General features: G+C 34.3%; 60 protein-coding genes, 1 tRNA gene, 1 pseudogene and 1 riboswitch (1 of these 63 running past the window's edge). Of the genes and pseudogenes, 35 read left to right on the forward strand and 27 right to left on the reverse strand.

The window, feature by feature from the left end:
- The first annotated feature begins 247 nt into the window (after positions 1-247).
- Entirely contained in the window at positions 248-2569 is a 2322-nt protein-coding gene (locus tag WKT09_RS05335) for a DUF7507 domain-containing protein (protein WP_340415037.1), read from the forward strand.
- Between the two features lie 141 nt (positions 2570-2710).
- Here the strand turns inward: WKT09_RS05335 and WKT09_RS05340 are convergent, their stop codons facing one another.
- Positions 2711-4006 carry an arsenic transporter gene (locus WKT09_RS05340; protein WP_340415038.1) on the reverse strand — a complete coding sequence of 432 codons (1296 nt, stop codon included), beginning with the start codon at positions 4004-4006 and terminating at the stop codon, positions 2711-2713.
- 126 nt (positions 4007-4132) lie between these two features.
- Here WKT09_RS05340 and WKT09_RS05345 point away from each other — a divergent pair, with 126 nt between their 5' ends.
- The 3 genes from WKT09_RS05345 (at position 4133) to WKT09_RS05355 (ending at position 6887) form a co-directional block, all read left to right on the forward strand.
- Positions 4133-4843, forward strand: a complete 711-nt coding sequence (locus WKT09_RS05345; protein WP_340415039.1) for a LutC/YkgG family protein — start codon at positions 4133-4135, stop codon at positions 4841-4843.
- Positions 4844-5219: 376 nt separating this feature from the next.
- On the forward strand, positions 5220-6536 hold the full coding sequence (locus WKT09_RS05350) for a hemolysin family protein (RefSeq protein WP_340415040.1): 1317 nt from the start codon (positions 5220-5222) through the stop codon (positions 6534-6536).
- Positions 6537-6725: 189 nt separating this feature from the next.
- Positions 6726-6887 carry a hypothetical protein gene (locus tag WKT09_RS05355; RefSeq protein WP_340415041.1) on the forward strand — a complete coding sequence of 54 codons (162 nt, stop codon included), beginning with the start codon at positions 6726-6728 and terminating at the stop codon, positions 6885-6887.
- A gap of 3 nt (positions 6888-6890) precedes the next feature.
- On the opposite strand, the gene WKT09_RS05360 is transcribed toward WKT09_RS05355, so the two are convergent.
- Positions 6891-7124 carry a hexameric tyrosine-coordinated heme protein gene (locus WKT09_RS05360; RefSeq protein ID WP_340415042.1) on the reverse strand — a complete coding sequence of 78 codons (234 nt, stop codon included), beginning with the start codon at positions 7122-7124 and terminating at the stop codon, positions 6891-6893.
- Between the two features lie 434 nt (positions 7125-7558).
- On the opposite strand from WKT09_RS05360, the gene rlmD reads away from it, so the two are divergent.
- From rlmD to WKT09_RS05395, 7 genes are all read left to right on the forward strand, one after another.
- Positions 7559-8944 carry a 23S rRNA (uracil(1939)-C(5))-methyltransferase RlmD gene (gene rlmD / locus WKT09_RS05365; RefSeq protein WP_340415043.1) on the forward strand — a complete coding sequence of 462 codons (1386 nt, stop codon included), beginning with the start codon at positions 7559-7561 and terminating at the stop codon, positions 8942-8944.
- 207 nt (positions 8945-9151) lie between these two features.
- Positions 9152-9376, forward strand: coding sequence for a DNA cytosine methyltransferase (locus WKT09_RS05370; protein WP_445323987.1), 225 nt, complete (start codon positions 9152-9154; stop codon positions 9374-9376).
- A 488-nt stretch (positions 9377-9864) separates the two neighbouring features.
- Positions 9865-10452 (forward strand): PadR family transcriptional regulator, encoded by a 588-nt coding sequence (locus tag WKT09_RS05375; protein WP_340415044.1) that lies wholly within the window; start codon positions 9865-9867, stop codon positions 10450-10452.
- Positions 10409-11329, forward strand: coding sequence for an alpha/beta fold hydrolase (locus tag WKT09_RS05380; RefSeq protein WP_340415045.1), 921 nt, complete (start codon positions 10409-10411; stop codon positions 11327-11329). Before WKT09_RS05375 ends, WKT09_RS05380 begins: the two co-directional genes overlap by 44 nt.
- A 529-nt stretch (positions 11330-11858) precedes the next feature.
- A complete protein-coding gene (locus tag WKT09_RS05385) occupies positions 11859-12536 on the forward strand; it encodes a DMT family transporter (RefSeq protein WP_340415046.1) in 678 nt (225 codons plus the stop codon).
- Positions 12537-12851, forward strand: a complete 315-nt coding sequence (locus WKT09_RS05390) for a DMT family transporter (protein WP_340415047.1) — start codon at positions 12537-12539, stop codon at positions 12849-12851. It begins immediately after the preceding gene.
- 274 nt (positions 12852-13125) lie between these two features.
- Positions 13126-13260: a hypothetical protein gene (locus WKT09_RS05395; protein ID WP_340415116.1), complete on the forward strand. Its 135-nt coding sequence runs from the start codon at positions 13126-13128 to the stop codon at positions 13258-13260.
- 131 nt (positions 13261-13391) lie between these two features.
- On the opposite strand, the gene WKT09_RS05400 is transcribed toward WKT09_RS05395, so the two are convergent.
- A complete protein-coding gene (locus WKT09_RS05400; RefSeq protein ID WP_340415048.1) occupies positions 13392-13997 on the reverse strand; it encodes a TetR/AcrR family transcriptional regulator in 606 nt (201 codons plus the stop codon).
- A gap of 94 nt (positions 13998-14091) precedes the next feature.
- Between WKT09_RS05400 and WKT09_RS05405 the strand changes: the two genes are divergently transcribed.
- The gene (locus tag WKT09_RS05405) at positions 14092-14805 is read left to right on the forward strand and encodes a GAP family protein (RefSeq protein WP_340415049.1); all 714 of its coding nucleotides are present in this window, start codon (positions 14092-14094) and stop codon (positions 14803-14805) included.
- Between the two features lie 24 nt (positions 14806-14829).
- Complete coding sequence (locus tag WKT09_RS05410) at positions 14830-15051, forward strand: hypothetical protein (protein WP_340415050.1); 222 nt, start codon at positions 14830-14832, stop codon at positions 15049-15051.
- A gap of 431 nt (positions 15052-15482) precedes the next feature.
- Here the strand turns inward: WKT09_RS05410 and WKT09_RS05415 are convergent, their stop codons facing one another.
- From WKT09_RS05415 to WKT09_RS05435, 5 genes are all read right to left on the reverse strand, one after another.
- Positions 15483-16391 (reverse strand): sensor histidine kinase, encoded by a 909-nt coding sequence (locus tag WKT09_RS05415; protein ID WP_340415051.1) that lies wholly within the window; start codon positions 16389-16391, stop codon positions 15483-15485.
- Positions 16392-16403: 12 nt separating this feature from the next.
- Positions 16404-17171, reverse strand: coding sequence for an ABC transporter permease (locus WKT09_RS05420; protein WP_340415052.1), 768 nt, complete (start codon positions 17169-17171; stop codon positions 16404-16406).
- Entirely contained in the window at positions 17164-18087 is a 924-nt protein-coding gene (locus tag WKT09_RS05425) for an ABC transporter ATP-binding protein (RefSeq protein WP_340415053.1), read from the reverse strand. The genes WKT09_RS05420 and WKT09_RS05425 overlap by 8 nt, the downstream gene beginning before the upstream one ends.
- 79 nt (positions 18088-18166) lie before the next feature.
- Positions 18167-18853: a response regulator transcription factor gene (locus WKT09_RS05430; RefSeq protein ID WP_340415054.1), complete on the reverse strand. Its 687-nt coding sequence runs from the start codon at positions 18851-18853 to the stop codon at positions 18167-18169.
- Between the two features lie 25 nt (positions 18854-18878).
- Positions 18879-19442, reverse strand: coding sequence for a hypothetical protein (locus tag WKT09_RS05435; RefSeq protein WP_340415055.1), 564 nt, complete (start codon positions 19440-19442; stop codon positions 18879-18881).
- A gap of 737 nt (positions 19443-20179) precedes the next feature.
- Between WKT09_RS05435 and WKT09_RS05440 the strand changes: the two genes are divergently transcribed.
- Positions 20180-20416 carry a thioredoxin family protein gene (locus tag WKT09_RS05440; protein ID WP_340415056.1) on the forward strand — a complete coding sequence of 79 codons (237 nt, stop codon included), beginning with the start codon at positions 20180-20182 and terminating at the stop codon, positions 20414-20416.
- 37 nt (positions 20417-20453) lie between these two features.
- Positions 20454-20525, forward strand: a tRNA-Cys gene (locus WKT09_RS05445).
- A 162-nt stretch (positions 20526-20687) separates the two neighbouring features.
- Here the strand turns inward: WKT09_RS05445 and WKT09_RS05450 are convergent.
- From WKT09_RS05450 to WKT09_RS05465, 4 genes are all read right to left on the reverse strand, one after another.
- On the reverse strand, positions 20688-21584 hold the full coding sequence (locus tag WKT09_RS05450; protein WP_340415057.1) for a LysR family transcriptional regulator: 897 nt from the start codon (positions 21582-21584) through the stop codon (positions 20688-20690).
- A 326-nt stretch (positions 21585-21910) separates the two neighbouring features.
- Complete coding sequence (locus WKT09_RS05455; RefSeq protein ID WP_340415058.1) at positions 21911-22462, reverse strand: hypothetical protein; 552 nt, start codon at positions 22460-22462, stop codon at positions 21911-21913.
- A 201-nt stretch (positions 22463-22663) separates the two neighbouring features.
- Complete coding sequence (locus tag WKT09_RS05460; protein WP_340415059.1) at positions 22664-23098, reverse strand: hypothetical protein; 435 nt, start codon at positions 23096-23098, stop codon at positions 22664-22666.
- Positions 23085-23300: a helix-turn-helix transcriptional regulator gene (locus WKT09_RS05465; RefSeq protein ID WP_340415060.1), complete on the reverse strand. Its 216-nt coding sequence runs from the start codon at positions 23298-23300 to the stop codon at positions 23085-23087. Before WKT09_RS05465 ends, WKT09_RS05460 begins: the two co-directional genes overlap by 14 nt.
- 241 nt (positions 23301-23541) lie before the next feature.
- Between WKT09_RS05465 and WKT09_RS05470 the strand changes: the two genes are divergently transcribed.
- The 4 genes from WKT09_RS05470 to WKT09_RS05485 are packed head-to-tail and all read left to right on the forward strand — an operon-like array spanning position 23542 to position 25667.
- Entirely contained in the window at positions 23542-23913 is a 372-nt protein-coding gene (locus WKT09_RS05470; RefSeq protein ID WP_340415061.1) for a GntR family transcriptional regulator, read from the forward strand.
- A gap of 6 nt (positions 23914-23919) precedes the next feature.
- Complete coding sequence (locus WKT09_RS05475; RefSeq protein ID WP_340415062.1) at positions 23920-24786, forward strand: ABC transporter ATP-binding protein; 867 nt, start codon at positions 23920-23922, stop codon at positions 24784-24786.
- Entirely contained in the window at positions 24779-25384 is a 606-nt protein-coding gene (locus WKT09_RS05480) for an ABC-2 transporter permease (RefSeq protein WP_340415063.1), read from the forward strand. Before WKT09_RS05475 ends, WKT09_RS05480 begins: the two co-directional genes overlap by 8 nt.
- 13 nt (positions 25385-25397) lie before the next feature.
- Positions 25398-25667 (forward strand): YfzA family protein, encoded by a 270-nt coding sequence (locus WKT09_RS05485; protein WP_340415064.1) that lies wholly within the window; start codon positions 25398-25400, stop codon positions 25665-25667.
- Positions 25668-25856: 189 nt separating this feature from the next.
- Here WKT09_RS05485 and WKT09_RS05490 read toward each other — a convergent pair whose 3' ends face one another.
- The 3 genes and pseudogenes from WKT09_RS05490 to WKT09_RS05500 form a co-directional block, all read right to left on the reverse strand.
- Entirely contained in the window at positions 25857-26423 is a 567-nt protein-coding gene (locus WKT09_RS05490) for an SCO family protein (RefSeq protein ID WP_340415065.1), read from the reverse strand.
- A complete protein-coding gene (locus WKT09_RS05495) occupies positions 26420-27838 on the reverse strand; it encodes a sensor histidine kinase (protein ID WP_340415066.1) in 1419 nt (472 codons plus the stop codon). Before WKT09_RS05495 ends, WKT09_RS05490 begins: the two co-directional genes overlap by 4 nt.
- A pseudogene (locus WKT09_RS05500) lies at positions 27816-28499 on the reverse strand (response regulator transcription factor). Before WKT09_RS05500 ends, WKT09_RS05495 begins: the two are co-directional and overlap by 23 nt.
- A 369-nt stretch (positions 28500-28868) precedes the next feature.
- On the opposite strand from WKT09_RS05500, the gene WKT09_RS05505 reads away from it, so the two are divergent.
- The 4 genes from WKT09_RS05505 to WKT09_RS05520 are packed head-to-tail and all read left to right on the forward strand — an operon-like array spanning position 28869 to position 32582.
- Complete coding sequence (locus WKT09_RS05505) at positions 28869-30176, forward strand: right-handed parallel beta-helix repeat-containing protein (RefSeq protein ID WP_340415067.1); 1308 nt, start codon at positions 28869-28871, stop codon at positions 30174-30176.
- Positions 30163-31041 carry a nitrous oxide reductase accessory protein NosL gene (locus WKT09_RS05510; RefSeq protein ID WP_340415068.1) on the forward strand — a complete coding sequence of 293 codons (879 nt, stop codon included), beginning with the start codon at positions 30163-30165 and terminating at the stop codon, positions 31039-31041. Before WKT09_RS05505 ends, WKT09_RS05510 begins: the two co-directional genes overlap by 14 nt.
- 7 nt (positions 31042-31048) lie before the next feature.
- A complete protein-coding gene (locus tag WKT09_RS05515; protein WP_340415069.1) occupies positions 31049-31879 on the forward strand; it encodes an ABC transporter permease in 831 nt (276 codons plus the stop codon).
- On the forward strand, positions 31866-32582 hold the full coding sequence (locus WKT09_RS05520; RefSeq protein ID WP_340415070.1) for an ABC transporter ATP-binding protein: 717 nt from the start codon (positions 31866-31868) through the stop codon (positions 32580-32582). The genes WKT09_RS05515 and WKT09_RS05520 overlap by 14 nt, the downstream gene beginning before the upstream one ends.
- Before the next feature lie 70 nt (positions 32583-32652).
- Here the strand turns inward: WKT09_RS05520 and WKT09_RS05525 are convergent, their stop codons facing one another.
- Positions 32653-32937 (reverse strand): hypothetical protein, encoded by a 285-nt coding sequence (locus tag WKT09_RS05525; RefSeq protein WP_340415071.1) that lies wholly within the window; start codon positions 32935-32937, stop codon positions 32653-32655.
- 88 nt (positions 32938-33025) lie between these two features.
- Positions 33026-33337 (reverse strand): hypothetical protein, encoded by a 312-nt coding sequence (locus WKT09_RS05530; protein ID WP_340415072.1) that lies wholly within the window; start codon positions 33335-33337, stop codon positions 33026-33028.
- A 449-nt stretch (positions 33338-33786) separates the two neighbouring features.
- Here WKT09_RS05530 and WKT09_RS05535 point away from each other — a divergent pair, with 449 nt between their 5' ends.
- From WKT09_RS05535 to WKT09_RS05565, 7 genes are all read left to right on the forward strand, one after another.
- Positions 33787-34590 carry an ABC transporter ATP-binding protein gene (locus WKT09_RS05535; RefSeq protein WP_340415073.1) on the forward strand — a complete coding sequence of 268 codons (804 nt, stop codon included), beginning with the start codon at positions 33787-33789 and terminating at the stop codon, positions 34588-34590.
- Between the two features lie 129 nt (positions 34591-34719).
- On the forward strand, positions 34720-35697 hold the full coding sequence (locus tag WKT09_RS05540) for a FecCD family ABC transporter permease (RefSeq protein ID WP_445323989.1): 978 nt from the start codon (positions 34720-34722) through the stop codon (positions 35695-35697).
- A gap of 53 nt (positions 35698-35750) precedes the next feature.
- Positions 35751-36725: a FecCD family ABC transporter permease gene (locus WKT09_RS05545; protein ID WP_445323990.1), complete on the forward strand. Its 975-nt coding sequence runs from the start codon at positions 35751-35753 to the stop codon at positions 36723-36725.
- A 25-nt stretch (positions 36726-36750) separates the two neighbouring features.
- Entirely contained in the window at positions 36751-37707 is a 957-nt protein-coding gene (locus tag WKT09_RS05550; RefSeq protein WP_340415076.1) for an iron-hydroxamate ABC transporter substrate-binding protein, read from the forward strand.
- A gap of 44 nt (positions 37708-37751) precedes the next feature.
- Positions 37752-38657, forward strand: a complete 906-nt coding sequence (locus tag WKT09_RS05555) for an ABC transporter substrate-binding protein (protein WP_340415113.1) — start codon at positions 37752-37754, stop codon at positions 38655-38657.
- Positions 38658-38723: 66 nt separating this feature from the next.
- Positions 38724-39782 carry an NAD(P)/FAD-dependent oxidoreductase gene (locus tag WKT09_RS05560; RefSeq protein WP_340415114.1) on the forward strand — a complete coding sequence of 353 codons (1059 nt, stop codon included), beginning with the start codon at positions 38724-38726 and terminating at the stop codon, positions 39780-39782.
- A gap of 165 nt (positions 39783-39947) precedes the next feature.
- Complete coding sequence (locus WKT09_RS05565) at positions 39948-41828, forward strand: ABC-F family ATP-binding cassette domain-containing protein (protein ID WP_340415077.1); 1881 nt, start codon at positions 39948-39950, stop codon at positions 41826-41828.
- Between the two features lie 67 nt (positions 41829-41895).
- Here WKT09_RS05565 and WKT09_RS05570 read toward each other — a convergent pair whose 3' ends face one another.
- The 5 genes from WKT09_RS05570 to WKT09_RS05590 form a co-directional block, all read right to left on the reverse strand.
- Positions 41896-42039: a hypothetical protein gene (locus WKT09_RS05570; protein ID WP_340415078.1), complete on the reverse strand. Its 144-nt coding sequence runs from the start codon at positions 42037-42039 to the stop codon at positions 41896-41898.
- Between the two features lie 189 nt (positions 42040-42228).
- On the reverse strand, positions 42229-43191 hold the full coding sequence (locus tag WKT09_RS05575) for an FUSC family protein (protein ID WP_340415079.1): 963 nt from the start codon (positions 43189-43191) through the stop codon (positions 42229-42231).
- Between the two features lie 348 nt (positions 43192-43539).
- Positions 43540-43854, reverse strand: a complete 315-nt coding sequence (locus WKT09_RS05580) for a DMT family transporter (protein ID WP_336268146.1) — start codon at positions 43852-43854, stop codon at positions 43540-43542.
- Positions 43854-44195 (reverse strand): DMT family transporter, encoded by a 342-nt coding sequence (locus tag WKT09_RS05585; RefSeq protein ID WP_336268147.1) that lies wholly within the window; start codon positions 44193-44195, stop codon positions 43854-43856. The genes WKT09_RS05580 and WKT09_RS05585 overlap by 1 nt, the downstream gene beginning before the upstream one ends.
- Before the next feature lie 67 nt (positions 44196-44262).
- A riboswitch (guanidine-I (ykkC/yxkD leader) is annotated at positions 44263-44361 on the reverse strand.
- Positions 44362-44470: 109 nt separating this feature from the next.
- Positions 44471-45403 carry a prenyltransferase gene (locus tag WKT09_RS05590; protein WP_340415080.1) on the reverse strand — a complete coding sequence of 311 codons (933 nt, stop codon included), beginning with the start codon at positions 45401-45403 and terminating at the stop codon, positions 44471-44473.
- A gap of 324 nt (positions 45404-45727) precedes the next feature.
- On the opposite strand from WKT09_RS05590, the gene WKT09_RS05595 reads away from it, so the two are divergent.
- The gene (locus tag WKT09_RS05595) at positions 45728-46954 is read left to right on the forward strand and encodes a DUF418 domain-containing protein (protein ID WP_340415081.1); all 1227 of its coding nucleotides are present in this window, start codon (positions 45728-45730) and stop codon (positions 46952-46954) included.
- Between the two features lie 298 nt (positions 46955-47252).
- On the forward strand, positions 47253-48989 hold the full coding sequence (locus tag WKT09_RS05600; RefSeq protein WP_340415082.1) for an ABC transporter ATP-binding protein: 1737 nt from the start codon (positions 47253-47255) through the stop codon (positions 48987-48989).
- A 59-nt stretch (positions 48990-49048) separates the two neighbouring features.
- Here WKT09_RS05600 and WKT09_RS05605 read toward each other — a convergent pair whose 3' ends face one another.
- Positions 49049-50242, reverse strand: a complete 1194-nt coding sequence (locus WKT09_RS05605) for an MFS transporter (protein WP_340415083.1) — start codon at positions 50240-50242, stop codon at positions 49049-49051.
- A gap of 701 nt (positions 50243-50943) precedes the next feature.
- Here WKT09_RS05605 and WKT09_RS05610 point away from each other — a divergent pair.
- The 3 genes from WKT09_RS05610 to panF all read left to right on the forward strand — a co-directional run bounded on the left by WKT09_RS05610 (position 50944) and on the right by panF (position 53885).
- Positions 50944-51963, forward strand: a complete 1020-nt coding sequence (locus WKT09_RS05610) for a YecA family protein (protein ID WP_340415084.1) — start codon at positions 50944-50946, stop codon at positions 51961-51963.
- 129 nt (positions 51964-52092) lie between these two features.
- Positions 52093-52425, forward strand: coding sequence for a YhdT family protein (locus WKT09_RS05615; protein ID WP_445323988.1), 333 nt, complete (start codon positions 52093-52095; stop codon positions 52423-52425).
- Positions 52422-53885, forward strand: coding sequence for a sodium/pantothenate symporter (gene panF / locus WKT09_RS05620; RefSeq protein ID WP_340415086.1), 1464 nt, complete (start codon positions 52422-52424; stop codon positions 53883-53885). The genes WKT09_RS05615 and panF overlap by 4 nt, the downstream gene beginning before the upstream one ends.
- Before the next feature lie 56 nt (positions 53886-53941).
- On the opposite strand, the gene WKT09_RS05625 is transcribed toward panF, so the two are convergent.
- The 4 genes from WKT09_RS05625 to WKT09_RS05640 all read right to left on the reverse strand — a co-directional run.
- Positions 53942-54658, reverse strand: coding sequence for an FAD-dependent oxidoreductase (locus tag WKT09_RS05625; protein ID WP_340415087.1), 717 nt, complete (start codon positions 54656-54658; stop codon positions 53942-53944).
- Positions 54659-54801: 143 nt separating this feature from the next.
- On the reverse strand, positions 54802-55578 hold the full coding sequence (locus WKT09_RS05630) for a sulfite exporter TauE/SafE family protein (RefSeq protein ID WP_340415088.1): 777 nt from the start codon (positions 55576-55578) through the stop codon (positions 54802-54804).
- Entirely contained in the window at positions 55578-56939 is a 1362-nt protein-coding gene (locus WKT09_RS05635) for an MBL fold metallo-hydrolase (protein WP_340415089.1), read from the reverse strand. The genes WKT09_RS05630 and WKT09_RS05635 overlap by 1 nt, the downstream gene beginning before the upstream one ends.
- Before the next feature lie 20 nt (positions 56940-56959).
- Positions 56960-57671: the 3' portion of a DsrE/DsrF/DrsH-like family protein gene (locus WKT09_RS05640; protein ID WP_340415090.1), read on the reverse strand. The gene runs 344 nt beyond the window's last position; only the last 712 of its 1056 coding nucleotides appear in the window; its start codon lies beyond the right edge, outside the window; its stop codon occupies positions 56960-56962.

A 57671-nucleotide genomic window follows, 5' to 3' on the forward strand; every position in this document is an offset into this window, starting at 1 on the left:
CATGGCTATAAGTTTTGTTAATCTGTCGAACGATTTTTGGAATGATTTTGTAAATTTCGAGCATTATTGACATGAATTATATGATGAAATATACGTATGCATTGTGCAACACCAAAAATAAATTCAAAGGAGTTAATGTGATGACGTAGCAATATACTCTGTTATGTATGTGTAAAGAATCGATGTTCTTAAAAGTCATTTCATGCAATAAGTAGAAAAATTAGTAACAAAATAAGGAGGAATTTTCATGAACAATGCATTAAAAATTAGTAGCAAAAAATCAATCGTATTTTTAGTCATATGTTTATTATTTATTTCTTTTCCTATCTCTTTTCTACAAACGAATATTATCATTGCAAATGAACAACATACAGAAACAAAGGAAGGGCACGGGTCTATTTTAAATAGCGATGGGGAACGAGAATATGAACGAGCCATTATAAATAAAAGTGTTTCTTTTGGTAATAAACCTGGCGAATACTTTATCGATTTACATGTAAAAGGAAAAGAAAAAACCGAACAAACGACAACCGATATTGTACTCGTTTATGATAATTCAAATAGTATGGATAGTAGAAATCGTGTCGGTATTGCAAAGGCTGCTACGACCAATTTTGTCCAACAAATCTTGCATGCAGACCATACAATGTTTCAATTTTCCCTAGTTACATATGGAAGTGCTGTTTTTGATGGTAGAGAACGTCATTGGCCAACTGGGAATGCAACGACCTATGAACATGGTCCGACAAATAATTATTCGTTTAAAACTTTTACTAAAAATCCAGCAGATATTACGGACAAGCTTCCGAGTAATGTGCCGTCCAATCGTGGAAAAACATGGAATGGTGGAACATTTACCCAACAAGGTTTAGAAGAAGCGAATAAAGTGTTAGCAAAGAGTACGGCAAAGAATAAAGTGGTTATTTTAATTACGGATGGTGTAACAACATTTAGTTATGCGGATGATCGTAAGTCTGTGGTAGGAGATGGATCAAATTATGAAGCGGCACATGGAAATCGAACGATTGCTGAAAGTAAAGCACTACAAAATAAAGGGTATGATGTCTTTACGGTTGGAGTGGAATTAGCGGCAGAACAGGGGATTACGAAAGGGGAAGCAGAACAATTAGTGCAGCAGATCGCTTCTTCTCCAGACAAATCGTATTTAATCGATGATGTAGAAAAATTAGAAACATCTTTACAAAACATCGGGAAAGAATTAGTCGATACAGTTGTCGATGGGAAAATAATAGACCCGGTTAGAGAGCAATTTATTATTCAAGAAAATGATGGTTTTACGAAGGCTTCAGATGAAACTTTATCAGATGGTCATTATTATGTTACTGCTACAAATGAACATATACTTCAAGATGTATCCGTATTTGTCGACAATCATCAAGTCATGGTGGATGGATTACATTTAGGCGCAAAAGATGAAATAAATATTCGGTATAAAATACAAATAGATACAGAACTGGAACAGTTGATTCCGAACGTACTGTATGAAACGAATGGGAAGGCTGTATTAATTCCTATCGCAGAGACATCTGAAGCATATACATTTCCAGAACCGAAAGCATCTGCTGCATCTACATCAGTTATCGGAGAGAAAAAGTGGCAAGATTTTGGCTATGAAGTGTATCGACCGGATGAAATTACGGTGGAGTTACTTCGTGCGTCTGATGGAGAACATATCGTTGTAGAGGAAACAGAAGTAATGGCAAATAGGGAAGGAAAATGGACTTTTGGCTTTGAAGATTTATTTTTATATGACCGAACAGGAGAGACGATTGATTACACAGTGCATGAAAAAGATGTCGCACATTATACGATGCATCTGGACGGAACGACAATCATTAATACATTAAATCAACAAGCTTCGATTGAATTAACGAAGGTAGGAAAGGGATCGCTAGAAAATGACGACAAAGTAGAAGTTGGGGAAAAGATAAACTATGTATTTACGATAAAAAATAACGGAAATATACCGCTTGGAAACATTCAATTAACCGATGATATGGTAGGGTTGAGTGATATTCAATATGAAACAGTGAATGAGGAAGTTTTTACAGGGAAAATAAGTGATGTTATTTTGGAGCCAGGAGATATACTTGTCGCTACTGCCACATATGAAGTAACAGAAAATGATGTGAAAGAAAATGTGATTCATAATGCTGCATTTGTCGAAGGAACACCAACTGTACCAACACCAGGACCAGAGTTTGATGATACGCCTGTACAAGATGAAGGTGAATTTGACATCGAAGTGACAGAAGGAGAGTCAAAAAAAGATGAGGTAATAGTTAAGGAGGTTGAACATGTAAGAAAAGGGGATGACGAAACTCCGAAAATAGATGAGCAATTGAACGAAGAAGGGACAATGGTGGAAGTTGTAAAAGTAGGAGAGGAAATGGAGGCAAATAATACATTAGAGGAACAGGCGGAAAAAGGATTACCTTTACCAAACACCGCAACAAATATGTTTACGATCATGCTTGTCGGGGCTGTCTTAACTATTATAGGAGTTTGTATCATCGTTTGGAGGAAAAAAGTGAATCGACAAGTATGAAAAGGCAACTTGTAAATAGAACAAACACGTTTGTTCCATGATCACATGGACAAACGTGTTTTGTTTTGACAGTGATTATTTATAGAACGGATACTTTCGTCGGAATGAATTTGTGCTTGAAATGTTACCGTTGCCTCTATATTATTGCAAAATGAGTAACCATATATATAATCCACATAATGTCATGAATAGAACTGGAATGGTTAACACAATTCCTACTTTAAAATAAGTTCCCCATGAAATTTTGATTCCTTTTAATGCTAACACATGCAGCCATAATAGTGTTGCTAATGATCCAATTGGTGTGATTTTCGGACCTAAATCAGCACCGATAATATTGGCATAAATAAGTGCATCTTTCATGACCCCAATTTGATCTGTTTCGGCAACTGCAAGTGTATTAATTAAAATGGTAGGTAAGTTGTTCATCACTGATGATAACATGGCAGATAGAAAACCCATCACCATCGTTCCGATAAACAATCCATGTGAAGCTCCAAAATCAATTAGTTGGGCCAACAAGCTCGTTAATCCAACATTTCTTAACCCGTATACGACAACATACATTCCTATGGAGAAAAAGACGATAGCCCATGGAGCACCTTTCATAATTTCCTTCGTATCTACAACGGGACTTTTTCTAGAAACGATTAAAAATAGGATAGCAACGATCGAAACGATCATAGAAACAGGCACACGTATGAATTCACTACCAAAGTATCCCAATAAAAGAATCCCTAATATTGGCCAAGCTAGATAAAATAATGTTCTATCGCGGATTGCTTCTTTCGGTTGTTTTAACTGATGTATAGGATATGTCTTTGGGATGCTTTTCCGAAAATATAAATAAAGAACGATTATACTTGCGAATAATGCAAATAAATTCGGCACAATCATATGTATCGCATATTCCATGAAGCCAATACCAAAATAATCTGCTGAAACGATGTTAACTAAGTTACTTACGATAAAAGGTAAGGACGTAGTATCGGCAATAAATCCACTTGCCATAATAAAAGCAAATACCATCTTGTCATCAAAATGAAGGGCGCGCACCATCGCTAATACGATTGGTGTTAATATGAGCGCAGTTCCATCATTTGTAAATAAGGCAGAGACAATCGCCCCTAAAATGGTCACATAAATGAACATAAGGACTCCATTTCCTTTCGCAATACGTGCCATATGGAGTGCGGCCCATTCGAAAAAACCGATATGGTCTAAAATTAATGAAATAATAATAATACCGATCAGAGCGAGTGTGGCATTCCAAACGATATCGGTAACTTCGAGAACACTTTTTATATCGACAACACCGACGATAATAGCGATAGCTACTCCACCACAGGCAGACCATCCGATTGATAGATTACGAGGTTGCCAAATAACGAGAATGAGCGTAATAACAAATATCGTAATAGCGAAAAAAACTTGCACGAATAGGACCCTCCTTTATATAAAATATGGTAAGAATAGATGAAGTTGATGAAAAAAACATCCCATTTATCATATAGAAGTTAAGGAATACCGTCAATGACAAAAAATATAAGGCTGGTGAACATCATGAATAAAGGGACTATTCAACATAGAACAGAATTTTTAGAAAAAATCGCAGGAAAAATGCATCGCAAACCGAGAGATATGTCACAACCAATTCAGCGTCCGAAGCGATTATATACACCAGAAAAGGATGTTTTAGCACATGTCACAGGTGCAGACCTTTTACCGGTGTTTTATAAAGAATGTGAAAAAATTTTAACCGACGTAGTTGAAACGACTGCTGCATCATTAGATAACGTATTACGAAATTTAGTGAAAGTACATGGACATGGTGAGGTAGTTATTTCCAAGGACGACCGTTTTAGAGCGTTTGGTTTAAAAGATTTTTCGGAGGAAGATTTTGTTTATCGTTGGGATCCAGCCAATGGTGAGGAAAATGTCATCGTGACAGAACGGGCACAAACGGGTATAATGTTTTCAGATATTACGTTAGCAGAATCAGCAACAATGGTGATGTTTAATGATAAAGATAAAGGAAGAGCGATTGGGCTCTTACCAGAAACATTTATCGGTATTATTCCGTTAAGTACGATAGTACCACGTATGACACAAGCAGCTGAGGAGATCAATTGTCGAATTGAAAGAGGAGAAGCGATTGCCTCATGTGTGAATTTTGTGTCCGGTCCAAGTAATAGTGCAGATATTGAATATAATTTAGTAGTTGGTGTACATGGTCCAGTGAAGGTATCGTATATTATTGTAACGGATCGTTAATGCTTATAATGATGAAAAAATTTTTAGGTAAGCTAAGAAGTTAAAGAAATACGAATGATAAATCGAAATAGTTAAGTATCTGTTCGGGGACGATGATCTCGCATTCAATATTCATGTTTTAAAGCCTTTTACTAACTTATTTTTAAACTCTTCTTGTTGTAACTATTTGATCGAAAAAAATATTAAATATTGCGGAATTAAATAGTTCTAAATGTAATTTTAATCAGAATTATGATAAAATTAAAAGGAATTTACCTTAAATATGGATAAGTAGGTGACGCAAAAATATAACTATTTCGTTTTAAAGAAAAATAACGAAAAGGAAACCTAATCAGGAGGTGAATTCCTTGTATCGATCGAGGTATAAGGAACATATTTGATTATATTAAATATAACTTTAGTCGCCTTATTAATTTTAATGACAGCATTTTTCGTGGCGACGGAATTTGCTATTGTAAAAGTAAGAACGACAAGAATTGATTATTTAATTGAAGAAGGAAATAAAAATGCTGTACTTGTAAAGAAAATCTTAGGAAATTTAGACGGTTATTTATCTGCCTGTCAATTAGGAATTACAGTTACAGCCCTTGGACTGGGATGGTTAGGAGAGCCAACCATTATGCGATTACTCGGTCCATTGTTTGATGAGTTAGGCTTAAATCAAGCGGTTTCGTCTGTCTTATCATTCGGTATTGCTTTCTTTACGATTACGTATTTACACGTCGTTATTGGGGAATTAGCACCGAAAACAATAGCCATTCAAAAATCAGAAGCTATTACATTATTTTTAGCAAGACCATTAATTCTTTTCTATAAAATCATGTATCCATTTATATGGTTATTAAATGGATCTGCTCGTATATTCATTCGTTTATTCGGTTTTAAACCGATGGATGGACATGAAGTTGCGCATTCAGAAGAAGAATTACGCATTATTTTATCGGAAAGTTATAAGAGCGGTGAAATTAACCAATCTGAAATGACGTATGTGAATAATATTTTTGAATTTGATGAACGAGTTGCAAAGGAAATTATGGTTCCACGTACAGAAATGATTTGTTTTTATAAAGAAGATAGTTTTCAAACGAACTTAGATGTTGTCTATGATGGCCAATTTACAAGATATCCAGTTGCGGATGGGGATAAAGATAATATAATTGGACTTGTAAACGTAAAGGAAATTTTTACGGCACGTTTAAAAGATGAACAACCTGACACGATAGATCAGTATGTTCGACCAATTATTCATGTATCAGAAGCAACACCAATTCGTCAATTATTATTAAAAATGCAAAGAGATCGAATCCATATGGCGGTTGTCATTGATGAATATGGTGGGACAGCTGGACTCGTTACAGTAGAGGATATTTTAGAAGAAATCGTTGGGGAAATTCGAGACGAATTTGACGAAGATGAACAAGAGGAAATTGAAGAAAAAGAAAATGATACATTAGTCGTTTCTGGTAAAGTTCAACTGAATGAAATAAATGAATTGATTGGCACACATCTAGATGAAGAAGATATCGATACAATCGGTGGTTGGATTTTTGCGAAAAATTTAGATGCAACAGAAGTAGGTACAGCGTTAGAATATGAAAACTTCCGATTTACTGTATTAGAAATTGAAGGATACCAAATTAAAACAGTCGAGATTAAAAAATTATACGAAGAAAATAAACAAATAGAAACGTAAGCAGAGTAATGCTTATGTTTCTTTTTTTACAAAAAATAGGTTATTTTATTATATTAATTTCTGCTATTCCTTTATGATTGGTATAGAAACTAACTTTTATAATTGGATCATATAAAATTTTTAGAACAAACAGATGGTGCATGATATCAAGTGGGAATAATATTTTTATGAATAAAGGAGTATGGAGTAATGAGATGTGGAGAAAAGAAGTTTATTGTAGAAACATCTGATGGAATTAAACATACAGTCCGTGGACGAACACAAGCAGAAGCTCGAAAAAAGGCTAGAGAGTTATGTGGAAATGATATAACGATATATTCTGTTCGTTCAAATATGAACGAACAGAAATAAGCATTACCTTCTTTGCCAATAATTATTTGCTCTTGCAACCGTTTGGAAATGGATAGCTATTACTTCAGAAGCATGAATTAGGCTATTTGCATTTCTCGAATATTTTGGTCGTAATTTGTTTCGAATTGCCTCAGACGGTTGTGTATATTCTACCCCTTTTTGAGCAAGCTTAATAGCTAATTCAAATCCTTCTTGTGGATTTTTCGTTTTTAACGATGGTAGCCAAGTTTGTTTCATAGGTAACTATCTCCTTTCGTTTATATATATTTATTCACGGCTCTTAAATAAGTGAAAAATTCATTTAATGGCAGAATCTAGTTTTAAAAAATATTGCTTTTGAAGTAATTGCCAATTTTAACGATCAAAATCGATTAATCATATATTTCTAATTTAGACGAGCAAGATAAAATGATGGTCAAATTGTCGCAATAGGTGTAGAAATGAAAGGACAATTAGCCTATTACAACAAGATTGTTATGAAGAACAAAGTTATTATAGGAGTATACCAGTAGTACTTCAGCAAATTATTGAAATTTATGGAGAAAATAACGAATGAAAGAAAGCATCCTTTCGGGTTATGGAAGGATGCTTTTACATGGAAAAGAAACTATCTATTCCCACGTAGATAAATTATAATAAATGATATGTAATAAGTTTAGGAGGATTTACTTGTGACGATAAAAGGAGAAACATTTACAACGAATATTCATCGTTTAAATGATAAAGGGCAAGGACAAGCAGCTGTTTGGAGAAAAAATGAAAAAGGAAATGAACGTAAACTAAGACTTACGATTCCATATACATTAGTTGGAGAAGATGTTCAAGTAACAGTGGAACGTCCAGAAAAAAGAAGATGGAAATGTAAACCAGATAAAATCATTACACCCCATCCACAAAGAGTGGAGGCGAGATGTCCTCATTTTGAGCTGTGTGGTGGTTGTATTTGGCAACATTTCAGTTATGAAGGACAATTAGAAACAAAAACAAATTATGTGAAAGAAATGGTTCGAAGAGAAGGATTTGATGACAATTTAGTTGCTGATACACTTGGCATGGACGAACCGTGGTTTTATCGAAATAAAATGGAATTTACTTTTGCAACAGATGGTTCATTAGGATTGCACGAACAAGGAAATTTTCGTCGTATTATCCCATTGGAAACATGTTACTTAATGCATGAGGAAATGAAAGAAGCTGTATTAGACATTGCCCGTTGGGTGAAAAAGTATGAATATAGTGGGTATAACAAAGATACACATGAAGGAATTTTCCGTCATGTGATGGTACGTCGCGGATTTAAAACCGGCGAAATTTTATTAGCGATTTTTGCTACAGAAAGTCCTGAGAACATTGCATATGTGGACGAGTTAGTTGAATTAATAGAAACGAAATATCCATCTGTAAAAGGTCTGTTATGGCTGGAAAATCGTGATTTGGCAGATCGCGCTCAAGCGGAAGCAGAGCATGTGTTACTTGGTCGTGATTTTATTTATGATGAGTTGATGGGATATCGTTATCGTCTGTGGTTCGATACGTTCTTTCAACCTAACCCAAAACAAGCCGAAAATTTAGTAAATTATGCAATAGAATTTGCAGATGTGAAAGAAACAGATACGATGATTGACTTATTCTGTGGGGTCGGCACATTTTCATTACCATTCGCAAAACGAGTGAAATCATTAGCTGGTATTGAAATTGTAGAAACATCCATTGAGTCAGCGAAACGTAATGCAAAAGATAATGGCATCGATAATACGTATTTTCTTGCTAAAGATGCTCGACACGGAATCGATGAAGTGTTAGAACAATTTGGCACACCAGATGTTTTATTACTTGATCCTCCGAGATCAGGTGCAGGTGGAAAGGTAATGCGTCGAATCGGACGAGCTCAACCGGAACGTGTTGTTTATGTTTCATGTAACCCTGCATCGTTCGCTGTAGACATAAAGGAGTTAAGCGCATTTGGTTACAAACTGGAAAAAGTACAACCAGTAGATCAATTTCCGCAAACGCATCATGCGGAACTAGTGGCATTGCTACAAAGAGAAACTATATAGAAATCTTTAGTTTTAAACACTTTCACAAGCATTTCGTGTTTATAGGAGAAGGGATAAAAAGAGAAATAAAGATTGAAAAACCACATTACCGTTTCGGTGGTAATTGATCCGGGGTGTGGGAACAAAATAGAATAAAAATAGTCTAAGGCGTTCATATAAAATGAACGTCTTTTTTTACGCTTAAAAACGGAGAATAGAAGGTGGAATATGGAAAAACTAACTTTAGGAAGTTTATTTGATGGGATTGGTGTATTTCCATTAGCTGCTTCTTGTTATGGGATTCGACCAATATGGGCAAGTGAGATTGAGAAAGTACCTATATCAATTACGATGCGACATTTTCCTAACATACATCATTTAGGAGATATTACCATAGTAAAAGGTGGAGAAATTCCACCTGTTCATATCACTACATTTGGCTCACCTTGTTAAAACTTATCTAATATCGGTAAACGAGAAGGTCTTGCAGGAAGTCAATCTAGTTTGTTTTTTTAAAATAATGAATTTAGAGAGCACGTTAAAAAGTGCGTAATAGAAAAAATAGAATCCCAAAAAAGTAATATTGAGAAATATATTGAAGAATTTGACTTACATGGGCATACATTCTATATCTATATTTTATCTTTTTCAAAGCTTGATGAATCAAGAAGAATGATTTTACAGGAGTTGATAATGTCTTAGTGCTCCGGTAGACATTCCAGCTTCAGATGCAATTCTCGGATAAATGCTTTTTCAATGCCTTCCGTTTCAATAATTTTCCTTTTGTGATCATGATCAACAGTTTTCGGCACTCAAATCACCTCTTGCTTTTAATGTTGAATACGGATAATACCGTATTGGGTTTTCTGTATTGAATCATCATACAGCTTATGATAATATATCTATAAAATATATCTTAAAGATATATTAGGAGGATGGAAATGAAAACTGAAACCAAATTTATTATTCTTGGCATGTTAACAATTGGATGTAAAACTGGATATGAGATTAAGAAGGTAATGGATACGAGCTTCAATTATTTCTGGAAGATGAGCTATGGTCAAATATATCCTGCTCTGAAAAAACTAGTTGATGAAGGTCTTGCAATCGTTATTCAAGTTGATGGTGATCCATTAGGAAGAAAACATTATGAAATTACGGAAAAAGGACGCGAAAAGCTTATACAATGGCTTGAAGCACCTGTTTTAGATACAGACATTCAGCGAAATGAACTTCTTGTAAAAATATTTTTTGGTAGGCATCTTTCATTTGAAAAAGTATTGGCACATCTTGACATGCAAAAAGAACTTTTAAAAGCGAAGCAAGTCATCTTTATGGAGATCGAAAAAAGTATTTTGGAACAAAAAGAAAAGGACGATATACCCTATTGGCTGTATACATTGGACTATGGTAAACGCATGAATGAAACAGCACTTGCATGGTGTGAGGATACAAAAGAAACTATTTTAGAGAGGAGAAATAGGGTTGGTTCAAAAAAAAGAGCAGCTACAAATAACGAAGAGTGCTGAACAGAAAAAAACTGTTGGACAGTTTATCAATAAAGAAGCTGAAATAAAGTTCCTAAGGATTTATGACAAAGCAATGGAACAATGGCCAAGTTCGCGTCAGGAAATAGACATAGAAACAAGTTACGGACTGACACATGTATATAGTTTTGGGGCAAAGGATGGGATTCCCATTGTTTTACTTCATGGAGCGAACGGCACTTCAGCATCATGGGCAAATTTTGTTGAAGAGTTGGGAAAAAATCATCCGGTTTTTGCTGTGGATACAATTGGCGATGCAGGTAAAAGTATCCAAAAATCACCTATTCAACGTGCAGAAGATTATAGTTCTTGGTTAGACGAAGTATTGACTGCTCTCGATGTGACAAAAGTGCATTTAATTGGTGCATCTTATGGTGGCTGGATAACCCTGAATCAAGCAGTGCATTCACCACAGTTGCTTCAATCAATTACACTAATCGAACCAGCTCGTGCACTCGCTGGTTTAAAGTTTATAGTGTGGCCGTTTATGATTTGGGCAAGTATAATTGGACCTGACTTTGTTCGTAGAGCATTTATCTATTGGAGCAGTGCAGGTTCTTATTCCAACGAACTACAGCTGGAGTTAGTGGTTTCAGCTATGCGTGAATACAAGATGCAACGCATTCCTCCACAATATATCTGTGATGAGGAGCTTCAATCCGTGAAAATACCAACTCTGGTGCTTTTAGGAGAGAAAAGCCCTATGCACAATTCCAAACGTGCAGCCACCCGAGCAAAAAAGCTATTGCAAAATGTTGAAGTAGAGATTCTACCAGAGGCAGGACATCAGTTGCCAGCGGATTTAGTTAATGATCGAATTTTGAAGTTCATTGAATATGAAAAGAAATCTTTCAAATGAAAATCTGTTCTCGTGTTCCACCATATCAGTTAATATTTGTTCAGGACTCTTCCAGAATTGGGCAATTTAATTGAATAACAGAAGCAGAAATGATCAACTATTTTCGGCACTCAAATCACCTCTTGCCTTTTTTAACACACCGCATTATTATAATTTTATCCCAGTGTGTAAAATAAATAAGGGGGATGTTTAGGTTCTTGAGTTCACTATAGCAACATTAAAGTGGTTGGACATTATCAAAGTGGTGAAATAGGACCTTCATGAGCAATTAAATCATTTGTAAGGTACATTCAACTTTTTTATAACCGAATAAGTTTAATAAATGGTTTATTAACAAGTTTGGGGGATAACGGGAGGGATCATAGAATGAAACGAAGATAGTCATGGGCAGTGCGTCAGAAGTCTTTTAGGAACTACTTATCATCTAAAAGCTAGAATACTAGCCGATGGCATTCATTGGTTTGGGCAGTTAAACAGTATTGGTTAGCCATTCTGTATTTTAGAAATTTTGGTGAAGGGAGTAGAACCAATGGCAAACAAGATGAAACGAAGTGGTGCAAAATGGGACGTTTTCCTTTATCATGTAATCTTATTTGTTTGTATTCATCTACTTTTTGTACAAATTTTTGGGCTAGTGCCACTTTCTGAATTAGGAAGTGTGGATTATAAGGAATATATAAAGGATAACTTTTTGAACCACGGAGTAAATATTTACCAAAATAGCATGGCTAACACCATTAGTGCTATATGGAAAACGATTCTAATTATTCATCTAATATTAGAGATAATAGAGACTATATTTCCGAAGAAGATAAAAGAAGGTACAGAAGGTAAAAAAGAGTTAGTAATCGAAAAGATATCAGACGAAAAGGAAGAAGGAAGAACAGGTCGTGCATGGGTGTATTTGGTCATAGCAGGATTATTAGAAATTATTTGGGTATCTGCTTTAAAAATGGATATGCTTGCAGGTCCATTAATTATAGTGCTGATTATTAGTTTTGATTTGCTCATTAAATCAGTAAAGCAATTAGGTGTTGGAACTTCCTATGCAGTATTTACGGGTATTGGTGTAGTTGGGATGGTAGTTGTTGATTTCGTATTGTTTCAAGAGGAAATCAGCCTTTTGAAAGTTTTATTAGTATTATTACTTGTTGTATTTATTATCGGTTTAAAAATATCCTCGAATGAACAGGAGGACAAAAAATAAATGAGTTGGGTATATTTGATTCTAGCAGGTTTAATTGAAATTGTTGGGGTTGTTGGATTAAAGAGAGTATCTGAAAAGGGTAGCTGGTTATCCTACGTAATTCTCATTGGAGGTTTTATCATCAGTTTGTCTCTTTTACGTATGTCCCTAGAACAAATTCCATTATATGTTGCTTACGCAGTTTGGACAGGAATCGGGACAGTAGGTGCTACAGTCATCGGCATTTTATTTTATAAGGAATCAAAAAGTCCCTTGCGTATAGTATGCATTTTCGGGATTATAGTTTCAATTATTGGATTAAGGATAGTTGAATAGACTTACAGACATTAATTCATTAGTTTTTGGTTTTGAATAGATACTTACTGATTAGATATTTGAATTCGTAAATATTCAGACTTAAAGTATCTGGTGGTTAGTTTTACCAATCTATAAAATGAACATTCCCACACTATTTTCCAACTACGTTAATATAAGTGGTATGTGAGATGTTTTAAGAGCAATTGGCGGAGATAATAATTGATAATTATGAATTTGATATTAAATCTATAATCAATGTCCTAACACCAAAAGAACAGCAAAGGATGTACCCATGACTGACTTATTATTCTTACCAGACCTTACAGCAATTGAACCACCTCAAGAAAATGAAACAGATATGATGTTTAAAGTGGAAGCAAACCAGCCACCAGAACGTTGTCTCGAATGTGGTTTTGACAAGAAGTAAAGTAGAGAACAGACTTGATCATTTAAAATGATTTTAAAATGATAAAAAAATATTCACAAAGGCGATTGACGCAAATAGTTAATCGCCTTTTACATCTACTAACCCGTTGAATAATATGGAAACATGATTAACTAACTCAATTGACTTTCATTGCAGAGTGTTTCTAAATGATAGCGGATTACTTCCTTCACCTTATCTGGAGAGTAGACGTCAGGTCTTAACAAAGCATGAATGGACAATCCATCAATTAATGCTGCAAGCCTACTCTTTTCTAATTTTACATTAGTTGAATCAGATAAAATCCCTTGTATAGCTAATATCTCGATCATTGAACTTGCTAATTCATACATACCATTAGTCATTTCATCTTTTTTTTCCTTTAAAGTATCACTTGTAAGTGACTGAAGTGCAAGGATCCACCAAACACTCGTTTCGATTTTCTTTTCTTCATCAATTGGTATAAGCTCTAATAAAACTTCCGCAACCGCCTGCAATGGATTGTCTGACCAACTTTTACTTTGAGAACGTTTTTCCCCTTCTTCCAGATAATAATCCATGATAAATAATAACATTTCATCCTTAGTTGAAAAATAATGTCTTAACGCTCCAGCAGACATGCCTGCTTCAATAGCAACTCTTCTTATAGATGCTTTTTCGACTCCCTCTTTCTTAATAATACTCCAAGCGGCCTCAGCAATTGACTTCCTCTTTTTTTCATGATTAACAATCCTTGGCATAAAATCACTTTCCTTTCTTAGCACAGTGTGTTATTATAATTTTAACACACTGTATTATTTAAATTATAACATATATAAAGGAGGGACTCTATATTTGATCGAAAGTATTGAAGCATTGATGCCTTCTTCATCAATAGACACATCGATAGCTTTGCTAATTATTTCTATTTGCGCATTAATTGATATATTAAGTCCTGGTGTACTTGCTGTAACAGCTTATTTATTATTGACACAGCCTAATCAATTATCTTCTCGCTTGCTTGTTTTTTTGTTTATTACGCAGTTTGGCTATTTTCTGGTGGGCTTATTCCTATACTTTGGTGGAGATTCACTATTGAAAGAAATAGGAACATTATCTGAATTTGATTTTATCAATTGGTTTTATCTCCTTTTTGGAGCAGTTATGGCTCTAATTAGCTTTTGTAAACCAAATGATAATACAAAAAAACGTTTAATTTCATTTATACCCCAAAAAACAACGATAAAGGGAATGATCATGTTAGGTATCATTGTTTTTCTAATTGAATTTGTAACTGCTTTGCCGTACTTTTATTCCATTTTGTTAATGAATCACCTAACAATTGAGCCTTCCTCTTCTATCTTTATTATAATTGGCTACAATCTTGTAATGGTGCTTCCTTCTCTTCTTTTGTTAGGGGTTAATTTGATGTTTAAAGAGGGACTGCAACAATTTCTAAATAAAATTAGATCAAAATTAAATGAAGCTCCGATTTCCTCACTGTTGGTAGCGATCGGAGTAATAGGTGCGGTTTTTTTCAATATCGGACTTAGAGGCATATTAAATTAAAAAATTATGAATGAGGTGTTCATCATGAAAGAAATAATCAGCGGACTTAGTCTACTTTTTGTTATACAGGGAGTAGGCGGATTAATTAATCATTTGACTAATGGTGGAAAAAGCTGGTTTTTGGTAAATTATATTAATGCGTTTCAAGGATTTGAAATTGTTATGGATATTATTTTTATTGTAGTTGGTGGGGTCATAAGTTTAGCCTCTTGGAAAATAGGAGGATCAACTAAAAGAGAAAATTAAAATATAGAGCAAATAGGACGGTTTATACATAGCCGTCCAGTTTGGCGGAAGCTCCATTGAAATATATTTTTAAATGTTTATAGAGAGGAACATAGCTTTCAACTTTTTGAAATAGAATTTTCCATTTAATAATATGTATAAATTTTACTCCCACCTGGCTTATGTTCAGTTGGGCTTTTTTGTGGTTTTATTTAATCATCCATTTAAAGATACCGTAAATAACTTGGTCATTTAACTAAATAATTGATTGGAATGGAGCTCATTTGACGCCAGTGGGAATAGCATGAGTCCGAAAGCCCCGCAGTGAGGCTAGCGAAACGAGGAGATTGAGGACGTACTTACGGTAAGCATAATGGGCGGAATGGAAATCAACGGTATAAAAAAGGTGACGCATTGATTACGTCACTCTATCATTTGACATTGAACCGAAATTATCTCATTCTTATTGTTTTCCACTTGCATGTGATAGACAAATTATCGTCTTTTAACTGATTATCAATCGTCCCATTCATTTTATCCATTAAGCTTTTCACAATCGATAGGCCCAGACCTGTACTATTTGATGTACGAGATTGATCCCTCTTATAGAATCGGTCGAACATCCTCTCTACATCCTTAACGGTAATGGATTGTACATTATTAGAAATGATGAGCTTCGCTGTGGATTCTTCTGTTTCAAGTAGAACTTTAATTTTTCCATTGGAATGCTTTACTGCATTGGATAGTAAATTCTCGATTACTCTTTGGACAGCTGATTCATCCGCCATAATAAAGATATCCTCATCCGGTAAATGGATAGTCGGTTCTAAGCTTTTTTCCTGGAATCGTTCATAAAAACTTATAAGTGTATCCATTAATATATTTCTAAGGTTGATACGTTTTAATTTTAATGTATAATCTGAAGACTCGATCACACTCAAATCGAAAAATTCCTTTAACAGGATTTCCAATCTATTTGCTCGTTCTTTAGCTATAGTAAGAAACTTTTCTCTCTCGTTAGTAGAGATAGCCTGATCCTCTGCCATTTGGATATAGCCTAAAATAGAAGTAAGCGGGGTTCTTAAATCATGAGACATATTTGCAATCAGTTGTTTTTGCTCCATCTCAAATTGTATTCTTTTTCTATTCTCAGCGACATACAAATCTATGACCTTGTTAATCTCTACTCCTAGCTTTTCTATATCTTTATCAATTAGTGCCATATCCACTTTCTTATCGTTCTTACGATTCGTATAACTTTGTAGCTGGGTTGTTATTTTGCCTATTTCCTTCTTTAAAAGAAATAAGCGTACCATATAGAATATCGTAACGATAAGTGAGATCAATACTAGGTAAATCATTGCTTCACCTGCTTATTTGATTTCTTTTCTATTAAAAGCAATTATTCCAAAAGAAATAATCATGATTAACGAAACGGCTCCAATCACAAGCGATTTTACAATATCTCCACTAGAAATAAATGGATTAAATACGTTAGTAAATTGATGGAAGAACGTGTATTCATATAGTTGCTTCACAACATCTGATGTTATAAATTTTTCCACAATAAACATCAAAATCGCTACTAATAGTGTAAAAAGAATGGTCTTTCCGCTATCCTCGGTCAAAATAGTTATGATGAAAACGATCGCTGTAAAGCATACAAAATGGAGAGAAAACAAACTGAATGCTCTTGCAATATAGGAGATATTCTCTTGGTTAAATATTTCCCCATTCTCCAATAAAAAAACCATTATCATTGCAGTTAACAATGGAATCAAGATAGTTGTAATAATAGAGCCAATCGAGTAAATGAGATATTTTGCTATAAATATATGGGATCTCTTATGGCCAGTCATCACTTGGTTTTTCATCACTCCACTTTTTGAGAATTCTGTAGAAATATAAAAGGCAGCTAGTGTACTAATAATTACATTAAAGAACAGTGGGGTGATAAATGGAGATAAACCATTCCATTTACTAAGCCCTATTAATTCGAAAGGGGTACCTGTCATCATCCACCAGTTTGTGATAACAAGAAAATGAAGCAAAGAACTAAGAACGACTATACTAATGGTTAGGACCCAGAATGTTTTATTCGAAGTTAATTTAAAAATTTCTGCTCTAATAAGATTAATCATTAGCCACACCTCCTATAAGCTTGGAAAAATAGCTTTCTAGATTATCGCCATTTTGTGAAAGATGCTCAATTATAAGCCCGTTTTCTGTTAAAGTCTGTGATACCGTTCGAACATCATCTAAATAATCGTACAATTTAATTTTTCCATCCTGCATGACTTCAAAGTCTGTTGTACCTAATATTTCTTCTATAATTATGGCGCCTTTCGTTGATTGGTCTACTTTTATCTGTAAATGTTGTCGACACTTTTCATCGAGTTCTTTTGCTGATAATTCCTCTAACATTTTCCCCTTATGAATAATGCCATAATTTGTAGCAAGTTGATGAAGCTCACTCAAAATATGACTGGATATTAAAACGGTTATACCTTTCTCACGATTTAATTTTTTTAGTAATTGTCGTAGCTCAACAATCCCCATTGGATCAAGGCCGTTCGTTGGTTCATCCAATATTAAAAATTCTGGATCACTTAATAGTGCAACTGCCAATCCTAATCGCTGTTTCATTCCTAAAGAAAAATGCTTTACTTTTTTCTTCGCCGTATCTTGAAGCCCAACAAGCTTAAGAGTTCGATCAATACAACTTCTTCCTGGAATCCCTTTCTGTAAACGATGAACTTCTAAATTGTCATAGGCACTCATGTTGGGAAATAAGCCCGGATTCTCAATAATGGCTCCCATTCTTTTTTGTGCTTCTACAATATTGGATTCTTTAATACTACCGAATAATTCAAGTTGTCCATTTGTTGGAAAAGAAAGACCTGTTATGATACGGAGCATCGTAGATTTCCCTGCACCATTTTGACCAATAAATCCGTAAATATCCCCTTTTTTTATCGACATACTGACGTTGTCAAGGGCTTTGTCTCCTTTAAATGTCTTTGTTATATTTTTTGCTTTTAAAATATATTCACTCATGATTCATACCTCCCTTGGCTTCTTTCCTTAGTATAGGAAAGATTACTTAAAAAGGTATAAAGAAATTCTTAATTAAATCTTAAGATTCCATGCGATATCCCATTCCCCATACAGTTTTAATATATTGCCCATCCGGATTAGCTTTTGTGAGCTTATTGCGCAAGTTACTCATATGAACGTTAATTGTATTATCGTCTGCATGATAAGGTTCTCCCCATACACTTTCAAACAAATTAGGCTTAGAGAAGACCTTTTGTGGTGACTCCATTAGCAGCTGTAAGATTTGATATTCCCGTGCAGTTAAAGTAATAATAGAGCCATTAACGGTTACCGTTTTTGTGTTTTTATCTAATTGAATATCTTTATAGGTCAATACATCCTGTTGAGGCTTTTTTGCGTTTCTATATCTACGTAATAATGATTCCATACGAGCAACGACTTCATCAATATCAAACGGCTTTGTGATAAAATCATCCGCACCAATCTTTAAGCTATTAATTTTTGTTTCCTTTTCCGTTTTAGCGGAAATAATAATGACTGGAGTCGTTACTTTTTCTGTTATCTTGTTTAATATTTGTTCCCCATCCATTCCTGGAAGCATTAAATCAAGTAAAATTAAATCCCAGTCCTGCTTATCCAAATATATTAAAGCCTCTGTTCCTGAATAAGCAGGTTGTGTATGGTAGTTATTCTTTTTAGCAATGTTACAAAGTAATTGATTAATATCATTGTCATCTTCCACCACTAAAATTTTTGTTTCGTTCATCGGCATTCTTCCTTTTCACATAAATTTAATTAGCAATGGGCATGTACCAATTATTTTCTTTCTTATTATCAGGATAATACTTTAACGTTCCTTCATACAATTGATTCCATTCCAAAATTTTTTGAAAATCAGATGGAGCGATTAGCGACGGTGATAAATCGAAATCAATTAAGCTTCCTTTTTTTAATACATTCGCAACAAATTCAGAACAAAATAAAGCTTTTTTTCTTTTTATCGGTTTTTTCATTATATACCCAAACAAACCCAGAAAATTATAGCGGTAAGTATCCTTTTGTACTTTCATCTTCTCTACCAACTGTTTCATCTCGTTCCATTGTTCCTCGGTTACATCGATTGAATAAATAGCACAGGCTGATTGTTGAAATAATCCTTGCTTCATATCCTCTTTTACAAATCCAGCTTGAAAAGGGTTTGCCATCTTCTTTCTTCCAAAACTATAGACTTCCGTTAATTGTCGGTCGAAGGAAATAGATGCATGATTATAAGGTTGTTTTGTATATAGTTTGATCAATTTTGTAAAAAATGAGCCTGTGTCTGTTAAAAGTATATACACTTTTTTCTCTGTCAATTACATTCTCCTTTTTCCGAATGATTTTTAAGCTAATTCAAACTTTACAAGTTAAAACATAATAAATGCTTAAATCATTTATTAAGAAATTCTTAAATTACGAAAATAGGAGAAATTGCGGCAACGAATCGAGTAGATCAGCTATAATAAGTCAATAGAAAAGGTAAAAAATGATTATCCCACTAGCAACCGTCTTGGTGTTTTCACACAAAGATAATCGTGACAAGCTTCGTGCTTAGGAAATTGCTTTTGAAAAGAAATTAGATTCATTCCTGAATACTTAGCTATGTAAATGCACCCCTCAATAACAGTTATTTGTAGCTATTATATCGAACTTTCGATCGTTCATGAAGATGTTCTGAGTAGAAGGGATACTCATTTTTTATAATAATAAGTGTTATATGGAATACCGGAAATTTTGAGTAATGTCTTCACAGGATAATCTTGCCTTAGCTCATATATTACTTTTTGTTTTGCCGTAATTTGCTTTCTTCTTGAACTAAGACTTTCCACTTTATAAATAGAATTTTCCGTTTAATAATATGTATAAATTTTTACTCCACCTGACTTATGCTCAGTGGTCTGATGGTGCATAAAGCCAAATTACATTTTCTATAATGAATCGATTGTAATTCCCTATGATAATGATAGGTAATTTGGGATTGTTTACTTTTGGGCTTCTTCTATAATGAGAATTAAGTAGCAATGCTACAAATAATGAAGGAGATGATGGGGAAATGTCAAAAGCAATTTTTTATCATGCAGGTTGTCCAGTATGTGTAGATGCGGAGCAAATGGTCCTTGATTATCTTGACAAATCAAAAGTGACTGCAGAAGTAGTACATCTTGGTACAGAAAAAAATCGTATTGAAGAAGCAGAAAAACTTGGGGTAAAATCGGTTCCAGCATTAGTGATTGATGACAATGTATATCATATCAATTTCGGTGCAAGTTTAGCGGATGTTAAGGGGTAGACCTTAAAAGAAGGTACTGTTTTGTGTACCTTCATCTGGGAGTATAGTAAAATTGGCAAGGCGAAGGTCTGCAAAACCTTATATTCTGGTTCAAATCCAGATGCTCCCTCCTAACAAATTCCTTAAATAAAGAAAGTATAAAAATTTGATAACGGACTAGCTTCTTACGGAATCCATGGGGCCTGGTTTCTCGAAAGCCATGCCCCTTATTCATTCAGCATCACAATGAAAGAAAAAGTATTGCGACTGTAAAATTCTCCTTAATCAGATGTCAGTTAATATGTTCATCTTTAATTGTTTTTATTAATTGTTCCATAAATACACGACTAGCGGCACACAGATGTTTGTTCTTTCGATAGGCAATGCCAATCTGTGTGGTGATGACCGGATCTTTAATAGGAATCGTTGTAATCTGAGCATGATTAATATAATCTAAGTAAGCTTTTGGAAGTATTGTAACACCAACACCTTGGCTAACCATTTGAATAATAGATTCCATTGTTGTCATTTCGAGCACTGGTTTCGGTTCGAAATTCATGAAGCGACATTGTTCGTTAACTACTTGCCGTAGAAAATAGGTTTCAGGCAATAAAATGGTGGATGTTTCTTTTAACACTTGAAGTGATACACCCTTTTCCTTTGCAAGGGGATGATCTTTAGGTGCAGCAAAAGCAAGCTCTTCTTTGTAGAGCGGAATCGCCTCTAAGTCTTCGTGTTCTAATGGTAGAAAAATAATACCCAAATCCAATTCATTTTGTAATAACCCTTTATAAATATCTCCAGTTCGTAACCCTTGTATAGAAAGTTCTACATTGGGATAGGCATGGTGAAACCCGATCACTGTTGGGGATAGCAAATAATTAACAACTGTGAGAAGGCTGCCTATTTTGAGTGTACCTCTCTCTAATCCTTGAAGCTCGCTAATTGCAGCTTGTGCCTGAGAAATCTCATGAAATACATTGTAGCTGTGATGGAGCAAGGTTTTTCCCGCATCCGTAAGTATATTCTTCTTGCCAATTCGATCAAATAAAGGCATCCCTACTTCATGTTCCAATAATGCAATTTGTTGACTAAGAGAAGGTTGGGCAATCCCTAGTTTTTCCGCGGCACGTGTGAAATGCAACTCCTGACATAGCACGATAAAGTATTCTAATTGTTTTAGTTCCAACGAATTCCCTCCCAAATTTATAACAATAGGTTTCTACTATTATTATATATGAATTCATTGAAAATTATAATAGTAGAAGTATTGTTTTCTTCATCCGTGATTTCATCATAAGGCTAATTTCCCTTAAGTAAATAGCATTGAGAAAATTAGGCAATCACTTGATACGATTGTGATACCAGTCATGGTTGCATTTGTTGCATAATAAAGCTAACCAAGTTGTTACATATCTTTATTTACACCAAAAAATAGAAAAGGTGATACCTTTTCTATATTCCTTCCCTTATTTATTCTATAGATTCTTCCGTATTTTCTATTTTAAATAATGATTATAATGGATTTAAATGTATATCTTTTGGCCCTTTCCGAGTAAAGAAACGGACGGTATTTTCAGAAAGCCATTCCTCATTTCCTAAACCTAAAATACCTTCAGCATCAATATCAGATGAATAATCTCGAACCATGATAGTAATTGATTGGTCGTTAAGTCGCTTGCCAATAAAACCGAACTTTGTTTTATAAAAATTGTAAAAATAAGTTGTTTCCCCTAATGTAGCATGTCGATACTCAATAACAACTGATTGTTTTCTATAAGGGTTATCGATTTCCGTATAACTATAATCCTGCAACAGTAAGATAAAACTATAAAACAACATGACAGGTATACTAATGAATAAAAAAGAAGTTATTGCAACAATTGTCCATACTTTAGAAAGTTTTGATTTAATGAGGATTACAATAATCATTACAATATTTATAACTAAAGGGATGATATATCCGGTAGGTTTTAAAAAGAGTAGAACATACCCTGTCAAATGCATGATGACAAGGATGAAGTTCATAATTCCTAAAGTGACGAGCATCCATTTTTCTTTTGACATAAGGCTCTCCATTCCCACTAATCTTCGTGAAATATTTTAAATCATTTCTCTAACAATAATTGACCTGTTTGTTGAGGAAATGAAATTTCAATTGCTTTTGGTTGCATTAGGGCGTTTTCATGTTTTTAAAAAAGAGTTTTGTGAAAAGCATACGTACGAATTACACGTATGATCATCTAAAGGGAAATTTTAGATGGGGGATTAATCGTCTTCCTCCATATCCTTTTCTTGTTTTAGTCTAAGTCGATAGATGTATGAAACAGGAATAATCCCACTAATAAAAATAGTGCCTCCTATAAGGAGTCCATCACTCCAGTTAAAGTTTGGTGTAATGGCGGTAAGTACCCCGAACGTAATGGCGAATACCATAACTACAATAAAACTAATAATATAGGACCTAGTAGCATTTTTGGGTTCTTTTTCGTTTTCAACGTTTATACTCATGTTTAAGTAATTATAAACGATTGCGGTTAAAATAAAGACAAACCATAAGGGGTTTTTTGTCACGCCCTCCATACCATTTTTGAAAAATTCATAGCCTAAAATACCGAAAATACCTATCGTTTGTACGATATAAGCTATTTTTATGTTTTGTAAATTTAGCGTTATTAATCTCTCGTCTTTAATTTTTTTCATCAAAATCCCTCCTGTCTATCCAAAATATTTCATCTAACGTTGCATTCACTGCATAACAAATTTGTAAACACAATTTTAAAGAAGGATTATATTTTCCCTTTTCAATAAGACTGACTGTTTGACGGGTAATACCTACTGCATCGGCAAGTTCCTTCTGTGTTAATTCTGCTTTTATACGGGCAATCTTTACGTCATTTTTCATATCATATCCTCCACCTACAATGTAATATATAAATTACATAATGTCAATTATATATTACATGATTAATAGGAGAGAAAGGCGAGGAATAGCTTTAATAGACGTATTTCAAATGTTTGTATGTGAATATTTATTGCAACATTGTCTTTATATTCAAGAAAAAAAATTACTAGTTGCAAGAATAGAAAATTGTGTATATAATGTGTATATAGTATATATACATTGTGTGGAATGGTGGGAAGAAATGCATATATTAATTTCGAATAATTCCAAGGAACCGATTTATGAACAAATTACGAATCAAGTAAAATCGCTTATTTTATCAGGTGAATTAAAAGAAGGGCAAGCGATTCCTTCTATGAGAACTTTAGCAAAAGACTTACAAATAAGTGTGATTACAACGAAACGTGCCTATAAGGAATTGGAAGAATCCGGTTATATTTATTCCGTCGTTGGTAAAGGATCTTTTGTTGCAGAGCAAAATGTAGAAATGATTCGTGAAAAAAAGCTAAAAATTATTGAAGAACAGCTACAAGCTGTCATTGAAAATAGTAAAGATTTAGGGGTTTCCCTTGAAGAATTACAGCAATTATTAAAAATACTTTATGAGGAGTAATTTCAGATGGAAAATGTCATTGAGTTAAATAACGTATCTAAACGTTTAAAAGGTTTCTCGATTGAAGGATTGAATATGCATGTAAAAAAAGGTTTCATTACAGGGTTCATTGGAGAAAACGGGGCAGGAAAAACTACGACAATTAAATTAATTATGAATTTACTGAAGCCTGATCAAGGCGAAGTAAAAGTTTTTGGATTAGATTATAAAACGAATGAAAAAGAAATTAAAGAGCGAATTGGGTTTGTTTATGATGGAAATATTTTTTTTGAAGGCTTGAATTTAAAAGATATTAGGCGAATTATTGCACCTGCATATAAACGATGGGATGATCAATTATTTTATCATTACATAGATAAATTTGAATTACCTTTACATAAAGCCATTAAAACATTTTCAAAAGGGATGCAGATGAAAGCGTCTCTTTCACTTGCACTTTCACATCATCCAGAACTCATCATTATGGATGAACCTACGGCTGGATTAGATCCAGTTTTTAGACAAGAATTACTTAAGTTATTACAAGAGTTAATAGTAGATGAGAATCGTACCATTTTCTTTTCTACTCATATAACGACAGATTTAGAGAAAATTGCTGATTATATTGCTTTTATGCAACGTGGTAGATTGCTATTTAATCAATCAAAAGAGGAGTTAATGGATCATTATGCGGTTGTAAAAGGAGATATCTCACTGTTAGATCGTGATACGGAGAAACCTTTTATTCGAATTGAACGTACATCTGCAGGATTTACAGCTTTAACGAACAACATAAGTGAAGTGGAGCAAATGTTTGAAGATGAAGTACTAATTGAAAAGGCGACACTCGAAGAGATTATGTATTACTCAAAAAAGGAGAAACAATATGATTAATTTGATTAAACGTGATGCAATTATCCAAAAAAATCAATTGCTTATTTTTATTCCATTTATTTTGTTTTTTGTGTTTATGGATACACATCCGGTTATAATTTTTTTAGTAGCGAGTATTTTTATTCCGTTCAATGCATTTGCTTATGACGAACAAGCTGAAACGAATATTTTATTAAATTCTTTACCTTATACACGAAAAGAAATTATTGCAGCTAGATATTTAGGGGCATTAGTATATATGTTGCTTAGTGTGGCACTTACAGCCATTACTTTATTGATTTTTAATAAACCCTTTACTATGGAGCAAATAGGCTTTGGTATAAGCATGTTTGTTTTATTTGCGGCATGCTCATTTCCTTTATTCAATATTTTAAAACAGGGATATATTTCATTAGTTCTACTTATTAGCTTTCTTTTTTTAGTAGGGATTGTTCCAAAGTGGGTAGATAAGTTGTTACCTCACATACCAACTATTATTAATTTTATCACGAACTTATCAAATTTAGTTCTATACGGTAGTGTACTATTGTTTACATTAATTTTGTATATAGTTTCATGGATGCTATCAACTTATCTTTACCAACGAAAAACATTTTAAAAGAGGTGGAAATGTGAAGAAAAAATGGCTTTCAAGTTTAGTTATTTTCGTCATCATGCAAATAGCATTTTTCCTAATAGATGGAACACGTTTTGAACCGAAATTAAATGATTCTGGCAATATGATGAGTCGATATGCACATTGGATTACAGATACTAAACTAGTAACGGAATGGTTTGCAATTTATACATACCCGTATTTTAATCTCGTTACATTTATTTTTTTAGTAGCTTTAATGATACATTTGTTTACGGATGTTATTCATCTAAAAAGAAGAAAGTAGTAAACGAACAAAATAAATCTAAAATAATTTGTAACGACACTCTCCCATGATACTAAATTTTTGTCATGGGAGATGTTATTATGGATTAAATTTATGTAGAAGTGAGCTAGTTTTTTGTTCTTAGTGACGGAGGAAATCGTGCTAGATATACCAAAATTAGAAACAACTCTATTATGAAAACTGCTACTGTTATGGATATATATCTTCGATTTCCTCTATTATTTCATCGGCAGTGGAATCATCGGTGTAATTATACTCGTTTCGAATATAACCATTATCATCGATTACATAGAAATTTGTCCCGTGAATTACTTGATCAGAGCTTTTTGGTTTTTGAACGATTGTTTGGAATTGATCCCTTGCAAAGGTTTCAATGTCATTTTGGGTATATCCTGTTAACATATGCCAATTCGCTTCATTGTTCGTAAATTGTTGTACATATTCACGTAATACTTCAGGAGTGTCGTTTTTAGGATCTACCGTAAATGTGACAAACTCAACTTTTAGTCCACTTTTTTCAATTTCCTTTTGTAAGGTTGCCATTTCAAACATCATAGGAGGACAAACTGTTTCACAGTTAGCAAAAATAAAACTTGCAATCCAAACAGTTCCCGCTAATTGTTCTGTACCGAATGACCTTTCATTTTGATCGATAAATGAAAATGTGTCAATCTTCTTCTCATAAGGTTGATTTCCATTACAAGCTGACAACAGTAATAGACAGACGATAGTGAAGAGAGTAAGACGGATTTTCATGAATCATTTTCCACTCCTTCCATCGTTAAATAAGGTAGTTGAATGATAACGATTGTTCCAGTTGTTGGACTGCTTTTAATAGTAAATGTACCATCATGTAAGCGAACAATTTCTTTCACAATAGACAACCCTAATCCAGTTCCGCCAGTCGTACGATTTCTCGCTTTATCTGTACGGAAAAAGCGCTCACCAATTCTTGCTAAGTCTTCTTTAGGGATGATAATTCCATCATTTTTAATTTTATATTGTACCTTATTGTTTATTTTCTTGAGTTGAATAGAAATAATTCCAAGAGGCTCTGAATATTTAATGGCATTATCGATCGTATTATAAAAGACTTGATGTATTCGTTGTGCATCTCCTGAAATGATAATTGTTTCATCTACATCTAGGTTTAGTTTAATGTTTTTTTCTGTTACATGTATATCGAAAAATTGTAGTGAATCTAATAATAACTGTGTAATAGCAATTGGTTGAATGTTCGTAGTGTACAGATTTTCCTGTAAATAATCCAAATCTACGAGATCATTTATTAATTTATTTAACCGTTCTGTTTCTTTTTGAATCGTCATTATATAATTTCCGGCTTCTTCCGAAGAATCATATGTTTTTTGCTTTAATGCTTCAGTATAGCCGCCAATATAAGTTAAAGGAGTACGTAGTTCATGTACAATATTGGAGGTGAATTCCTTCTTTCGTTCTTCTTGTTTTTCCAAAGATACACTCATTTGATTAAATGCTCTCGTTAGTTGACCGATTTCATCTTGACGATCTGTTTTTATTGTGTGAGAATAATTTCCTTTTGACACTTCATTCGATAATTGTTGTAAATCACGTAATGGTTGAAACATGGATTTCCATACACGGTGTACGACTAAAAATAAAATTAAGAAAAATACTGTTCCAACAGTTAATAAAATCGGTATACTACCTTTAAAAACGTCTTGGATTGCTGCAAGTGGTACATAAATATAAATAAATCCGATGAGTCCATCTTCTCCTTTAATTGGAAAAATAGCTCCAATTATTTCTCGATTAAATTCTTCTACAAATCCTTCCTTCATAATATATTTTCCTTGTTCTAATTCTGCTCGATCTTTTGGATTTATAAAGGTTTCATAGTTTATTTTATAAGGAAAATATGAATGAAGTTCTTCTAAATCATCCACAACGATAATTTCATATTCAGAAACGACATTATACCAATGAATTTTATCAATTATTTCGTCACTTAATTCTCCATAATGATAATGGGAGGCGGTCCGTTTACCTTGGTAAATGATCGATTCTTCGATGCTTGATAAATATAATTCAGAGTACAAGTAATGGATAAAGAAAAAAGCAAAAACAATGGAAAAAATGATACTTGAAATAAGTACGATGGATATTTTTTTACTTAATGAGAGATTTTTCATCGGACACCTCGAATTTATACCCAACTCCCCAAACTGTTTCAATTAAATGCCCGAAGTTTCCAATTTTTAATCGCAATGTTTTAATATGGGTATCTACTGTTCTCTCACTACTATAATGATAGTCTTTCCAAACGAGAAATAATAATTCTTCCCTCGAGTACACACGGCCACAATTTTTCACAAGTGTATGTAACAGACCGAATTCTTTTCGAGTTAACGTTAATGGAACATTATTAAGATTGACTTGGTAAGATGCCTCATTAATTTCAATTGGACCACAAGTAAAAATATGTGATTCTATATTCTGACCGTAACTTCTTCTAAGCACGGATTCTATTCTGGCGAGTAATTCTTCAGGCATGAAAGGTTTGACAATATAATCGTCGCCACCTAGTTTAAGGCCATGAACTTTATCCCATTCTTCTCCTTTGGCAGATAAAAAGATAAGAGGAATGGAAGACTTTGCTTTTATTTCTTTAGCAAAGGTAAAACCATCCATAAAAGGCATCATGACATCTAAAATTAATAGATGTGGTTTCACTTTAGGTAATAGTGAAAGAGCATCTGTTCCATCTGTTGCCTCTACGACTTTATATCCGTCCTTTTCTAAAAAGGTTCAAATCATTTTTCTCATTTGTGCTTCATCATCTATAACCATAATAATAGATTCCTTCATATAATTTCCTCCATTTATCTACGGAGCTACTATTAAGCCCTCCATTAAATTATGTATAAAGGTTGTGAAGTTTTTGTGAAATAGTATGTATGATAATGATTTTCTTATTCTTATTATAAACAAAATGGCTCTAGCGTACAAAACTATCTTTATAATATGTACTATTCCGTCATATTGTAACAACAAAGGCATAATTCTCTCACAATAACTTCACATTTATCATGTAATATTCTTTGGAGTAGTAAAAAAGGTATATCTTTAGAAATGTTGTTTCATTTTATTCGAGAGACATATGTACCTTAATAGAAACGAAAATGATTTATAGGACAGTAACACGTAAAGGAAGTGAAACATATGAAGAGGCTTTTTACGATCGTGGCATTTAGTTTCATCTTCCTTTATGTAATTCCTGAAGATATCAGTGCTAAGGAAAAGACCATTCAAGATCAGATTGACAAAGCAAAAAGTGGGGATTTCATTATGATAAAGGAAGGAGAATACGAAGAAAGTATTGTCATTGATAAACCTATTCATCTTTCTGGGTCTAAAAATGTTGTTATTACCGGACAAGATACTGGTCCAGTAATAACGATTGCATCGGATAATGTAGTAATGGAAGACATACATATTAAACACCAAGACAATCGTGCTACATCACCAGCAGTATTAGTTACGGGTCATCATAACGTTTTACGAAAGGTGCACATTGCAACAAATCATTATGGCGTTCAGTTGAACGAAGCGAATCATAATCTATTATCATCATTACATATTACAGGAGATAAACAAACATCGATAAAAGAACGACAACATGGCATAGATTTATGGAAATCGCATCAGAATGAAATTCGTCATTCTATTATGAAGGACGTACAAGATGGTATTTATGTCGAAAAGAGCGAGGAAACGACATTATCGAATAATACGGTTTCTCACTCTAGGTATGGGTATCATTTAATGTTTACGAAAAATACCGTGCTTGAACAAAATATCGCTCATGAAAATATTAGTGGCATGATGATTATGGGGACAGAGGGAACCGTTGCAAAAGATAATACATTAAAAAATAATCAAGAAAATCCACAATCACTTGGGTTATTATTATTCGATACAGACAACGCATCTATTATCGGCAATACGATCATGGATAACCGTATAGGGATCTTTATGGAAAATGCAAAGAATAGTGACATAACAAAAAATAATGTCCGAAGAAATTATGTTGGAATGCAATTTAAAGAGGCTAATCATAATGTAATAAAGGATAATGCCTTTGTTGCAAATGTCGTTCAGGCACAGGCGAAGGATAGTACGAATCAAATCAATGATAATTACTGGGGAGACCATTTTGGATTAGACATTACAGGCAATAATAAGAGTGACCTATCGTATGAAGTGGATCCGTTCTTTTTACATATAACAAACGAGTACCCACCTTTTCAATTATTATTTCAATCACCAGGGATGTTTTTTTTAGAACAGCTCATTCATACGCCGGATGACGAGCATATTATCGATTCATCCCCTTTAATGGAAAATCCACTTCCAACTACTGGAAATATGCATGAAAATCAATGGCTATTATTTTTATTTAGTTTAGTAATTTTTATATTCAGTGTCATCATTATTTATATGGGGGTAAAAGTTCATGAAGAAGTTTAGTTTGTTTTTAATCGTTTCGGTATGTTTTGTATTTTTATTAGTTGCTTGTTCTAGTAATGATAAAGAAAATGAAAATGTGAATAGTGGAAAATCGAATGAAGTAGTTGCATTAGAATATGAACCAGAAGATATTGATCCAGAAACAGATGTTTGTGAAGTTTGTGCGATGGCAGTAGCAGATGACCGTCATGCAACACAAATTATGTTAAAAAATGATCGTACTTTAAAGTTTGATGATTTAGGTTGTTTATATGGTTGGATAGAAGAAAATGGGGAAGAAGATATCGGTGCAAAATATGTACGAGATTATCATACGGAAGAATGGATTTTGTTAGAAGATGCGACATACGTTTTTGATGAACAAATTGAAACGCCAATGTCTTATGGTATTATTTCATTTAAAGATAAGTCAGATGCAACGGAATACATGGAGGAAAAGGATTTTGGAGAATTGCTCACTTCGGAAGCGTTAGCAGATCATAAATGGGAAATGATGGACCATGATCATGACCACCATGACCATGGTGACGATAATGAAAACGATCATGAACATGGGTTTCATAAGGAAGGTTTTGACATGCAAGTGACAGAACTTGATGATGTAAAAGTAGAGGAAGAAAAAGCATTAGAAGTAGCCATTACATTAGATGAATCTGCATTAGAAGGTGCAGATGTCCGTTATGAAATTTGGTTAGAAAATGATAAAGATGGGACAGACTGGGTAGATGCCAAAGAAACTTCAGCAGGGAATTATGTAGCTGATTATACATTTAATGAAGCTGGTACTTATCACATACAAGTCCATGTTAAAGATGGAGAGGAATTACACGAACACTTAGAAGTAGAAATAAGTGTGGAGGATTGATGGAACGTTGAATATTTTAGCGATAGCGAAAAGGGAAATAAAATTAGGTTGGAGAAACTCCTGGACCTATTCCTTTTTGATCCTTTTCACTATATTTATTACTGCTATATTACTATTACAATCTGGTGTATCAAGTAGTGAAGGGTATACTGATATGACTGGTACGATATTAAATATGACTTTATATTTATTGCCATTAACGACACTTTTATTAGGTGGATTTTCAGCAACCGCAGAAAAAGAAGATGGTGAGTGGGATTTACTGTCGACGTATCCAATGTCAGGTTATGTTTTTATATGGGGAAAATGGATTGGATTATGTGTCATTTTGTTCACGATTATTTTATTTAGTTTCGGTTTTGCAGGATTGCTTATGGTTTTATTTGGCCAAAAAGTAAGTTTTTATTCGTTCGCTTTCTACTTAGTTTTTGCTCTGTTGTTGGCATTCGTATATGTAAGCATTGCTTTATTGATAGGTTCTATCGTGAAAAACCGTTGGCAAGCACTTGTTACTGGGATTGCCATTTGGTTTCTGATGATTGTTATATGGCCGTTACTAATGATTAGCGTGTTAAGTCATTTCCCTTCTTATAAATTCATTCAACCGACCTTGCAACTGTTCACCTTTTTAAATCCTGCTGAATTCATTCGGATTTTTACTATCATGAGAATGGGTGCAGGTTCAGCTTTTGGAGCCGATTATTATGAATGGGTGACATGGGTAACGAGTAGTTATGGACCAATGATCTTTATACTCGTATGTGCTAGTTGGATTGTTATATTAGTGTATGTAAGCGGGTTTATTTGGGAAAGAGGTGAAGTTAATGGAGCAAGATGACATATTGGTTCATATTCAGAACTTATCAAAATCTGTTCAGAGACAAACATTATTGACTTCACTTGATTACCAACTTCCAAAAGGAGAAATTCTTGCTTTATGTGGAGGGAATGGAGCAGGAAAAAGTACGCTAATTCGTTTACTTACAGGGATATTAAAACCTACGACAGGGCATGTGAAAATAAATCAATTAGAGAGGCATACAGATAAAAATCGTTACGTAGAACAATTTGGCTATATGCCTGATCACTTTCATTTTCAACATTCCATGACAACGAAAGAAACGATTCGTTTTTATGCACATATAAAACAAATAGATAAACAAAGGTATGAGGAAGTATTAAGTGAGGTTGGTTTACTTGATAAATTACATGTAAAGGTTGGGACGTTTTCAAAAGGGATGAACCAACGGCTTTTGTTAGCACAAGCACTCTTAACTAAACCGAATCTTCTTATTTTGGATGAGCCAACAAATGGATTAGACCCGTATTGGATAAATCAGTTTAGTGACCTAATGGTACGTGCAAAAAAGGAAGGACAAACTATTATATTCTCTACGCACGACTTACATGTTGCAGAAAAAATTGCTGATAAAGTTATTTTTCTTCGAAATGGTGAAGTTATTAGTAAGGGGCCAATTAGTAAGTATCATGAGTTTGGTTTATATAAAACGTTTCAGCGGCTTTATTTAGAATTTATGTAAATCATTTTAGGAAGTGAATGAAATATGTTTGATACCCAACTGGCCATTGTACAGTTGGGTTTTCGATTATCTACTTTTTGTTTTTCCATCCAAGTAGTAAAGGACTTATATTAAGAATGATTGATAGGATAGTGAATATCAATAATGTTATTTCCATTGTTGGTACGACATCTTCTAATGCAGACCAATCTTCTGTCTTTACCCAATCAGACACTATTTTATACTGTGCGATAACTGTTAAAGTAGTAAAGGATAAAGCTGTAGCCATTGCCACCTGGTAATTTTTTCCCGTGCCATACATAAAGAGATTAATAAAAGTTGCTATTATAGCAATGAACCCGAAAATGAACCACATATGTAACACTCCTCACTTTTCCAATATGCAGATGAAAATGTCATAGAAAACAAAGAAGTTTGAACCTTCTATTATATATAGAATAATACTATCCCCACCACATTGCTAGTACAAATAAAGACCAAAATGAAACGAAAAAGCCGATAAAAACATTGGCAAGTAATAAAGTGGTATATATTTTTGGGTTTACTTTTTGTTTGGCTAATAGAATAGTATTCATTACAAATGAAATAATAAACAAGCTGATGCTTATGATCGTTACGACGATGAGTGTTTTAAATGGATCTTGATAAAATAAATGATCAGCAAAATAGTAAGCAATATCTTGCGCAAACCACCCTAGAAAGGCTGCGAATAATATCATAACCATGAGAATGATTGATATGATGTTTCTTTTCATCATTTTCCCTCCAAGTATGCATCAAAATGATTCAATTGTTATAAAATTGTACTCCTCAAATGAAAATATCATGATAAATTCTACATACATGAAGAAACAATTTGTTTCTTCAAATCATATATGTAGAAGGGGAGGCATGTCAACTGACAAAAGTTATATTAGATATGTATATGTGCTTATGTATATATGGAACAACTCCAAAAAGCATACCTACATTTCAAAGCATAATTGAAATTTAGTTCTTTATTGACAAATGAACAAGATGATTTTATGATTGAATTTATTGAGAATGATTATCATTACTACCTAAATTTTCTCCTATACAAGATATATTAAGGAGATAGTTTTATTCTTATTGTTCTACACCATTACATGATACAAATGATAGTTTGTTCATGCAAAAAATTTTCGAATTTCCACGTTTTTTTAAAAATTAAAGGAGTGTTCATATGGGAGCTTTTAAGGTGGAGCAGGTGGCAGTAGGCTATTCGAATATGTTAATTATAGATGAATTAAGTGTGTCGATACCAAAGGGGAAGATTACGACGATTATTGGACCGAATGGTTGTGGGAAATCTACGTTATTAAAGGCTATTTCGAGAATTCTTAAAACGAAAAATGGTTCAGTTCTTTTAGACGGAAAAGATATTCATCAATTAGGAACAAAGGAAGTGGCAAAAAAACTAGCAATTTTGCCACAAACGGCAGAAGCGCCTGGTGGCTTAACGGTGTATGAACTTGTTTCATATGGTCGCTTTCCACACCAGAAAGGTTTTGTATCGCTTAAACGGGAGGATTATGAATATATCAATTGGGCAATTGATGTGACAGGATTAAATGAATTGAAGGATCGACCAATAGATGCGTTATCAGGTGGTCAAAGACAACGAGTTTGGATTGCTATGGCTCTTGCGCAAGATACGGAAATTTTAATTTTGGATGAACCAACAACGTATTTAGACATGGCACATCAGCTTGATATTTTATTACTCTTACAAAAACTGAATCGTGAGGAAGGAAGAACGATTGTTATGGTACTGCATGATTTAAATCATGCATCACGCTTTTCTCACTATTTAATCGCGATGCGCGATGGTACTTTAATTACGGAAGGAGCGCCAGAAGAAGTGATGACATGTCATTACTTACAAAAAATATTTCATATAGAGGCAAGTTTAGCTACTTGTCCATTTAGTGCAAATCCGATTTGCTTATCTTATCAATTATGTAAGGAATCCAATGTTATGCAATAAGTTGTTGTGTGTGATGGATGCATGTGTAGTTCAACATAGTAATAATTAACTTATTTGCTTTAAAGGAGGAAGGGAATGATTGCGTCATCACATTTGTCAGGCTCTAAACATCATCGTCCTATAAGAGCGATGATCGTTTTAATAATAGGTATTGTCGGATTAATTTTTGCTATTGGCTTATCGATTTCATTGGGAGCGGCAAATATACAGTTAACTACCGTTTGGACAGCGGTATTCCATCATGATCCAATGTTAACGACACATCAAATTATTTGGGAAATTCGTTTGCCACGTGTATTAGGTGCGGCAATGGTAGGGGCTTGTTTTGCAGTAGCTGGTGCATTAATGCAAGGCATGACCCGAAACCCATTAGCAGACTCTGGTTTGTTAGGTATCAATGCTGGTGCGGCATGTATGCTTGCGATTTGTTTTGCTTTTTGGCCAAATTTACCTTATATGTATTTGATTTTGTATGCATTTTTAGGTGCTGGTGTGGGTGCATGTATTGTATATGGTATTGGTTCTATGTCGAGAAGTGGTTTAACACCAATGCGGCTCGTCCTTGCTGGTGCAGCTGTAAGTGCTTTGCTTGGTGCATTAAGTGAAGGAATTGCTTTATATTTCCAAATTGGTCAAGATTTAGCCTTTTGGTATGCAGGTGGTGTTTCAGGAACGACATGGATGCATCTGAAAGTGATGGCACCATGGTTGCTTGCGGCAATGGTAGGGGCGATGTTTTTATCCCGCTCGATTACATTGCTCAGTCTCGGAGAGGAAGTATCTATTGGATTAGGGCAGCGAACGAAAACGATTAAAGTTATTGGCATGTTACTCGTGCTTATTTTAGCAGGTGCAGCAGTTTCAGTTGTTGGAGCGGTCGGATTTGTTGGATTAATTGTTCCACATGTTGCACGTTTTTTAGTAGGTCATGATTATCGGTGGATTATTCCATGTTCCATTATTTATGGAGGATTACTAGTCGTTCTCGCTGATTTAGCTGCAAGAATGATTCATCCACCTTATGAAACTCCAATCGGTGCACTTATTGCTGTTATTGGTGTTCCTTTCTTCCTTTATCTTGCCAGAAAAGGAGGAAAAGAAATATGAAACGATACATGACAAGTACGCAGAGGAAGACACAGTTAAGAAATTGGACTGTCATGATAAGTCTTTTTTTATTTATTATTTTAGTAGTTGTTATTAGCATGAATACTGGATTTATTAAATTATCCCCGTTAGAACTTTTTTATACCCTATTCGGTTTTGGGACGAGTGAGCAAGCATTAATTTTATTTGAATTTCGTTTACCGAGAATTGTATTATCCATTCTTGTTGGGATGGGACTGGCAGTGTCTGGAGCAATACTTCAAGGGGTTACGAGAAATGCATTAGCAGATCCTGGAATTTTAGGAATAAATGCTGGTGCAGGGTTAATGGTAATGTTATATATTTCCTATTTCCCGTCGACGACAAATACACCTATATTTATTTTGCCAGTTTTAGCTTTTATTGGTGCGACTGCTGCAGCATCATGTATTTATATATTGTCTTATAAAAGAGATGAAGGTATTTCCCCTGTACGTTTATTATTAACAGGAGTCGCAATTGCAGCAGGTATTAGTTCGGCCATGATTATTTTAACTTTGCGCCTTAGTCCAGAAAGTTATCAATTTGTGGCAACGTGGTTAGCTGGTAGTATTTGGGGCTCAAATTGGAAATTTGTCTTAGCACTACTACCTTGGATCATTATTTTAATCATATTTGCCTATGTAAAAGCAAATGTGTTAAATATATTGAATTTAGGTGATGTAACAGCTGTAGGGTTAGGAGCTTCTATAGAAAAAGAGCGTCGGTTATTATTACTAGCTGCCGTTGGTTTAGCAGGAGCAAGTGTATCTGTTAGTGGTGGTATCGGTTTTGTTGGATTAATTGGACCTCATTTAGCGAGACAATTAGTTGGAGCAAGGCATCAAATCTTGATTCCAACATCTGCTCTCGTCGGTGGTTTATTAGTGTTAGTTGCAGATACAATTGGACGATGGATTTTACAACCTTCTGAAATTCCAGCGGGGATTATAGTTGCGATAATTGGTGCACCATATTTTCTTTATTTATTAACTCGTTTAGAAGATTAAAATATAAAAATTGGAGAGAAAAACAATGCTAATTTTAAGAAAAGTACTCGTGAGCTTTTTTTCATTCTTATTTATATTAGTTGGCTGTCAGGACAATGTGTCGGAAGATGATGTAAAAGAAACAAATGATCATACAGTGGATGAGCATGTCCTAACAGATGCAATGGGAAATGAAGTGACAATTCCTGCAAATCCTGATCGTGTTATCGCCTCTTATTTAGAAGATTATTTGCTTGCACTTGGAATAACTCCTGTAGCACAGTGGGCAATTCATGATGGTGCATCTATTCAAGATTATTTACAGGAAGATTTAAAAGATGTACCGACTATCCCTTATGACTTACCTTTTGAAGTTGTTACAAGCTTTTCACCTGATTTATTAATTATGAGTAGTGCAGATATGGTAGAAGGAGAAAAATATGAACAATACTCAAAAATTGCACCGACATATGTGTTAGATTTAGAAAACAATAGTGATTGGCGTGAAAAGTTATTAAAAATTGGAGAGGTTTTCGACAAACAGGATGAAGCGGAAAAAGTATTAGTTACTTATGATGAAAAAGCAAAAGAATCCAAACAACTATTGAAAGATTCTATGGGGAATCAGTCAGTAGCTGCTATTTGGTTAGTGAATAATACTTTCTTTATTGTCAGTGATAAAGTATCTAGTGGTGTAGTATTATACGATGATTTAGGACTGGAAAAACCGAATGTAGTGGAAGAAATCTCTACTACTGCAACAGATAATTGGTCAGAAATATCCTTAGAGAAATTAGCGGAGTTAGATGCAGATCATCTATTCTTAGTTAATAGTGATAAAGGAAATGGGGCAAAAATGTTAGAAGACCCTATATGGAAAGATATACCCGCTGTAAAAAAGGGCCAAATTTACGAATACGAAGCAGATTCTGCTTGGCTTTATTCAGGCCCAATTGCTAATACACAAATCATTGATGATGTAATGACATCACTGATTAAATAAGGAGATGTGACGACTTGAAAAAACATACATTTATTATATTTGCGATGTTTATCATACTTTCTGCATGTAGTTCAACGATGGAGGATACAGATAAACTAGATAATACAACAGAAGAAACGAGAATGTTTGAGACGGTAAATGGAGAAATTGAGATACCAAATAAACCGAAGCGGATAGTGACAGATTTTTATGGTGGAGAGTTGCTTACTGTCGGAGCAAATGTGGTAGGGGTCGAACCGACTGCTTTTGATCATCCTTTTATTCAGGATAAATTAGAAGAAACGGAGGATATCGGGGAACCGATTAATATTGAAAAAGTATTATCGCTTCAACCAGATTTAATTGTTGTGATGTATGATGATCATTACGAGCAACTATCAGAAATTGCTCCAACCGTTTATATTCCATATGGTACAACAACGAATATAGAAGAAACGGTACAATTATTTGCCGATTTAACTGGAAACGAAGAGGAAGGGAAGGCGTTTTTAAGTAAATTTGCGGCTAAGGCAGAAGAAGGACGGGAAAAATTAAAAGATGTCATCAATGAAAATGATACATTTGGAATTTACGAATTAACAGATAAAGGGGATATATGGATTTTTGGAGATAATGCTGGACGAGGAGGACAAGCATTATACAATGCATTACAACTGGAAATGCCCCATAAAAATGAGAACAACGACCAAACCCTTCAGTTATCTATGGAAGTATTGCCGGAATATGCGGCTGATTATATGTTTTTAACAACTTATGACCCTGAAAATAAAGGAGAAGCATTAGAAGAATTAAAAGCTTCATCCATTTGGCAAGGGTTGGATGCTACGAAAAACGAACGGATTTTTTACAACGATTTTGATACGTTTTATAGATACGACCCAATTGCAGTGTATGAACAAATCGATTTGTTTGTAGAGATGATACTTGAAAGTAATCAAGCTATAGAATAAATGTCGTACATGTTCGTGATTTATTGAAATGGATTAAAAATGTGGATGGATAAAGGGGCAAAGAAAATGGATGCGGAACAATTATATGATGTGACGATTATTGGTGGTGGACCAGCAGGACTTTTTGCTGCTTTTTATAGTGGTTTAAGGGAAATGAAAACAAAGATAATTGAGTATCAACCGAACTTGGGTGGGAAGGTACATGTATATCCAGAGAAGTTGATATGGGATATAGGCGGCATACCACCAATAACTGGGAATGAATTTATTGATCATGTTGTCCAACAAGGATTAACATTTGATCCAACAGTGTTATTAGGTGAAAAAGTGACGTCATTAGATAAAAATGAGGCAAATCATTTTGTGATTAATACGGTATCTGGTCATACACATTATTCAAAAACAGTTGTGTTAGCAATTGGTAGTGGCATTTTAACCCCGACAAAATTAGATATTGTAGGCGCAGAACGTTTTGAGGTATCAAATTTACAATATACCGTACCATCATTAGCTCGTTTTAAAGATAAGGTGGTGCTTATTTCAGGCGGTGGAAATTCTGCTGTCGATTGGGCCAATGAATTAGAACCGATAGCGAAAAAAGTTTATTTAATTTATCGTAAAGACTTATTAAAAGGACATGAAGCGGAAGTGTCAAAATTATCCGATAGTAATGTTGAATGTCTATTAAATACATCTATTCAACAGTTAATTGCAGCAAAAGATAAGGAAACAATTGAAAAAGTAGAATTAATAAATAATGAAAATGGTCAAACAACGCTTCTTTCAGTTGATGAGGTCGTCATCAACCATGGTTTTAAAATGGATCATCATCTTATTCAAAATAGTCCATTACAAATCGACATGGCAAATGAATATGGGGTTGAAGGGTCATCGATGAGTGAAACATCTATTGAAGGATTATATGCTGTTGGTGATATATTACATCATAGTGGGAAGTTACATCTTATTGCTGGGGCATTTCAAGATGCAGCAAATGCAATTAATAAAGCAAAACAATATATAACGCCACATGCAAACGAACAAGCGATGGTTTCTTCACATAATGAGCGATTTAAAGAAAAAAATCGTGAAATAATCAAGCATTTACACAAACTAGCAGAATAAGCGTAACTCCTCACAACTGATATAATCTATATTTGGTGAAAAGACAACCGATAAAGTACGCAAAAAGGGTATTTGAATGAGTAAAAATAATCTTAACAGTATATGTTTCCGAAATTTACAGGACTCCCGTATAATGGAAGTATATAACTAAAAGGATGGATCCGAATGTTAAGATTAGAAAACATTAGTAAATCACATGGAGAAAAATTACTTTTTTCCAATCTACATACAATCATTCGTGAAAATGACCGTATCGGTTTAATTGGACCAAATGGAACGGGAAAATCGACTTTATTAAAAATAATTGCTGGTCAAGAAACAGCGGATAATGGAGAACTTATTCATGCAAAAGATTTTACTGTCGCTTATTTACCACAAGAAGAACGAATGGAAGAGGAGAAGACAGTAATCGATTATATTTTTCAAAGTGATGTTCCGATGATGCGACTAATTCGATCATATGAACAAATTAGTCTCTCCTTAGAACAGAATCCTCAAGATGAAAATATCCAACAACAGCTGTTACGTTTACAAGAAAAAATGGATGCAGAAAATGCTTGGGATGCGCAAACAGTCGTTCAAACAGTTTTATCAAAGTTAGGAATTACTTTTTATAATAAAAATGTGCAACATTTATCAGGAGGACAGAAAAAGCGAGTCGCACTAGCAAAAGCTTTAATTGAGCCGGCAGATTTGCTTATATTAGATGAACCAACAAACCATTTAGATAATGTAACAATCCAATGGTTAGAGCAATTTTTAGCGAATTATCGAGGAGCATTACTAATTGTGACACATGATCGTTATTTTTTAAATCGTGTGACGAATTATATTTATGAATTAGATCATGGTCAATTGTACACGTATGAAGGGAATTATGAGACCTTCGTTGAAAAGAAAATGATTCGACAAGAAGAAGAACGGATTGCAGAGCAAAAACATAAAAATCGTCTGAGAAATGAAATGGAATGGTTAAAACGCGGTGCCCGTGCTCGTTCGACGAAACAACGTGCACGTATTGAACGAATTCAACAAATGCAAGAGCGTACATTTCATAAGAGTGACGAACAGATTGAAATCCAAGTTGGTGCATCTAAATTAGGATCAAAAGTAATCGAACTGGAAAATGCTTCGAAAAAAATAAATGAAAGAACCTTATGGGAAAGCTTTTCTTTTATCGTTACACCGGATAGTAGAATCGGTATTATTGGTCCGAATGGTGCTGGGAAATCTACGTTATTAGATGTGATTGCCGGACGATTAAAGGTTGATAGTGGTACGGTAACAATCGGTGAAACAGTTAAAATCGGTTATTACAAACAAGGAGAAGAAGAGCTTGACCCTAATATGCGAATTATTGAATATATAAAAGAAGTAGCAGAGGTCATTACGACCGTTGATGGGATTCAAATTACGGCTGAGCAAATGTTAGAACGATTTCTTTTTTCTCGTTACCAACAATGGGGCTATATAAAAAGCTTATCCGGTGGAGAGCGAAGAAGACTCTATTTATTAAAGATTTTAATGGCTGAACCGAATGTGTTACTTCTCGATGAGCCAACAAATGATTTAGATATTCAAACATTAACCATTTTAGAAGAATATATCGAACAGTTCCCAGGTGTCGTGATGACGGTATCCCATGACCGTTATTTTCTAGATAGAATTGCTGATATGCTATTGGTTGTAGATGGAAAAGGCGCAATCGATATTGTGTATGGAAATTACACAGATTATATGGAGAAAACGATCGAAGAAACACGCGAAATGAAACAGCAACAGAAGGAACAGAAAGAGAAAGCTCCAACCCCAAAAAAGAAAAAACTATCCTATCTGGAACAAAAAGAATGGGAAAGTATTGAAGATGAAATTGCGGCACTTGAAGCCGAAGCCGAAGCTATTGAAACGGCGATTAATGAAGCTGGGAATGACATTGAAAAAGTGCAACAACTATATGAAGCCCAACAAGCAAAAGAGCGAGAAGTGGAAGAAAAAATGGAACGTTGGGAAGAACTATCCTTGCTTGTTGAAGCATTAGAAGAATAGACAATATTATACGTTTTATCTAGACGTATAGATGAAAAAACATCTCTATATAATGGGAGATGTTTTTTTATTGTACTTGTTTATTTTCAAATAAGAAAAATTCAAATCTTTGTTCACGTAAAATAAGTATCGCTTCATTTACGCCTTCAGCTGTTTCATCTGTTGGTTGATTTATATTTAATAAGGCAATAGAGTCTAGTTCTGCTTGCAATAAAGCAGGTATTACTTGTTCTGATGAATAGGTTGCCCAGCATCACCAAGAATATTATAATGGACGACCGTATATTCTAATGTTTCTTCTTATGACTGTGTAAACAAAATAAAAAGCAAAGACTTATAAATGCGTACATACGACTCATCGTGACTTCTTTCCTCCAGTTGCTTATATAAACGTCTCTACTTACGCATTTTCCTTTAATAAAGTATAAATGGAAATAGTTTCATATAAAATAATTAATTCATTTGGTAATAAAGATGAACTAAATGTTTCTTGTTCATGGTCACTTCGCCAAAAACTATTCATTAATTGATGTAGTTCTTCCATTTGTGTAATTTTGTCTATAGATGTTTCTTCTAAAAAGTAAATTGCTAATTCATTCATATCGGTTTGTACGAGTCTTTTTTGTTCAGATGAAAAAGCGGTATGTTCCAGCGAGATTCCGGCGATATTGTGTAAATGATAGTGAATTAATTCGATATGTACCAATGTTTCTAAGAAGTGTTTTTGTTCCACATCACTTTTTTCTATAAAAGGTCGATAATTTGCTTCATTTACTTCATATAAAATAAATTGTTTCGTTTTATCTATTAAGTTTTTAATCGAAGAGATTTTTTCGTTCATCATTGTTTTATGTTCATATGCTTGTAATGCATGTCCAATCGATTTGTATATTTGTTGTAAATTTTGTTCAATAATTTTTTGATAGTTTGGTGGAAAAATGAACATATTTACAAGAGTTGAGACAATTAGACCAATAGAGGTTGTGCCTAATCGAATGAAAAATGCCATCATATAATTGTCGTGAATTACTTCAATCATTGCAACAGAAGTTATGGTTGCAACGAGTAATCCAGCATGCAAATTTAAACGATAACAAGTAATTATAGTTAAAGTTGCTGCTAGTGTGTACGTAATCGCCGTGTTTCCAAAAAACGATATAAAAAGTACGGCATAAAAAGACCCTATCGCAGAAGCGGGGAAACGGATGATACCTTTTTGAATGGAATCTTTAACGGTTGGCTCTAACGTAACGATTGCTGTTATAACGGCAAACACGGGTGGCCAATGAAGCCAAATACATATAAATGCAGTCACACATACTGCGACAGCGGTTTTTACGATGCGATGTCCAGGTAAACGCACTACTCATTCCCACCTTTTTGTCTGTATCTATTATAATAGTAACATAAAGTATGAAGTCGAATTCTTTATCGAACATAGAATTTCCATATTAGATGGTCATAATAACTTTCAAGGGATATAACTTATTATGTAAAAATAAATTTCCACTTTTTCGAAATAAATTTACGACAGAAGCGTATCTATTGCTATATTATAGCAAAGCAAACATACATACATATATCTATCATGAGTAAGTAGATTTGTTTTGTTTCATGGACACATGTTTATAAGGGGATAATATGCCCATGAAACTTAGAAACGAGCGGAAGGAATTACCATATTGACGTTTGTATATGATCGTCCTATTTTTTATGCAATTAATTTTAAACCAATCGCAGAGCCGAGTATAAGCGTGATACATAATAATCTTTTCCAATTTTTTGACTCGCCGTAAAAGAACATGCCAATGAAAGAACTACCAATAACACTAATACCTGTCCAAATGGCATAACCAGTTCCCATTGGGATTGTTTGCAGTGAATAACTAAGAAGACCGAGAGCGAAACCTAATCCAAAAATGATGAAAAAAAGTGTTCGCCAATTTCGCCTCATAGAGTATTGATTAATCATTGTGACGGCAAAAGTTTCTAAAAGCCCAGCTATCAATAAAGTGAACCAAGCCATTAATGATCACCTCCAGTTGATGTTTCATTATCTGTAATTAGTTTTATGCCGATAACGCCTACTAACAATGTGAAAATGAGGAAGATCTTCATCCATTTGAAAGCTTCCCCAAAAAATATAATTTCTGCGATGACAGTTCCACTAGCACCTAATCCTACGAAAACAGTGTATACTGTTCCTGCCGGAAGTACTTGTGCTACCTGAATCATCAAATAATTGCTAACAATAATTAAAGTAATCGTCACAATCCAAGTCCAAACATTAAAAGCATGTGCTAAACCAATGACCCATAAAACTTCTAAAAATGCAGCAATTATTAATTTAATCCAATTCGTATCCAACAGTCATTCCTCCATTCAATCATTTTTGGTAAATAAAAAAAGCCTAGGAGTAACTGAATAAACAGTTATCTCCCAGGCTTTTATCCTTCCGTGACATAGCGATTGCTATGAGTTTTCTCTCGGTCCAGGCCAAACAATCATTTGCGGAACCCTAGAAAACTTTTACATATGAAATTATGTGTAAGATGAATTCATTATATTATAGCACATATAATCATGGATGAAACTACTTAATGGAAAGAATATTGGAATATTCCATTTAGCATTATAAATTTTTATGAAACAAAAATACCGAGCCATATAGCAATAATGAAGGCAAAGAAGAGAAATAGCTTTTCGGTTTTTGTTATGTCATCTACATCATCTATGTTCATCTTTATTGTCAGATATACACTATAAATGAAAAGAATTCCTACTCCGATTCCAGCTAACGGTCTTGTAAATGCTATCCAAACGGCTAAAATCCCGATGAACATGAAATATAAAATAGCAGGTGCTTTAGCAGCTTGGCTACCGAAGATATCTTCCGACCATACGACAGATGTACGTTTGACAGGTTGTGCTTTTCGGTCGGCATGACGATCTGGAATATGATGGACCATAACCCAAGCCATACACCATATGGCGTTGACTAGAGCATTTTGCCAAGCCCATAGTGGTATGTGGTCAAGTAAAATCCAAGGTGCCGCAACCCCTAATAATAACATCGTTGGGAATAAACTAAACCATTCTCCAATAAAAGGATAATAGGCTAATTGGAATGGTTTTAATGAATAAGATACAGCACCCCATATTCCAACTAATGTAAGGATGGCAAACTTAGAATAATCGAGAAAAATGAATAAACCTGTCATAAGTAATAAAAAGATACTAACAGTAATCCCTAATTTGGTTAACGATTGTACAGACATTGTTTTTGTCTGTAGTACACGACTCCCTCCTGAAAGAACACCGGGGCTATGCTCGTCCGTTCCAGAATGATAATCAGTCAGATCATTAAAAGTATGTGTCAACAGCCCATGTGTTAATAACGTTCCCATTAATAAAATAAATGCAACACTTATAATAGTCATATTTGATACAGAATAATGAAATATGAGCGGTAGGACAGTTGATAAAATTGCTGCGACACTAGAAAACACCACTGCTATGATTCTTAATAACATTGCAATTCCTTTCATACTTATTGCTGGTTGAGTCGGAATCATTTTAATCATCCTTTCGATTACTTAGTAATTTCTTTGTATCCATAGTATGGCTAGTATTCACATCGTTTATAACGAGGGATATCATATTGATGACAAACTTTTCAACACGATAGTTCAATCAAATGAAATGTTTGTGTCGAAATAAAATTACTGCCACCCTATTTTAAAAATGGAATCGGAGCTTTGTATGTTACAATAAATAAATATTAAGATGAAAATTTGAGTCTTCATAAAACATCGACTTTTATCAGAATCGTATTACATTCGATAAACCTAAATAAAAATAAATTTACACACTATTTTACGTGAAAAGGGAGGAGTATGTTGAAAAATTATTTGTCAGAATCATCTCCTATATCTTCAAATGAACGAATTGTTTCTTTAGATATTATAAGAGGCTTTGCATTGTTTGGGATTTTATTAGTAAATATGCCGCTATTTCAAACACCAAAATTAGTGGAAGAGTTGTATATGATTTCACCTGAATTAAGCGGTATAGATCAATTTGCAAGAATGATGTTAGATGTGTTTGTGGAGACGAAGTTTTTTGCGATTTTTTCTATATTGTTTGGAATAGGATTTTATATTTTTATGCAACGAGCGGAAGAAAAAAGCACATTTTATTATCGACTATACTCACGGAGATTAATTGCGTTGGGTGTATTCGGCTTTTTGCATCTTGTCTTTTTCTGGTATGGAGACATCTTGTTACGGTATGCACTAGCAGGTTTCTTTTTAATATTCTTTTATAAAAGAAAGGAAAAAACAATCCTTATTTGGATTTTGTCCTTTGTATGTTTGCTCTTTGGATTACTTACATTCAGTTTTTTTGCCCCAACGGAAGAAATGGAACAACAAATAACTAACTTGCAAATGGAAGGAGCACCAAAGGTAGCAGAAGCAATTGATATTTATAATAATGGCAGTTATACAGAGTGGTTGTCTTATCGTTTTACAGAAGAAGTAATTCCTGTATTAATCAATATGCCATTTTCTATTATTACCCCATTGTTTTATTTTTTAATTGGTTTATATATAGCGAAAAAAGGAATATTGACTGATTTTCACACGCATAAGCAGTTTATTACACGTGTATGGTTGATTAGTTTATTAGTAAGTATTCCATTAAGTGTAGGGATTATTATTTTACACTTAAATGTAATAGATGTAGGAGTATTAAACGATCAAATATTAGAAGTATTATTACTTGCTAGTGGATTAAGCTTGTCATTTTTTTATATAGCAACAATTCTTTTATTACTTGAAAAAGAAAAATGGAAAAGAATATTGCATCCATTACATTATGTCGGGAAAATGGCATTAACAAATTATATAATGCAAACCTTTATAGGGGTCGGCATTTTTACGGGATTGGGGCTGTTTGGAGAATTACACTTATGGTTAGGAATAGTGATTAGTTTCCTCGTATTCCCACTTCAAATCCTTTTCAGCTTCCTATGGTTGCAACATTTCCGTTTCGGACCATTAGAATGGATTTGGCGCTCCATCACATATGGTCAATTCCAATCGATAAGAATAAATAAATCATAATTATTTATTCTTATCGAATGATAATGAGTCATGTTAAAAGTAAATCTTTGATTTGCAAGAATGCGCCCTAAAGTTGCAAGAATATGACTCAAAGTTGCAAGAATATACCCCAAAGTTGCAAGAATATGGCCCGAGGTTGCAAGAATGTGCCTAGAAGTTGCAAGAATATACCCCAAAGTTGCAAGAATCCGGGTCAAAGTTGCAAGAATGTGCCCGAAGTTTCAATAACTAGCTAATTCAATTTATTTCGTTGATAATAAATAGTGGGAACGATATACAAAGAAATGGAGTATATACATTGAAAACAGATACGAAAAAATCGAATAATTTTATACAACTGATTAAAGATACGAAACCATCTATTTGGATGATTTCGGTTGCAGTTTTTTTAAGTGTTATCAACACATTAGTTGGTTTAGTCATTCCTTTAGTCACGAAAACACTTGTAGATACATTATCGTTTACAAATATTGATTATCGAATAATTTTGCTATTGATTGTGGCATTTGTCGGTCAAGCAGTTGCAGGTGGTGTGTCCGTGTATTTATTAAGTGTCATCGGTCAACATATCGTCGCACAATTAAGGGTCCGATTATGGGATAAACTAATTGTGCTTCCTGTAGCGTTTTATGACAAATTTCGTTCCAACGAAATGGTTAGTAGAATGATTAATGATACGGCTGTTTTAAAAGGACTTATTACAGATCATTTAATCAGTTTTTTCACTGGGATGATTTCCATGGTCGGTGCAATCATTATTTTATTATTCATTGATTGGCAAATGACGCTTGTTTTATTTATTGCTGTACCGCTAATGGTTTTTATTTTAATTCCTTTAGGCAGAAAAATGCGGACGATATCTCGAGAATTACAGCATCATACAGCACAATTTACCGCTTATATTAGTCAAATATTAGGGGATATTCGATTAGTGAAAGTATCCAATGCAGAAAAGAATGAGCGAGTAAATGCAAGGAAAGAAATTGATGTTTTATTTCAATTCGGTAAAAAAGAAGGGAAAGTACAAGCATTAGTTGCACCACTCGTTTCCTTTGTTATGATGTCCTTACTCGTTGTTATTATCGGTTATGGAGGAATGCGAGTCGCAACAGGCGATATTACACCAGGTGGGCTTGTTGCATTCATTTTATACATGTTCCAAATTATGTTGCCATTAGCACAATTCTCAAGATTTTTTACAGAGTTACAAAAAGCAAAAGGTGCAACAGAACGAATTATGATGATTTTAGAAGAACCGGTTGAATCATTAACCGACGGAAAAGAACAATTTCATATAAACCAGCCGATTACAATAAAAAATGTTTCTTTTGCTTATGAAACGACGGAAGAAATTTTGCAAAATATATCCTTTACTGCACATCCTGGCACAGTGACAGCAATTGTGGGACCGAGTGGAAGTGGAAAGACAACATTATTTTCACTGTTGGAAAGGTTCTATGATCCAACGGAAGGGGATATATATGTAGGGGAGGATTCGCTTCGTACATTATCTTTAACGACATGGAGGAAGCAAATTGGTTATGTGTCACAGGAAAACCCGATTATTGCAGGAACTATTTTAGAAAATATTACTTTCGGGCTTGAAGAAATTCCATCTAAAGAAAAAATAGAAGAAGCATTACAAATGGCGTATGCAAAAGAGTTTGTCAATGAATTACCAAATGGTATCGATACAGAAGTAGGGGAGAGAGGTATTAAGTTATCTGGTGGACAAAGACAACGAATTGGCATAGCTAGGGCACTGCTACGTGATCCACAAGTACTTATGTTAGATGAGGCGACATCAAGTTTAGATTCTAAGTCAGAAATTGAAGTTCAAAAGGCGTTAGATAATTTAATGAAAGGGCGCACGACATTTGTTATTGCCCATCGTTTATCAACCATTATGGATGCTCATCATATTATTTTTTTAGATAAAGGTGTGATTACTGGGGCTGGAACACATGAAGAATTAATGGAATCACATGTATTGTATAAGGAATTTACAAAACAACAATTAAAATTAGATATGTAGATGAATTGAAACAAAAAAGAACATTTTAGTACAAAATTATACTAAAATGTTCTTTTATTTTAATGTTTGAAAAATGCGAAACTACCATCTTCGCTTTCGTGTTTTACCCATGTTATCAACATTAATATACCTGACATGATGAGTAAAGAACTTGTGACAAAGAAAATAGATGCCATCCCATAAGAAGCGGCAAGTAACCCACCTAATGCAGGTCCAATCATATTTCCTAAAAAGCGCAAGCTCGTATTATATCCAAGTACTTCACCTTGCATAGATAATGGTGCTTCTAAGCGAATATACGCGATTCTTGTCGGAACAATTCCACCAATTGCAATCCCAAGAATGAATCGTAAGAAAATTAATTGATATATATTTGTTACGAATGCCCCAGGGAAATACGCGATTCCTGCAAGTAATAATAAACTTATTAATATTTTTGTATGTCCATACTTATCCCCAAGTTTTCCCCAATATCTCGCTAAAAATAAACTACCAAGACCAGCGACTGAGAAAGTTAAACCGGAATAAAATGCAATATTTTCTGGACCGTTAATTTCAATCACATATAATGATAAAATAGGTTGAATACTAAAGTGTGCAACTTGCACTAATGTAGAAGTTAACATCACTATTAACAAGACTGGATGTCCGATAATATGTTGTATCACTTCTTTTGAGGAGTAAGAACGTCTATCTTTGACGTCCGAGATTTTCAATTGTAATTCCTTTATGCCAAATTTGACGATAAAGGCAGATAAGAAGATTGATATGGAGACTAATTGAAACGTTGCTCCGTAACCGATATTATCTGCAATGACTCCACCAAATAGTGGTCCCATTAGCGTACCCGTTACACTCGCCGTTTGTAATGTACCTAAAATTTTTCCTGCTGTTTTTTTCGGTGTTTGTGTCGAAATAAACGCTTGTGACATTGGGATGAAACCTGTAAATATTCCCATGAAAAAACGTAACATAAATAATTGAAAAATCGATGTTGCAAAACCCATTAATAAGACAGATAAACCTAAACCAGTTGCCGATATAATTAAAATATTTTTACGACCATATTTATCCCCAATTTTTCCCCATATAGGTGAAAAAATAAATGCAGTCACGAATGTTACCCCAAAGATTAATCCGGACCATGTTTGCACATAACTTTCTGTAAAATTTCCGAGTGACTCAATATACAACGAAATAAACGGGAGAATCATCGTCATACTACTCGCAATAAAAAAGTTCGCAAACCACATTATTGTGACATTCCGACGTACTACATTCTCTTGATATACGATAAATAAACACTTCTCTCTTTTTTATTTTCTATATATAGTATAACGGATCTATCTTGCAATCGTAAGTTATCTGCTCATAAACATTGTTATGGCGCAGTTTGTGGAAACGCTATCCTCTATACGTAATATAGATGAAAGTGCTTCACGATGTTCATGATTTGAACCTCTTTTTGGAGCCATTGCTCATACATTTCTTTTACAGATAACCCAATGTTTTCTCAATTGGTTAGTATCATATATAACATGTAATTGGAAAATGTGTATCTTACTTGTTCGCCAAATTCATTCGTATACCAGTGCATACGTACTTCCATCGAATCTATTCGTTTTGGATTCTTAGCAGATACAGTTGTAACAATCGAAGGATCAATTAATTCATCTAATTTAAATTTCATTTGTTCGCAAAATATTTGGTCCAAAACCAAATAAGGAATAGGCATTAAGTGAAGCAATAATGCGTAGTGTAGTGATTGCTTTACTCCAACTTTTCAATTAAATTTCCCCAATCGCAATATTGTATTTTAAGACTTGAGACTGTCCCTACATCACGAATACTGGTATTATTGATAATTATAGATTATTTTACAGACAAATGTTGAGATAATAAAAGAAATCTATCATAATAGACGAGGGTATATTAGTAGTATGAGGTGATTGTAGTGAGAAAGATAGGACGTAATGAGCCATGTCCTTGTGGAAGTGGATTAAAATATAAAAAATGCTGTTTGAAGAAGAATGTTATTCCATTTAGTCCTGAACAGTTAGATGAACAACTAATCGATCTATCTACAGAAATGATCGAGTATGGTTTAAAGTCATATAAAGATAAAATTAATGAAGCATTAACTAAATATGGAAATATGTATGGCATCGGTGAAAAAACAGAAGATAAAGATCATTTTATTGCTTTAAGTTTGCCGTGGATTTTAATTCATGAACGAATGATAGACGGTCAAACAATTTATGAGCAATTTGTACATGAGAAAATGGATACAATCGAGCATGATACGATTAAAAAAGCATTGCATAATTGGAAAGATGCTAGTTCATCTTTTTATGAAATAGTGAGTATAGAAAATAAAGAAAAAAATTATATTAGCATTCAAAACGTCTTAACAGAAAAAAAGCATACGATTCAAATTAAGGCGATTACAGAGGAAAACATCGGAAACTTTATCGTTGGAACATTGCTTCAAGCTGTAGAAGCAGATCATTTTCTATATGCATCTATTGGACTTCCAGCAGAGATGAAAGATTGGATAGATGAACAAAAGAACGATGAAAACGTAACTGTAGCACAAATGAACGAGCATTATATTCGTTTAATCGCATCGTTTATTCAACCGCCTATAGAAAAGGTCGTCTGGGAAGAGCCAATTTACGAAACGGTTGCAAGTGAATTCGTATCGAATATGGAGGAGAAAGGGACGGACAAAGAAATGATTGAAAAGGTCGTTTCATTCTGGCATTATTATAGCTCCAAACATCGTCCGATTATTCGAAAAGAAGCAGGGTACATAGCCGCATTAGATTATTTACTGCATCAAGGTTTTGCCAAAGATGATCGTGTCACACAAAAAGGGCTAGCGGAAACGTATGGAGTTTCTAGTACGACGATTTCCGGACACTTTCATAAATTTGTAGCCGAAATGGAAGTATCGAGTGAAGAGAAAGTTTAAAGAATTAGGAAGTTTATTACTACCCTTTCTAAAATGATAGAAAGGGTAGTTTTTATGTTGAAATGTAAAATTATGATAGTTTCTTTCGTGAAGATTTTGTATAATGACACATATACCAAAAAATGATTCATGATTCAGTTAACTGATATTGAAAAAGTGAAAGGGGTTACTCTTGTGGAAAAAGGCAAAAAACAAGACCCACGTTTTAAAATTGCCCATCGGGAGGCAATCATTGGTTGCATATTAGCAATTATAAATTTTGCTTGGTGGTATGGCTTTGCATATGGGTTAGGATCAAAACCACCTGAACAATATACGTATATATTAGGGTTTCCGGCATGGATTTTTTTCAGTCTTATTTTAGGCACACTTTTAATGATTGTCCTCGTATGGATTGTCGTAAAGTTTGTATTAACAGACATTCCATTAGATGATGCAGAAAATGAGGTGGACCATAAATGAATTGGGTCGTTATCACACCGTTGTTTTTATTTTTAGTCATTATATTTTTAATCGGTATTTGGTCCAACCGCAAACTTGGAAAAGCAGAATCATTTGTAAGTGATTATTTTTTAGGAAGTAGAGAATTCGGAGGTTTAATGCTTGCGATGACGATGGTGGCTACATATGGTAGTGCGTCTAGCTTTTTAGGTGGGCCAGGAGCCGCATATACGAAAGGTTTTGGTTGGGTATTACTTGCGATGACACAAGTGGCAACAGGTTATTTTGTGCTTTTAGTGTTAGGGAAAAAATTCGCAATCGTTGCCCGAAGATTTCATGCTGTCACATTGATTGATTTTTTAAAAGAACGATATAAAAGTTCTGTCATTGTAATCATTTCAGCGATTAGTATTATCGTATTTTTATTCTCAGCAATGGCGGCACAATGGGTCGGTGGAGCTTATTTAATTCAGTCGTTAACGAATTTAAGCTACATTTCAGCATTGTTTATCTTTACGGTTTCGGTATTAGTATATGTCGTTGTCGGGGGATTTCGGGCAGTCGTTATAACGGATGCAGTACAAGGGATCGTCATGGTCGGTGGAACTATTATGCTCCTTATAGCGGTTATTATTGCTGGTGGTGGCTTATCGAATTTATTCGCTGATTTAGTAGCAATCAATCCAAATTTAATTACCCCATTTGGAGAAGATGGAAATTTAACTTCTGCTTATGTATCTTCTTATTGGATTTTAGTAGGGGTGGGGGTAATTGGATTACCACAAATCGCTGTTCGTGCGATGGCGTATCGTGATTCGAAAGCGATGCACCGTGCCATTTTAATCGGTACCATTGTTGTTGGAATTATTATGTTAGGGATGCATTTAATTGGAGTATTTGCTCGTCCAGTATTACCTGGAATTGACGTAGCAGACCAAGTGATTCCACTCGTTGCATTAGAAGTACTCCCACCATGGTTAGCTGGGGTATTATTGGCAGCACCGATGGCCGCTATTATGTCGACAGTAGATTCATTGCTTATTTTAGTGAGTTCCTCTGTCGTAAAAGATGTATATTTAAACTACATCAAACCGAAAGCATCTGAAAAGGAAATTAAAAGAGTGAGTGTTGCGGTGACAGCAATAATAGGAGTAGTTGCCTTTATTTTAGCAATTAGTCCACCAGATTTACTCATCTTTTTAAATTTATTTGCATTTGGTGGGTTAGAAGCGGCATTTATTTGGCCGATTGTATTCGGGCTATATTGGAAATATGCGAACAAACATGGCGCAATCGCTTCGATGCTCGTTGGGATTATCTCATATATTGTGATTTATCAATATAATAGTATGTATGGTGATTTACTAGGTGTACATGCTGTAACGATTCCAGTAGCATTATCATTTGTCGTATTTATTGTTGTTAGTTTATTATTTAAAACAGAAGCATATGAGTTTCCGTCTACAACAAATCCAAATTAAAAGAAACCTCCATACGAGTAAACATCAGCTTTTACCCGGATGGAGGTTTTTATAGTTTATAAAGTTTTATTTGCAGGTAAAAATTCTTCTCGAATTGATTCACGTTTGTCGAGCATAATTTGATCTGGTTTAATTCCTTGTTCCATGAGTACGTTTATATTTTGTCTTAAAAATTCATCACTACCAACTACATAAAATATACCATCTTTATCTTCAGCTAATTGTTTCACTTCTTCATAGTATGTTGGGCGGTTATCAACGAAAGTGGCAGTAAAGTTTTTTTCCTTATTCGTTTTGAATATAGATGGGAATAAATAATCTTTCGTTGAATCAATATTCAATGAATGAATATGTGTAATACCATCTTGTTGGTCAAAATAATGTAAGACGAGTGGTCTAAATGTTGCAAGACCTACACCAGATGAAAGGAAATAAATATTTTTATTTTCACGTCTTAATGGTACGTTGCAATGAGTTTTAAAAAGAGCAACTTCATCACCGATTTTATGTTCTTTTAAAAATGCTTTATATTCTGAACATTGTTCTTTTATTCGTGTCGTAATGCCGATGGAGTTTTCATCAGGTAAAGTACTTATCGACATATGTCGCACAAGTCCTCGATTTGGTTTATCTCCTTCATTAAAGCCTTTTAACCCCATATGTGTAAAGGAACCTTCTTCCCATGTAAATCCTTCTGGTAATTGTAAATAAAATGTTTTAACTTCAGGTGTCTCATCAATGATTTTATGAATTTTTGTCCAATGTATTTGCATGGAACATTCCTCCAATATTTTAATTATCCAACTCTCTATTACTCACTATACAATAATTGATAATCATTATCAATTGAAAGGTTTGTAAAAGGAGAATAAAGGGAGGAAAATATATAATTGTTTCTGTATTCATTTCATGTATTTTACAAGATTTCTAACCAGATTTTTGTTGCGGTTGCTAGGATAAGGATAGCCAGCATCCATTCTAATATTTTTGTGTTCGTCTTTTGTCCAACTTTTGCACCGAGTGGGGCAGCGAGGAGACTAGCGATAATCATAATGAGAGCTGGTCCATATAAAATTTGTCCAGTAATAATTTTTCCAAATGTAGCACCGATAGACGAAATAAAGGTAATAGCTAAACTTGTTGCAATCGTTACACGTGTCGGAATTTTTAAGATGACGAGCATGATTGGAACTAGAATAAATGCACCTGCAGCACCGACGATCCCTGCTGCCGTACCAGTGATAAAGGCTAAAAGGGTGGCTAGGGGTCCATTGAATTTTAATGTACTCCCACGTACAAAAGGTACATCTTTTTTAGGCATAAACATCATGACTACAGCAACGGTTGCTAATATAGCATAAATAATATTTATTTGAAGTTCTGTTAAAAATTTTGACCCGTAGCCACCGAGTAAACTACCTAATAAAATACCACTTCCCATATAGAGAATAAGTTTTTTGTGTAAATAGCCACTATTTTTATATGCGAACACACCTGCAAGCGTGGCGAAAAATACTTGAATTGCGCTTATCCCTGCCACTTCATGAGCGGTAAATGTCGTAAACCCCAAATAGGCTGGAATATATAATAACATCGGATATTTAATAATCGAGCCACCGATCCCAATCATTCCGGAGATGAAGGAACCGATGAATCCGATAAGAAAGATAACGACGATAAAAGAAAAAGTCATTATTTCATGACTGCACTAATGCCGTTATATCCGGAAAGTACGTTGATAACAGTTTTATAACCTAACTTTTTTAGTGCACTAATTGCAATGGTTGAGCGAATACCTGATTGACAGTAAACGTAAAGTGGTGTTTCCTTTGCAAATGGAATCGTACTATTTAATAGGTGACCATAATGAATATGGGTTGCTTCTTGTACGTTGGCTACTTTATGTTCTGCTGTTGTTCGAACATCGAGCATATTTATTTCTTTGTATATTTCTTTAAACTGCTCTGGTGTAATATGTTCATATGCATCATCGAAAATTACATCCGCTTGTTCAATCGGAATAATACGTTCTAACTGATCGAACCCAATCGATGCTAGATCTTTTTGAATTTCTATTGCATCGGCAGGGTCTGCAATGACAGTCATCGGTACATCATATTGAACGAACCAACCAGCATATTGAACAAATTTATCATTGTACGGAATATTAATCGACCCGTTTTTGAATCCTTTAGCAAAATCTTCTTTCGTTCGTAAGTCTAAAATTTGTCCAGTAATTTTTTCAGGTATACCGATATCGAGCTCTTTCACTTCAAATAATGGGAGTCCAATTTTATTTACTTGTTTCATTTGTGCAAAATATAATGGTGGCTCAGGTTGGTCACTCGTTAATTCTTCTATGAATGCTTTGCGATCTTTTATTTGGAATGCCCAGTTATTATGACGTTCATATCCTAATGTGGATAATGGCACAGCACCGAGCGATTTCCCACATGCACTACCAGCGCCATGTCCCGGCCAAATTTGTAAAAAGTCTGGAAAATCATGTAGTTTTTGAATGGATTCAAACATGGCGTTTGCACCTTCTTCTGTCGTACCTTCCATTTTCGCTGCTTCCTCTAATAAATCAGGTCGGCCAATATCCCCAACGAAAATAAAATCCCCAGTAAACATCCCCATCGGTTCGGAACTACCGCCACCATGATCCGTTAGAATAAAGGATATACTTTCCGGGGTATGTCCGGCTGTATGCATTACTTTTAGCTCGACATGCCCAATATGAATGGAGTCACCATCTTTTAAGAATACTGTGTCAGAAGGCATATTTTTATATTTCCAGTTTTCATCTCCTTCATCTGAGACGAATAATGTTGCCCCAAATCGGCGTGCGGCATCGCGTAAACCAGAAGCAAAGTCTGCATGAATATGCGTTTCTGTTGCATGTGTGATGGTAAAACCTTCCCGCTTTGCTACTGCTTCATATTCATCTAGTACTCGCTTCGGATCAATAATAATTGCTTCATTTGTTTTTTGGCAACCTACCATATAAGATGTTTGTGCTAATTTTTGATCGTAAAATTGTTGGAAAAACATTGTATCTACTCCTTTCATTTTTATATAAATAAATTTAAATTACTATGTTCTGTATCCCCTAAATAAGAACCGACACCACCAATTTCTACAGATGGCAAGAGTTCACGTCGATCGATAGCCATTACGTCCATACTCATCGTACATGCGACCATTTTGACACCAAGCTCTTCTGCTTTATGAATCATTTCTGTTAACGCATCTACTTTTTTGTTTTTCATTACTTTTTGAATCATTTTTGATCCAAGTCCGAACATATTCATTTTAGAAATCGGCAATTTTTCTGCTGAGTTCGGCATCATGTTGCTAAACATTTTATCTAAACCAGACTTCTTAATCTTTGGTGCATGTGGGTTTTTAATAATATTTAATCCCCAAAATGTAAAGAACATCGTAACTTCTTTCCCCATCGATTTTGCACCTGTAGCAATAATAAAAGAAGCGAGTGCCTTATCTAAATCACCACTGAAAACGACCATAGTGGCACCGTCTTTCGTTTCAACAAGTGGTTGTGAGTTTGATTGTTGCAGGTTTTTTTGCAAAATGACGACGACTTTATCTGTTTGTTGTTCGTTTTTTAGCACGGTATGGCCCGTTTTCTTAGCCCAAGCTTCAATATCAGCACAGAATCCAAAATCTGTTACCGTTATTTCCATCTGTTCGCCTACAGATAAAGTATTCATGACTTCATTTACTTTTAATAATGGGCCAGGGCATTGTAGGCCACTTGCTTCA

It is taken from the genome of Pseudogracilibacillus sp. ICA-222130 (assembly GCF_037892545.1).
Lineage (GTDB): Bacteria > Bacillota > Bacilli > Bacillales > Amphibacillaceae > Pseudogracilibacillus.

Coding starts and splice junctions, on each gene's coding strand:
- WKT09_RS05580 (WP_336268146.1), bottom strand. CDS start 43,854: ATGGCTTGGTTCACTTTATTGATAGCTGGGCTTTTAGAAACTTTTGCC.
- WKT09_RS05385 (WP_340415046.1), top strand. CDS start 11,859: ATGGCAAACAAGATGAAACGAAGTGGTGCAAAATGGGACGTTTTCCTT.
- WKT09_RS05465 (WP_340415060.1), bottom strand. CDS start 23,300: ATGAAAAATGACGTAAAGATTGCCCGTATAAAAGCAGAATTAACACAG.
- WKT09_RS05510 (WP_340415068.1), top strand. CDS start 30,163: ATGAAGAAGTTTAGTTTGTTTTTAATCGTTTCGGTATGTTTTGTATTT.
- WKT09_RS05415 (WP_340415051.1), bottom strand. CDS start 16,391: ATGATTTACCTAGTATTGATCTCACTTATCGTTACGATATTCTATATG.
- WKT09_RS05540 (WP_445323989.1), top strand. CDS start 34,720: ATGATCGTTTTAATAATAGGTATTGTCGGATTAATTTTTGCTATTGGC.
- WKT09_RS05505 (WP_340415067.1), top strand. CDS start 28,869: ATGAAGAGGCTTTTTACGATCGTGGCATTTAGTTTCATCTTCCTTTAT.
- WKT09_RS05495 (WP_340415066.1), bottom strand. CDS start 27,838: ATGAAAAATCTCTCATTAAGTAAAAAAATATCCATCGTACTTATTTCA.
- WKT09_RS05535 (WP_340415073.1), top strand. CDS start 33,787: ATGGGAGCTTTTAAGGTGGAGCAGGTGGCAGTAGGCTATTCGAATATG.
- WKT09_RS05335 (WP_340415037.1), top strand. CDS start 248: ATGAACAATGCATTAAAAATTAGTAGCAAAAAATCAATCGTATTTTTA.
- WKT09_RS05605 (WP_340415083.1), bottom strand. CDS start 50,242: ATGTGGTTTGCGAACTTTTTTATTGCGAGTAGTATGACGATGATTCTC.
- WKT09_RS05615 (WP_445323988.1), top strand. CDS start 52,093: ATGATTCAGTTAACTGATATTGAAAAAGTGAAAGGGGTTACTCTTGTG.
- WKT09_RS05345 (WP_340415039.1), top strand. CDS start 4,133: ATGAATAAAGGGACTATTCAACATAGAACAGAATTTTTAGAAAAAATC.
- WKT09_RS05360 (WP_340415042.1), bottom strand. CDS start 7,124: ATGAAACAAACTTGGCTACCATCGTTAAAAACGAAAAATCCACAAGAA.
- WKT09_RS05400 (WP_340415048.1), bottom strand. CDS start 13,997: ATGCCAAGGATTGTTAATCATGAAAAAAAGAGGAAGTCAATTGCTGAG.
- WKT09_RS05470 (WP_340415061.1), top strand. CDS start 23,542: ATGCATATATTAATTTCGAATAATTCCAAGGAACCGATTTATGAACAA.
- WKT09_RS05555 (WP_340415113.1), top strand. CDS start 37,752: ATGTTTATCATACTTTCTGCATGTAGTTCAACGATGGAGGATACAGAT.
- WKT09_RS05590 (WP_340415080.1), bottom strand. CDS start 45,403: ATGATTCCGACTCAACCAGCAATAAGTATGAAAGGAATTGCAATGTTA.
- WKT09_RS05440 (WP_340415056.1), top strand. CDS start 20,180: ATGTCAAAAGCAATTTTTTATCATGCAGGTTGTCCAGTATGTGTAGAT.
- WKT09_RS05635 (WP_340415089.1), bottom strand. CDS start 56,939: ATGTTTTTCCAACAATTTTACGATCAAAAATTAGCACAAACATCTTAT.
- WKT09_RS05475 (WP_340415062.1), top strand. CDS start 23,920: ATGGAAAATGTCATTGAGTTAAATAACGTATCTAAACGTTTAAAAGGT.
- WKT09_RS05630 (WP_340415088.1), bottom strand. CDS start 55,578: ATGACTTTTTCTTTTATCGTCGTTATCTTTCTTATCGGATTCATCGGT.
- WKT09_RS05490 (WP_340415065.1), bottom strand. CDS start 26,423: ATGAAAATCCGTCTTACTCTCTTCACTATCGTCTGTCTATTACTGTTG.
- WKT09_RS05390 (WP_340415047.1), top strand. CDS start 12,537: ATGAGTTGGGTATATTTGATTCTAGCAGGTTTAATTGAAATTGTTGGG.
- WKT09_RS05550 (WP_340415076.1), top strand. CDS start 36,751: ATGCTAATTTTAAGAAAAGTACTCGTGAGCTTTTTTTCATTCTTATTT.
- WKT09_RS05395 (WP_340415116.1), top strand. CDS start 13,126: ATGACTGACTTATTATTCTTACCAGACCTTACAGCAATTGAACCACCT.
- WKT09_RS05355 (WP_340415041.1), top strand. CDS start 6,726: ATGAGATGTGGAGAAAAGAAGTTTATTGTAGAAACATCTGATGGAATT.
- WKT09_RS05525 (WP_340415071.1), bottom strand. CDS start 32,937: ATGTGGTTCATTTTCGGGTTCATTGCTATAATAGCAACTTTTATTAAT.
- WKT09_RS05520 (WP_340415070.1), top strand. CDS start 31,866: ATGGAGCAAGATGACATATTGGTTCATATTCAGAACTTATCAAAATCT.
- WKT09_RS05565 (WP_340415077.1), top strand. CDS start 39,948: ATGTTAAGATTAGAAAACATTAGTAAATCACATGGAGAAAAATTACTT.
- panF (WP_340415086.1), top strand. CDS start 52,422: ATGAATTGGGTCGTTATCACACCGTTGTTTTTATTTTTAGTCATTATA.
- WKT09_RS05420 (WP_340415052.1), bottom strand. CDS start 17,171: ATGATTAATCTTATTAGAGCAGAAATTTTTAAATTAACTTCGAATAAA.
- WKT09_RS05460 (WP_340415059.1), bottom strand. CDS start 23,098: ATGAAAAAAATTAAAGACGAGAGATTAATAACGCTAAATTTACAAAAC.
- WKT09_RS05625 (WP_340415087.1), bottom strand. CDS start 54,658: ATGCAAATACATTGGACAAAAATTCATAAAATCATTGATGAGACACCT.
- WKT09_RS05545 (WP_445323990.1), top strand. CDS start 35,751: ATGATAAGTCTTTTTTTATTTATTATTTTAGTAGTTGTTATTAGCATG.
- WKT09_RS05375 (WP_340415044.1), top strand. CDS start 9,865: ATGAAAACTGAAACCAAATTTATTATTCTTGGCATGTTAACAATTGGA.
- WKT09_RS05530 (WP_340415072.1), bottom strand. CDS start 33,337: ATGAAAAGAAACATCATATCAATCATTCTCATGGTTATGATATTATTC.
- WKT09_RS05480 (WP_340415063.1), top strand. CDS start 24,779: ATGATTAATTTGATTAAACGTGATGCAATTATCCAAAAAAATCAATTG.
- WKT09_RS05560 (WP_340415114.1), top strand. CDS start 38,724: ATGGATGCGGAACAATTATATGATGTGACGATTATTGGTGGTGGACCA.
- WKT09_RS05455 (WP_340415058.1), bottom strand. CDS start 22,462: ATGTCAAAAGAAAAATGGATGCTCGTCACTTTAGGAATTATGAACTTC.
- WKT09_RS05370 (WP_445323987.1), top strand. CDS start 9,152: ATGGAAAAACTAACTTTAGGAAGTTTATTTGATGGGATTGGTGTATTT.
- WKT09_RS05425 (WP_340415053.1), bottom strand. CDS start 18,087: ATGAGTGAATATATTTTAAAAGCAAAAAATATAACAAAGACATTTAAA.
- WKT09_RS05410 (WP_340415050.1), top strand. CDS start 14,830: ATGAAAGAAATAATCAGCGGACTTAGTCTACTTTTTGTTATACAGGGA.
- WKT09_RS05430 (WP_340415054.1), bottom strand. CDS start 18,853: ATGAACGAAACAAAAATTTTAGTGGTGGAAGATGACAATGATATTAAT.